This is a genomic window from Plebeiibacterium marinum, from assembly GCF_026013615.1.
Classification (GTDB): domain Bacteria; phylum Bacteroidota; class Bacteroidia; order Bacteroidales; family Marinilabiliaceae; genus Saccharicrinis; species Saccharicrinis marinus_A.
The window spans coordinates 1-57,671 of sequence record NZ_JAPDPI010000030.1; the positions used below are offsets into that span (position 1 = coordinate 1).

The 57,671-nt window shown below is 35.0% G+C and carries 54 protein-coding genes (1 of these 54 running past the window's edge); 29 read left to right on the forward strand and 25 right to left on the reverse strand.

Going from position 1 to position 57,671, the window contains the following annotated elements; all coding sequences use genetic code 11:
* The first annotated feature begins 215 nt into the window (after positions 1–215).
* Positions 216–1,085 (forward strand): DUF5131 family protein, encoded by an 870-nt coding sequence (locus tag OM074_RS14175; protein WP_301200548.1) that lies wholly within the window; start codon positions 216–218, stop codon positions 1,083–1,085.
* A gap of 250 nt (positions 1,086–1,335) precedes the next feature.
* On the opposite strand, the gene OM074_RS14180 is transcribed toward OM074_RS14175, so the two are convergent.
* The 6 genes from OM074_RS14180 to OM074_RS14205 form a co-directional block, all read right to left on the reverse strand.
* Positions 1,336–2,145 (reverse strand): AraC family transcriptional regulator, encoded by an 810-nt coding sequence (locus OM074_RS14180; RefSeq protein WP_301200550.1) that lies wholly within the window; start codon positions 2,143–2,145, stop codon positions 1,336–1,338.
* Between the two features lie 26 nt (positions 2,146–2,171).
* The gene (locus tag OM074_RS14185; protein WP_301200552.1) at positions 2,172–2,987 is read right to left on the reverse strand and encodes an oxidoreductase; all 816 of its coding nucleotides are present in this window, start codon (positions 2,985–2,987) and stop codon (positions 2,172–2,174) included.
* A gap of 215 nt (positions 2,988–3,202) precedes the next feature.
* Positions 3,203–3,730 (reverse strand): RICIN domain-containing protein, encoded by a 528-nt coding sequence (locus OM074_RS14190; protein WP_301200554.1) that lies wholly within the window; start codon positions 3,728–3,730, stop codon positions 3,203–3,205.
* The gene (locus tag OM074_RS14195; protein WP_301200556.1) at positions 3,727–4,593 is read right to left on the reverse strand and encodes an SDR family NAD(P)-dependent oxidoreductase; all 867 of its coding nucleotides are present in this window, start codon (positions 4,591–4,593) and stop codon (positions 3,727–3,729) included. The genes OM074_RS14190 and OM074_RS14195 overlap by 4 nt, the downstream gene beginning before the upstream one ends.
* 23 nt (positions 4,594–4,616) lie before the next feature.
* A complete protein-coding gene (locus OM074_RS14200) occupies positions 4,617–5,279 on the reverse strand; it encodes a Rossmann-fold NAD(P)-binding domain-containing protein (protein WP_301200558.1) in 663 nt (220 codons plus the stop codon).
* A gap of 22 nt (positions 5,280–5,301) precedes the next feature.
* Positions 5,302–6,222 (reverse strand): helix-turn-helix domain-containing protein, encoded by a 921-nt coding sequence (locus OM074_RS14205; protein WP_301200560.1) that lies wholly within the window; start codon positions 6,220–6,222, stop codon positions 5,302–5,304.
* Between the two features lie 143 nt (positions 6,223–6,365).
* Here OM074_RS14205 and OM074_RS14210 point away from each other — a divergent pair, with 143 nt between their 5' ends.
* From OM074_RS14210 to OM074_RS14225, 4 genes are all read left to right on the forward strand, one after another.
* Positions 6,366–7,073: a lactate utilization protein gene (locus OM074_RS14210; protein WP_301200562.1), complete on the forward strand. Its 708-nt coding sequence runs from the start codon at positions 6,366–6,368 to the stop codon at positions 7,071–7,073.
* Positions 7,074–7,275: 202 nt separating this feature from the next.
* The gene (locus OM074_RS14215) at positions 7,276–8,583 is read left to right on the forward strand and encodes an ATP-binding protein (RefSeq protein WP_301200564.1); all 1,308 of its coding nucleotides are present in this window, start codon (positions 7,276–7,278) and stop codon (positions 8,581–8,583) included.
* A 200-nt stretch (positions 8,584–8,783) separates the two neighbouring features.
* On the forward strand, positions 8,784–9,005 hold the full coding sequence (locus OM074_RS14220; RefSeq protein WP_301200566.1) for a hypothetical protein: 222 nt from the start codon (positions 8,784–8,786) through the stop codon (positions 9,003–9,005).
* Entirely contained in the window at positions 8,981–9,307 is a 327-nt protein-coding gene (locus tag OM074_RS14225; RefSeq protein WP_363320269.1) for an LUD domain-containing protein, read from the forward strand. The genes OM074_RS14220 and OM074_RS14225 overlap by 25 nt, the downstream gene beginning before the upstream one ends.
* A 2-nt stretch (positions 9,308–9,309) precedes the next feature.
* On the opposite strand, the gene OM074_RS14230 is transcribed toward OM074_RS14225, so the two are convergent.
* Positions 9,310–10,233, reverse strand: coding sequence for a helix-turn-helix domain-containing protein (locus tag OM074_RS14230; RefSeq protein WP_301200568.1), 924 nt, complete (start codon positions 10,231–10,233; stop codon positions 9,310–9,312).
* Between the two features lie 169 nt (positions 10,234–10,402).
* On the opposite strand from OM074_RS14230, the gene OM074_RS14235 reads away from it, so the two are divergent.
* The gene (locus OM074_RS14235) at positions 10,403–10,975 is read left to right on the forward strand and encodes a sugar O-acetyltransferase (protein ID WP_301200570.1); all 573 of its coding nucleotides are present in this window, start codon (positions 10,403–10,405) and stop codon (positions 10,973–10,975) included.
* Between the two features lie 16 nt (positions 10,976–10,991).
* The gene (locus OM074_RS14240; RefSeq protein WP_301200572.1) at positions 10,992–11,516 is read left to right on the forward strand and encodes a nuclear transport factor 2 family protein; all 525 of its coding nucleotides are present in this window, start codon (positions 10,992–10,994) and stop codon (positions 11,514–11,516) included.
* Positions 11,517–11,823: 307 nt separating this feature from the next.
* Here OM074_RS14240 and OM074_RS14245 read toward each other — a convergent pair whose 3' ends face one another.
* A complete protein-coding gene (locus tag OM074_RS14245; RefSeq protein WP_363320270.1) occupies positions 11,824–12,165 on the reverse strand; it encodes an aldo/keto reductase in 342 nt (113 codons plus the stop codon).
* Between the two features lie 454 nt (positions 12,166–12,619).
* Between OM074_RS14245 and OM074_RS14250 the strand changes: the two genes are divergently transcribed.
* Both OM074_RS14250 and OM074_RS14255 read left to right on the forward strand, forming a co-directional pair.
* Positions 12,620–13,336: a DUF169 domain-containing protein gene (locus OM074_RS14250; RefSeq protein WP_301200574.1), complete on the forward strand. Its 717-nt coding sequence runs from the start codon at positions 12,620–12,622 to the stop codon at positions 13,334–13,336.
* On the forward strand, positions 13,326–13,769 hold the full coding sequence (locus tag OM074_RS14255) for a MarR family winged helix-turn-helix transcriptional regulator (protein WP_301200576.1): 444 nt from the start codon (positions 13,326–13,328) through the stop codon (positions 13,767–13,769). Before OM074_RS14250 ends, OM074_RS14255 begins: the two co-directional genes overlap by 11 nt.
* 126 nt (positions 13,770–13,895) lie before the next feature.
* Here the strand turns inward: OM074_RS14255 and OM074_RS14260 are convergent, their stop codons facing one another.
* Both OM074_RS14260 and OM074_RS14265 read right to left on the reverse strand, forming a co-directional pair.
* The gene (locus tag OM074_RS14260; protein ID WP_301200578.1) at positions 13,896–15,053 is read right to left on the reverse strand and encodes an acyltransferase family protein; all 1,158 of its coding nucleotides are present in this window, start codon (positions 15,051–15,053) and stop codon (positions 13,896–13,898) included.
* Positions 15,054–15,235: 182 nt separating this feature from the next.
* Positions 15,236–15,625, reverse strand: coding sequence for a VOC family protein (locus OM074_RS14265; RefSeq protein ID WP_301200580.1), 390 nt, complete (start codon positions 15,623–15,625; stop codon positions 15,236–15,238).
* Positions 15,626–15,742: 117 nt separating this feature from the next.
* On the opposite strand from OM074_RS14265, the gene OM074_RS14270 reads away from it, so the two are divergent.
* Positions 15,743–16,603, forward strand: coding sequence for a helix-turn-helix domain-containing protein (locus OM074_RS14270; RefSeq protein ID WP_301200582.1), 861 nt, complete (start codon positions 15,743–15,745; stop codon positions 16,601–16,603).
* Positions 16,604–16,694: 91 nt separating this feature from the next.
* On the opposite strand, the gene OM074_RS14275 is transcribed toward OM074_RS14270, so the two are convergent.
* On the reverse strand, positions 16,695–17,210 hold the full coding sequence (locus OM074_RS14275) for a 5' nucleotidase, NT5C type (protein ID WP_301200584.1): 516 nt from the start codon (positions 17,208–17,210) through the stop codon (positions 16,695–16,697).
* Positions 17,211–17,419: 209 nt separating this feature from the next.
* Here OM074_RS14275 and OM074_RS14280 point away from each other — a divergent pair, with 209 nt between their 5' ends.
* Positions 17,420–18,169 carry a DeoR/GlpR family DNA-binding transcription regulator gene (locus OM074_RS14280; RefSeq protein WP_301200586.1) on the forward strand — a complete coding sequence of 250 codons (750 nt, stop codon included), beginning with the start codon at positions 17,420–17,422 and terminating at the stop codon, positions 18,167–18,169.
* Positions 18,170–18,220: 51 nt separating this feature from the next.
* Here the strand turns inward: OM074_RS14280 and OM074_RS14285 are convergent, their stop codons facing one another.
* The gene (locus OM074_RS14285; RefSeq protein WP_301200588.1) at positions 18,221–18,583 is read right to left on the reverse strand and encodes a winged helix-turn-helix transcriptional regulator; all 363 of its coding nucleotides are present in this window, start codon (positions 18,581–18,583) and stop codon (positions 18,221–18,223) included.
* 244 nt (positions 18,584–18,827) lie between these two features.
* Here OM074_RS14285 and OM074_RS14290 point away from each other — a divergent pair, with 244 nt between their 5' ends.
* The 11 genes from OM074_RS14290 (at position 18,828) to OM074_RS14340 (ending at position 30,214) form a co-directional block, all read left to right on the forward strand.
* A complete protein-coding gene (locus OM074_RS14290; protein WP_301200590.1) occupies positions 18,828–19,358 on the forward strand; it encodes an SRPBCC family protein in 531 nt (176 codons plus the stop codon).
* Entirely contained in the window at positions 19,324–20,226 is a 903-nt protein-coding gene (locus tag OM074_RS14295) for an NAD(P)-dependent oxidoreductase (RefSeq protein ID WP_301200592.1), read from the forward strand. The genes OM074_RS14290 and OM074_RS14295 overlap by 35 nt, the downstream gene beginning before the upstream one ends.
* A gap of 99 nt (positions 20,227–20,325) precedes the next feature.
* Positions 20,326–20,967, forward strand: coding sequence for a flavodoxin family protein (locus OM074_RS14300; RefSeq protein WP_301200594.1), 642 nt, complete (start codon positions 20,326–20,328; stop codon positions 20,965–20,967).
* A gap of 71 nt (positions 20,968–21,038) precedes the next feature.
* Complete coding sequence (locus OM074_RS14305; RefSeq protein WP_301200596.1) at positions 21,039–22,202, forward strand: FMN-binding protein; 1,164 nt, start codon at positions 21,039–21,041, stop codon at positions 22,200–22,202.
* The gene (locus OM074_RS14310; RefSeq protein ID WP_301200598.1) at positions 22,192–23,487 is read left to right on the forward strand and encodes a flavin reductase; all 1,296 of its coding nucleotides are present in this window, start codon (positions 22,192–22,194) and stop codon (positions 23,485–23,487) included. The genes OM074_RS14305 and OM074_RS14310 overlap by 11 nt, the downstream gene beginning before the upstream one ends.
* Positions 23,488–23,590: 103 nt before the next feature.
* Positions 23,591–24,244, forward strand: coding sequence for a cation diffusion facilitator family transporter (locus tag OM074_RS14315; protein WP_301200600.1), 654 nt, complete (start codon positions 23,591–23,593; stop codon positions 24,242–24,244).
* Positions 24,245–24,459: 215 nt separating this feature from the next.
* Entirely contained in the window at positions 24,460–25,458 is a 999-nt protein-coding gene (locus tag OM074_RS14320) for a LacI family DNA-binding transcriptional regulator (RefSeq protein WP_301200602.1), read from the forward strand.
* A 162-nt stretch (positions 25,459–25,620) separates the two neighbouring features.
* Positions 25,621–26,529 carry a carbohydrate kinase family protein gene (locus tag OM074_RS14325; protein ID WP_301200604.1) on the forward strand — a complete coding sequence of 303 codons (909 nt, stop codon included), beginning with the start codon at positions 25,621–25,623 and terminating at the stop codon, positions 26,527–26,529.
* Between the two features lie 31 nt (positions 26,530–26,560).
* Positions 26,561–27,934: an L-fucose:H+ symporter permease gene (fucP, locus tag OM074_RS14330; RefSeq protein WP_301200606.1), complete on the forward strand. Its 1,374-nt coding sequence runs from the start codon at positions 26,561–26,563 to the stop codon at positions 27,932–27,934.
* Positions 27,935–27,948: 14 nt separating this feature from the next.
* A complete protein-coding gene (locus OM074_RS14335; protein WP_301200608.1) occupies positions 27,949–29,340 on the forward strand; it encodes a carbohydrate porin in 1,392 nt (463 codons plus the stop codon).
* Between the two features lie 25 nt (positions 29,341–29,365).
* Positions 29,366–30,214: a sugar phosphate isomerase/epimerase family protein gene (locus OM074_RS14340; protein ID WP_301200611.1), complete on the forward strand. Its 849-nt coding sequence runs from the start codon at positions 29,366–29,368 to the stop codon at positions 30,212–30,214.
* A 70-nt stretch (positions 30,215–30,284) separates the two neighbouring features.
* On the opposite strand, the gene OM074_RS14345 is transcribed toward OM074_RS14340, so the two are convergent.
* From OM074_RS14345 to OM074_RS14355, 3 genes are read right to left on the reverse strand one after another with little or no spacing between them, the layout of a single operon-like run.
* Positions 30,285–32,429 (reverse strand): ATP-grasp domain-containing protein, encoded by a 2,145-nt coding sequence (locus OM074_RS14345; protein WP_301200613.1) that lies wholly within the window; start codon positions 32,427–32,429, stop codon positions 30,285–30,287.
* The gene (locus tag OM074_RS14350; protein ID WP_301200615.1) at positions 32,426–33,268 is read right to left on the reverse strand and encodes a mechanosensitive ion channel family protein; all 843 of its coding nucleotides are present in this window, start codon (positions 33,266–33,268) and stop codon (positions 32,426–32,428) included. The genes OM074_RS14345 and OM074_RS14350 overlap by 4 nt, the downstream gene beginning before the upstream one ends.
* A gap of 1 nt (position 33,269) precedes the next feature.
* On the reverse strand, positions 33,270–33,845 hold the full coding sequence (locus tag OM074_RS14355) for a glutamine amidotransferase-related protein (protein ID WP_301200617.1): 576 nt from the start codon (positions 33,843–33,845) through the stop codon (positions 33,270–33,272).
* Between the two features lie 260 nt (positions 33,846–34,105).
* Between OM074_RS14355 and OM074_RS14360 the strand changes: the two genes are divergently transcribed.
* The 3 genes from OM074_RS14360 to OM074_RS14370 all read left to right on the forward strand — a co-directional run bounded on the left by OM074_RS14360 (position 34,106) and on the right by OM074_RS14370 (position 36,264).
* The gene (locus tag OM074_RS14360) at positions 34,106–34,381 is read left to right on the forward strand and encodes a cysteine-rich small domain-containing protein (RefSeq protein WP_301200618.1); all 276 of its coding nucleotides are present in this window, start codon (positions 34,106–34,108) and stop codon (positions 34,379–34,381) included.
* A gap of 31 nt (positions 34,382–34,412) precedes the next feature.
* Positions 34,413–35,240 (forward strand): nitroreductase family protein, encoded by an 828-nt coding sequence (locus OM074_RS14365; protein ID WP_301200620.1) that lies wholly within the window; start codon positions 34,413–34,415, stop codon positions 35,238–35,240.
* A gap of 310 nt (positions 35,241–35,550) precedes the next feature.
* Positions 35,551–36,264: an energy transducer TonB gene (locus tag OM074_RS14370; RefSeq protein ID WP_301200622.1), complete on the forward strand. Its 714-nt coding sequence runs from the start codon at positions 35,551–35,553 to the stop codon at positions 36,262–36,264.
* 62 nt (positions 36,265–36,326) lie between these two features.
* On the opposite strand, the gene OM074_RS14375 is transcribed toward OM074_RS14370, so the two are convergent.
* The 3 genes from OM074_RS14375 to OM074_RS14385 form a co-directional block, all read right to left on the reverse strand.
* Positions 36,327–37,670: an MATE family efflux transporter gene (locus OM074_RS14375; protein WP_301200624.1), complete on the reverse strand. Its 1,344-nt coding sequence runs from the start codon at positions 37,668–37,670 to the stop codon at positions 36,327–36,329.
* 200 nt (positions 37,671–37,870) lie between these two features.
* Positions 37,871–39,163 carry an NCS2 family permease gene (locus OM074_RS14380; RefSeq protein WP_301200626.1) on the reverse strand — a complete coding sequence of 431 codons (1,293 nt, stop codon included), beginning with the start codon at positions 39,161–39,163 and terminating at the stop codon, positions 37,871–37,873.
* 11 nt (positions 39,164–39,174) lie between these two features.
* Positions 39,175–39,840: a DUF5020 family protein gene (locus tag OM074_RS14385; RefSeq protein WP_301200628.1), complete on the reverse strand. Its 666-nt coding sequence runs from the start codon at positions 39,838–39,840 to the stop codon at positions 39,175–39,177.
* 178 nt (positions 39,841–40,018) lie between these two features.
* On the opposite strand from OM074_RS14385, the gene OM074_RS14390 reads away from it, so the two are divergent.
* Together OM074_RS14390 and OM074_RS14395 are read left to right on the forward strand one after the other, a co-directional pair.
* Entirely contained in the window at positions 40,019–42,085 is a 2,067-nt protein-coding gene (locus OM074_RS14390) for a putative porin (protein WP_301200630.1), read from the forward strand.
* Between the two features lie 93 nt (positions 42,086–42,178).
* On the forward strand, positions 42,179–43,600 hold the full coding sequence (locus tag OM074_RS14395) for an MltF family protein (RefSeq protein ID WP_301200632.1): 1,422 nt from the start codon (positions 42,179–42,181) through the stop codon (positions 43,598–43,600).
* Here the strand turns inward: OM074_RS14395 and OM074_RS14400 are convergent.
* The 3 genes from OM074_RS14400 to OM074_RS14410 form a co-directional block, all read right to left on the reverse strand.
* The gene (locus tag OM074_RS14400; protein WP_301200634.1) at positions 43,551–44,231 is read right to left on the reverse strand and encodes an NUDIX hydrolase; all 681 of its coding nucleotides are present in this window, start codon (positions 44,229–44,231) and stop codon (positions 43,551–43,553) included. The genes OM074_RS14395 and OM074_RS14400 overlap by 50 nt on opposite strands.
* A gap of 380 nt (positions 44,232–44,611) precedes the next feature.
* Positions 44,612–45,856: an ABC transporter permease gene (locus OM074_RS14405; protein ID WP_301200636.1), complete on the reverse strand. Its 1,245-nt coding sequence runs from the start codon at positions 45,854–45,856 to the stop codon at positions 44,612–44,614.
* A gap of 1,086 nt (positions 45,857–46,942) precedes the next feature.
* Complete coding sequence (locus OM074_RS14410) at positions 46,943–48,142, reverse strand: pyridoxal phosphate-dependent aminotransferase (protein ID WP_301200638.1); 1,200 nt, start codon at positions 48,140–48,142, stop codon at positions 46,943–46,945.
* 148 nt (positions 48,143–48,290) lie between these two features.
* Between OM074_RS14410 and OM074_RS14415 the strand changes: the two genes are divergently transcribed.
* On the forward strand, positions 48,291–50,954 hold the full coding sequence (locus OM074_RS14415; protein WP_301200640.1) for a DUF5686 and carboxypeptidase regulatory-like domain-containing protein: 2,664 nt from the start codon (positions 48,291–48,293) through the stop codon (positions 50,952–50,954).
* A 798-nt stretch (positions 50,955–51,752) separates the two neighbouring features.
* Here OM074_RS14415 and OM074_RS14420 read toward each other — a convergent pair.
* The 4 genes from OM074_RS14420 to OM074_RS14435 all read right to left on the reverse strand — a co-directional run bounded on the left by OM074_RS14420 (position 51,753) and on the right by OM074_RS14435 (position 56,277).
* On the reverse strand, positions 51,753–52,079 hold the full coding sequence (locus tag OM074_RS14420) for a helix-turn-helix domain-containing protein (RefSeq protein ID WP_301200642.1): 327 nt from the start codon (positions 52,077–52,079) through the stop codon (positions 51,753–51,755).
* Positions 52,045–52,395 carry a type II toxin-antitoxin system RelE/ParE family toxin gene (locus OM074_RS14425; protein WP_301200644.1) on the reverse strand — a complete coding sequence of 117 codons (351 nt, stop codon included), beginning with the start codon at positions 52,393–52,395 and terminating at the stop codon, positions 52,045–52,047. The genes OM074_RS14420 and OM074_RS14425 overlap by 35 nt, the downstream gene beginning before the upstream one ends.
* Positions 52,396–53,401: 1,006 nt before the next feature.
* Complete coding sequence (locus OM074_RS14430) at positions 53,402–54,856, reverse strand: YopA family protein (protein ID WP_301200647.1); 1,455 nt, start codon at positions 54,854–54,856, stop codon at positions 53,402–53,404.
* Positions 54,857–55,095: 239 nt separating this feature from the next.
* The gene (locus OM074_RS14435; RefSeq protein WP_301200649.1) at positions 55,096–56,277 is read right to left on the reverse strand and encodes a hypothetical protein; all 1,182 of its coding nucleotides are present in this window, start codon (positions 56,275–56,277) and stop codon (positions 55,096–55,098) included.
* Positions 56,278–56,918: 641 nt separating this feature from the next.
* Here OM074_RS14435 and OM074_RS14440 point away from each other — a divergent pair.
* Positions 56,919–57,671 carry the 5' portion of a valine--tRNA ligase gene (locus tag OM074_RS14440; protein WP_301200651.1) on the forward strand. It continues 1,875 nt past the right edge of the window, so only the first 753 of its 2,628 coding nucleotides appear in the window; the start codon lies at positions 56,919–56,921; its stop codon lies off the right edge, out of view.

Below are 57,671 nucleotides of genomic sequence, written 5' to 3' on the forward strand. Positions count from 1 at the left end.
TAACTTTGACTTTGGCTATTCTGATTCTGATATACAAAAAACAAAATAATATCGGTTACAAAACTGCTGTTAGAAGATTTAGAATTGAACTTGATAAGCTGATTACCAAGATGATGATTGTGTTTTCCGGAGGTGATCCGAACCTAGTCTTTCGTTAGCGAAATCATGTTCCGAACACTAAAGTACATTGCCCTTTATTAAAGAGTAGAAATGTTATGCACGATATTTGGAATCCGTGGCACGGTTGTACAAAAATAAGCGAAGGCTGTCAGTATTGTTACATGTTCTTTCTTGACAGGCAACGTGATAAAGAAGGTTCTAATATCTACAAAACTAAATCAGGCTTTAATTATCCGTTACAGAAAAACAGGAACGGACAATACAAGATTAAAAGTGGTGAATTAATTCGGGTTTGCATGACTTCCGATTTCTTTTTGGAAGAAGCAGATTGCTGGCGGAATGAAGCCTGGCAAATGATGAAAATTCGCAGTGATGTTAAGTTCTTTCTACTAACCAAACGCCCAGAAAGAGTTGAAAAGTGTTTGCCAAATAATTGGGACGATGGTTGGGAAAACATCTTCTTTAATGTGACCTGCGAAAATCAAAAGCGTGCCGATGAAAGAATCCCCATTCTCTTAAAATTACCCTTTAAACATAAGGGAATTATGACTGCGCCTTTAATTGGCGACATCCAAATTGAAGATTATCTGAAAACCGGACAAGTTGAACAAGTGATTGCCGGAGGTGAAAATTATGATGGAGCAAGGCCTTGTAATTTTGATTGGATAAAATCTTTGCAACGTCAATGTATCAAATACAATATCTCATTCTGCTTTATCGAAACCGGAACCAATTTTATAAAAGACGGTATAGCTTACTCCATTCCAAAGAAATCAGTTCAAAGCCAGATGGCATTTAAATCGGGCATGAATTACAAAGGAAAGCCCATTAACTTTATTCTAAAAGATACAATGGGATTTCCTATAGAACCTATCTACATGTACCAACCCAAATACAAGATTAATTGCCATACTTGCGGAAGCAAGCCAATTTGCAATGGATGTTGTGATTGTGGGAGGTGTTAACTTGACTTTACTACTTCAAATAAATCTGTTTCAAATATGTATTTAAATCCGCTGTTTTTCGTCCGATTAAATTTTCTAAAGTCGGGTCAACAAGGTTAGCATCGTTATTTTTTATTGCCGTTGCGAACATTAATGAAACCTGTGCCAACTGTTCAGGAATATTCATTTGTTTCAATGTCTCCAAAAAGACAGCAGGTTCAGGGCTATTGTATTTGATTGTTGTGAAATCTGGTGAAAATAAATCTATTAGCTAAGAAATATCCAATATGTCAGATGCATTTACCCCAAATCTTTCCTTAAATGATGTCGAAAAATGAGAGAAATTCTCAAATCCAACATGGTAATATACATCAGATGGTTTCTGTTTTTTCTCAACTATTAAATACTTAGCTTCATCAAGACGTTTTTCCCGTAGCCATTTTTCAGGAGTTTCGTTATATGTTTTTTTGAAATCTCGTTTAAATGTCGAAAGGCTTCTTCCTGTTAACCGTGCAAATTCCTTTATTGGAATCTTGAAAGTAAAATTCTTGTTCATGTATTTTTCCAAGTCGATTTTATAGGGTTCGGTGAGGTCAAATATCATCTGCTCAAGATTTGGATGATGATTCATTAAAAGTTCAAGGGCTTCCAATGATTTAATTGATGCAACTGTACCTGTTAATTTTGAGACTTGGTTAAAATAGGGCATAAAAGATTCAAAATATGCCCTAATGAATTTAGATTGAGTCAAATCTATATAAGGCTTTCCCTTGTATTTTTCAGTCGTTGGAATATTATGGTTTTTTGCATAATCTTGAAGCATTTCAGGTGTGAAAAATATACTTACCGACTTATAACTAAATCCTTCGTCATCAGACATTTTAATAGATTTAATCAACTCGTTCTTGCGAATCAATGCAATGTCACCAGGTTCACCCACAACATCAAAATCTGAAAATCGTAAATGTTTTTTTCCGCTTACCATGAAACTAAGGGTAAGCTCAGGAACAATTTGGTCACTATCAAATGTTTTAGCTTTTTCATCGCTAAACATTATATTTTCAACAATCTGCGTTTTCATAATTATTTCCCAATTTATTAAAAACCTTAAAATTTCAATTGACTTTGAAGCATTTTATCAAATAATTTGTCTGAAAGAAGCCATCTCATAAACAAGGTTGGTTTAATTCCAAATCCTCCTGCATATCGGGTTTTTGGATTTTTAGATTCAATACCTTTTAAAATTAGTTTTGAAATAACGATTGGTTTAGATGCATTATGAACCATTTTCTTATTTGCATCAACAGTTCTTGTGATAGCTTCCTTGTATGCCGATTTATCCGCATTTTTTACCATGCTATCTAATGCAATATGTGCAAATTCAGATTCTATTGCGCCAGGCTCAATAATGACAACATCAATCCCGAATTGTTTAACTTCATTTCGCAATGAATCGCTCAATCCTTCAAGTGCGAATTTGCTTGAATGATACCAACTACCGTAAGGTGTTGCAAACCTGCCACCGCCAGAAGTAATATTGATAATTTTGCCATATTTGTTTTTACGCATTGATGGTAATACCAATTGTATCAAACGGGCAACACCAAATACATTTACCTCATATTGGTATCTTGCGGTTTCGATACTAACATCCTCAAGTGCTCCATAAGTACCAAAACCTGCATTATTTATTAGAATATCAATTCGGTTTTCAGTTTTCATAATCGATTCAACAGCATTAACTATTGAATTCTCATTTGATACATCCAAGTGGATTGGTTTGATTCCAAACGATTTAAGTTCTTCTAATTTTTCTGTCCGCCTTGCAGCGGCATAAACTTTATAGCCTTTCTCAGCTAATAATCTAGCGGTTTGGTTTCCAATACCCGATGATGCTCCAGTTAATAAAACAACCTTTTTCATAATCTCAATTTTTAAATTATTAATACATTACAAAATTAGGTACAGAACGAAAAAGATGTTTTTGTCAGCGGTTCATTAAATTTTGGTCACAGGTTCATTTTCTCAGAGGTTCTAAATATTATAATAAGTACAAGAAAGAACCATTCTTTAGGACTAGGCTATTATTACAATAAAAAAGCCTCAATAGAGGCTTTTAGTAAAAATGATTTGTCATATTAAATCCACGGATTCTGCCGAATCAGTTTCCATCTTTGACTATCTGAATTATTCAATGGTTGTAAAACCAACTCAGCATCATCATCCTCAGAAGAAATAGTGATATAAAGTTCAGTTCCTTTTAAACGGATGAAATAGGTGTCATTATCTTGTTTCAAAAACTCCCAGTACTGAAATTTACTTCCACCTAAAGATTTTTGCCATAGGCTAACACCCGGCTTGGGGTCAGAAACAGGTTCAAAAGTTTTTTGCGTGTACAGGTTTTTGAGCAAATATGTGCAGTCTTCAATCTGAATCATCTCCCAGGTAATACACTCCCATACGTGATGGGGATAAAGGATTGTTTTAGCATTATCAGTGAAAATTGCATCATGTACACGAATATCTTTACCGGATTGGATATTCTGTAAAGCGTAAGTGTTAGCGTATTGTTTTTTCTTTTTAATGTCTTTTGTAAACCTTAAAATAAAAGGTATTGCTGCTATTACAAGCAATACAATTGGTATGATTATTAATATCTTTTTCATCTGTAATCCTCCGTAGCTTTTAAACAGTAATCCCAAATAATTTGCTCGTTTTCGGGCGAATAATACTTATCGTTTGCTTTTTCTTTTCCTTTAGGGCCAAGATACAGGTTTGAAACACCTTCCAATTCGGGTGAAGTTGCTCCCATAATGCTACCTTTTATTCCGGCTTCCATCGAGTTTGACATTAGAGCGCCCCAAATGGTATAGATAATTTTGTATTTCCATGATTTCATGGCATCACGACCAAGGCTTGATTTAACCGAGCCTGGATGTGTTGAATTAAAGGTGACATTTTGGATACCTTGTTTTTTTGCTTCAAGTACAAAATGTCGCATTACCCAGATAATATACAATTTTGATAAACCGTAAGCCCTTGGCATAGTGTAGCTATTTTCCAGTTCAATATCAATCAAGTCAGGTTTTCCGCCCATTGCATGGGCTGCCGAAGCAACTGTAACAACCCGTGCTGACTTGCTTTTTTTAAGAGTGTCCAACAAAAGCGTTGTTAAAAGAAAAGGAGATAGAACATTGATAACCATTGTTTTTTCGTGTCCTTCGGCAGTAAGCTCCCGTGTATCGGTAAACTGTGCTCCGGCATTATTTAAAAGTACATCGAGGCGGTCATATTTCTTCTTAATTTCCTCTGCAAAACGTTTCACATCTGCAAGTGAAAGAAAATCGGCTAAAAACATGTCGATATTATTACTGCCCGATTCTGATTTTATTTCTTCAAATGCAGTCTTTGTCTTTTTAGGGTTTCGACCGTGGATTATAAGAGTATGTCCTTGTTTTGCAAGTGTCTTTGCGGTTTCTTTTCCGATGCCATCGGAAGCTCCTGTTACTAATATGATTTTGCTTTCCATATCTGTATTTTTTTGATTCTGTTTTATGATATTTCCTTTTCAGCCATTGTCTTGATGTCTTTCACGTAAATGACACTTTGCATATAACCATGCTTCGATGCATAAATCATAGATAAGGCCACTTGTTGCATGGTGGAAACAATATTCGGCATTACCAATTTTATAAAGGGAAGTAACCAGGAAATATATCTGTAGTATTTTTTAACTTTTGTTTGTTCTTTTGTCGCCACAATGAATCCTATTCTATAGCCAAAGGCTTGTTTAAATGGAAGTTTCATTAAATCATTTTCTGTTTTTCCTTTTATTCGTGCCCATGCCATTCGCCCTTTTTCACTACTGTCAGTTCCTCCACCACTTACATAAATAAATGACATTTGGGAGTTTGGATTTAAACACTTTGCAAAATGTAGAGTAGTTTCATAAGAAATACGCTTGTATTCTTCCTCACTAATACCAACAGAGCTAACTCCTGCACAAAAGAAACAAGCATCATAACCTTTGAGCTTCGTATCATTTTCCTTTAAGGCAAGAAAATCAGACACAATATATTCTCTTAATTTGGGGTGTTTAATTCCAATTGGTTTTCGGCTTACGCTTAACACCTCAGTTATTTGTGAAAGCTTTAAGCATTCCAGCATTATGCCTTCACCAACCATTCCTGTTGTTCCTGTAATTATAATTTTCATCGTAACTATTTTAGATTGTGGTTTAGTTAAATGATTGCCTGAATTCCATAGGCGTTGTATTCGTCTTTTTCTTAAATAACTTATTAAACGATTGTGAATATTCAAATCCTAATTGATACGCAATCTCACTAATCGACAAATTAGTAGTACTCAACAACTCTTTTGCTTTTTCAATAATATGATTCTGAATGTGCTGTTGGGTAGTTTGTCCCGTAAGGCTTTTTAGCATGTCATTTAAGTAATGAGATGATACAAAAAGTTTTTTAGCAAAGTATTGTACTGTTGGTAATTCAGAGTTTTCGGTGTTCAGAAAATGCTCGTTTAGTAATTCCTCAAACTGAACTAGCAAATCGCTTGAAGCTTTTTTACGAGTAATAAATTGACGGTTATAAAACCGATTAGAATAATTGAGTAAAAGATCGAGATGAGAGACGATTACATCCTGAGTGAAATGGTCAATGTTTAATTCTATCTCATCTTTAATGTTTTCAATGATTCCCGTAATAAGGATGTCTTCTTTGTCTGATAAATGTAAAGCTTCATTTACTGCATAAGAAAAGAAACCATATTCTTTAATCTTTTTTGCCAAAGGAAATCCCTGTATTAAATCAGGATGAAAAACAAGCATCCAGCCATCTGGTTTTTCAATTGGTACATCCGCAGAGGATTCTTCTATTTCAAGTCTTTGACTGGGAGAAACAAATGTCATCACACCTTCATCAAAATCGTAATATTGTTGTCCGTACCTGATTTTTCCCTGACAATTCTTCTTTAAATTGACTACATAAAAATTGAAAACGACAGGTTCAGTTATTTTCACCGTAGTCATATCAACATCATCAGCATTAACTACACTAATCAAAGGGTGCGATGGTTTCTTTAGATTCAGTAAAGTATGCAGTTCTGAAATTGAATTTAGTACCTTATATGCAATTGCTTTCATGTTCAATTATTTTATAATAATTCAAATACCTTTTATAGCACATTACAAAGTACCGAAATTTAAATTACGAAAAAGTATCCAAATCGGGGGTAGTTGTATCCAAAAATGGGCAAGTTCATTTAATTGTATTAAGTCAATCTGTAATGGATGTAGTAATTGAGGAAAGTGTTAGCTTTGTTGGCTCAAAATTGAATAGCATTATGGAAGAATTAAGAGATAAAGAATCAATTATTCAGAATACGCTAAAACAACTAAAAGCTAATAACTTCGAAGTTTATTTTGCGGAGGATACTGCCAAAGCAAAAGCCATTTTTGAAAATGATATTTTGCCGAATATTAAATTCAAAAGTGCCTCTTATGCAGATTCCATAACCATGCGGGAAACCGGTGCACTGGACTTGTTACAGAATAATCAGGACATTGAATTTATTGATACTTTTTCTCCCAATGATGATTGGGATACAAGAATTATAAAACGAAAGCAGGCGTTAACTGTGGATTTGTTTCTTACCGGCACCAATGCAATCACTGAATCAGGTTATCTTGTTAATCTGGATATGATTGGAAACAGGGTAGCCCCATTAACTTTTGGCCCGGAACATGTTGTGCTTTTTATTGGAACTAATAAAATAGTAAAAGACAAAGAAGAGGCTTTTCACAGGATTAAAACCATTGCTGCTACCTTGAACGCACAACGGCATACTAATTTCAAAATACCTTGTCAAACAACAGGTGTATGTGTCGATTGTAAAAGCAAACAAAGAATCTGTAATAGTTGGGTTATCACCGAAAAATCATTTCCCAAACACAGGATCAAAGTTATTCTTATCAATCAGGATTTGGGGTATTGATTTTAATTCAAACCCCGAAACTCACTTGGCGACATGCCTATAGTCTTTTTAAACATCCTTTTAAAAATGTATTATACTACAAATAGTCGTTCGAATAAATGCAACATATAACAAAAAGTCGTTCAAATAAATGTGAATTAATTAAAAAAGACATTTGTAAAAGTGTATATTTGTATCCGCACAGATATGAAAAATAGTGGATATGGAAAGGACTGCAATAAATAATCTTTATGATTGGAAAAAAAATGAAAATAGAAAACCTTTAATCATAAGAGGTGCTCGTCAGGTAGGAAAGACCTGGCTGATGAAAGAATTTGGCAGGAAAGAATATGCTCAGACAGCATACGTGAATTTTGAGAGTTCAAAAATTCTAAAGGATCTGTTTTCTGAAGATTACAATATAACACGAATAGTTAATGCAATTCAGATTGAAACAGGAGTACAAATTAATGCAAACGACACCTTAATAATATTGGATGAAATTCAGGAAGCTAAAGGTGGTATAGCTTCATTAAAATATTTCTATGAAAATACTCCGGAATATCATATAATAGCAGCGGGGTCTTTATTAGGTGTTTCACTCCATCAGCACACCTCCTTTCCTGTTGGAAAAGTTGATTTTTTAGACTTGTATCCTTTAAGTTTTCCAGAGTATTTAAAGGCTTTGAATCAAGAGCCTTTGTTGAAACTGATTGAATCTCAGGATTGGGGTTTGATACGGAATTTTAAAACAAAATTCACTGAACTATTAAGACAATATTATTTTACAGGAGGAATGCCGGAAGTGGTATTGTCCTTTAAGCAAAATATGGATTACACGGAAGTCAGAAAGATTCAGAAGAATATTTTATTGGCCTATGAGCAGGACTTCTCAAAACATGCTCCTGTTGAGATCGTTCCCCGAATCAGAATGCTTTGGAATTCAACCTTGGCACAATTGGCAAAAGAAAACAAAAAATTTATATACAGTGCTATTAAGAAAGGTGCAAGAGCAAAAGATTTTGAGCTGCCGCTATCATGGCTAACCGATAGTGGACTGATTTATAAGGTGAATAGAATAAACAAAGCAGGTATGCCGCTTAAAGCTTATGAGGATATGAATGCCTTTAAAATATTTATCGTTGATGTTGGATTACTTGCTGCCATTGGCAACCTTGATGTAAAAACCTTACTTGATGGGAATAGCATTTTTGAAGAATTCAATGGTGCATTAACAGAGCAATTTGTATTGCAACAATTAAAAACCATACCTGATATTCCGATATATTATTGGTCAGCAGAAAAAGCAAATGCTGAAATTGATTTTGTGATTCAACACCTGAACAAAATTGTTCCAATTGAGGTAAAAGCTGCTGAGAATCTACAGGCTAAAAGTTTAAAATCATTCAAACAGCGATTTCCGGAATCCGTTGCTATAAGAACCTCAATGTCTGATTTCCGGAAAGAAGATTGGCTGACAAACACCCCGCTGTATGCAATAAATTATCTAATGAAGATTACGGGAATTTAGTGCTTTGTAGAAAATTTGAAATGGTATAGTAACTGCGGGAACTGTAGCTTTGCGATCAAAAGGAGAAAAGTAATATAGCAAGATTTGAGGATAAAGCATCGTGCATTCAGTAAACAATACAAAACCTTAAAGCTAATAATTTCGAAGTTTATTTTGCGGAGGATACTACCAAAGCAAAGGCTATTTTTGAAAATGATATTTTGTCAAATATTGAATTCAAAAGTGCCTCTTATGCAGGTTCCATAACCATGCGGGCAACCGGTCCTTTGGATTTATTGCAGAATAATCAGAACATTGAATTTATTGATATTTTTTCTCACAATGATGATTGGGATACAAGGATTATAAGACGTAGCAGGCACCAACGATTGACTCGTTTCTTACCGGTACCAATGCAATCACTGAGTCAGGTTATCTTGTAAACCTGGATATGGTAGGCAATAGGGTAGCACCATTGGCTTTGGGGCCGGAGCATGTTGTACTGTTTATTGGGACTAATAAGATCGTGAAAGACACACCAGAAGCTTTTCATCGTATTAAAACCATAGCTGCTCCGTTGAATGCCAAGCGTCATACAAACTTCAAAATTCCTTGTCAAACAACTAGCATTTGCCATGATTGTAAAAGCAATCAAAGAATCTGTAATAGTTGGGTTATCACCGAAAAATCATTTCCAAAACACAGGATCAAGATTATTCTTATCAATCAGGAATTGGGGTATTGATTCTAATTCAATTCCCGGTACTCACTTGGCGACATGCCTACACTCTTTTTAAACATCCTCGTAAAATGCTGAGGATATTTAAAGCCTAATTCGAAGGCAATCTCACTAATAGTTTTTGTTATATCCAACACTTTCTCTTTGGCTAAAGAAATTAATTTCAGATGAATATAATCCAAGGCAGTCTGACCTGTTTCTTTTTTAACCAAATCTCCAAAATAATTTGTTGAAAGGTGTAGTTCCCGGGCTATTAAGGTAACAGATGGCAAGCCTATGTTTTGTGGCTTTTCCGAACGGAAATAATCGTTTAAATATCGTTCAAACTGCTCAATTATCCCTTTGTTTGTGTTTTCTCTGGTAATAAACTGTCGGTCATAAAATCGCATACTGTAATCCAGTAACATTTGAATACTGTTTATTATCAGTTTTTTACTATGCTTATCTATTCGCTCATTAATTTCATATCCGATTTTTGCAAAGCTTTCAAAAACAAGACTTCTTTCACGTTGCGAGACATGTAAAGCTTCGTTCGATTCATAAGAAAAGAAAGAATAATCATGCATTATTTTACTAAGGGAAGAACTAAGCAATAAATCAGGATGAAAAATCAGAACCCATCCGGTTTTACTGTTCTCCTGCTCACTACGTTTAATCTTTACTACTTGTCCCGGAGATATAAATAATAAAGTGCCTTCTTTATAATCATATTTATTACGACCATATTCTACTTTGCCACAATCTCCCTCTTTAAAATAGATTGCATAAATACCGAAATATAGATGAGAATATTTATCCCATTCTTTCCTGTCAGTGTTCTTATGGCTTTGAAGTTGTGAAAAGTCAATAATATTTACCAGCGGATGTAAAGTTTCTACTTCTACCATCTTATTGTAATCATCTACTGTTTCAATTCTGTAAATAGCACTCATAACTATTCGCTTTTATTATTTACTACAAATATAAGTGTTTGGAGATTAATTTATTATCAACTAATAGCGTAACAGTGAATATGGTATGTAATACTGTGTTTTGTATAAACCATAGATACCAAATGATTACCAATTTTGCATCGAAGTAATTCAAACAATAATTTAAGAAATGGAAAGAAGAGATTTATATGAACGACTAAAGAATGGTGAACCATTAAGTATGTATAATCCTGATTTTGCACCTGCAATTTTAGATATGGAATCATCAAGAAAGGTTATCCATAGAATTAATAATGAGTTTCATAAGTTAGAAGATTTACCTCCGTTGTTTGCTGAACTAATAGGCAAATCGTTTGAAGAAGGTACAGCTATAATGCCTCCATTTTATATTGACATGGGTAAAAACATTAAGATTGGTAAACAAGTTTTTATTAATCACAATTGTACATGTATGACAGCGGGGAGCATAACAATTGATGACCGCGTGATGATTGGGCCACAAGTAACACTTTTAACTGCAAATCACGATTTCGATGACCACAATACGCTTATCTGCAAACCAATTCGTATTAAAGAAAATGTATGGATTGGTGCTTGTGCTACTATTTTACCTGGGATTACAATTGGTGAGAATTCTGTAGTTGCAGGAGGTTCGGTGGTTACAAAAGATGTGGAACCGAATGTAATTGTTGGAGGTAATCCAGCAAGAGTAATCAAACGGCTTAATAAAACAGAAATATAATCTTAAATACATTACCATGAAGAAAATAGTTTTCGCATTATCGATTATGATATTATTTACAAACTTAAAGGCACAAACAATGCAAAATACCAAAGAATTATCGGATAGAATTCAGGTGATTGAAGACAAAATGTCCATAAAAAATTTAGTTGATACTTTTTCTGTATTAGCTGACCAAAAAGAAACCCAAAAACAAACCTTGCTATTTACAGAAAATGCTTCCGTAGAATCACGTGTAAATGGACAACCAGGAATGACTTTAACAGGCCGGAAGCAAATTGGCGATGCCTTTAGTTCGTACCTGAGTCTTTTCGAAACTGTTTACCACATTAATGGTCAACAAACTATCGAGCTAAAAGAGAATACTGCTTCTGCAACTTCTTATTGCATGGTTATATTAATAGGTATGGAAGATGGTAAAAAAATAAAGACAACCATGGGAGTATATTATTACGATGAGTTTGTTAAGGAGAACGGTTGCTGGTTGATTACAAAACGCACATCTAACTTTATTTGGCAGGAAAAAGAAGAAGTTGAGTGATCTTGTATCCCTTCTCTAAAATATAATTATGTGCTTTTTGAAGGAAAGATTTAAATACAAAATCTCCAAGTGACTCTACTATTCACCGGAGATTTTGTGTCATCCCCGGCACAACAAAGTTTCTCTCATTTTTTTATCAAAAATCAACCTTATCAGGATGCAAACCTGAACCTCCACAATATTCCATTGCATTGATTGTTTGCATATCTTCTACTGTGATTTCAAAGTCGTCAATAGCTAAGTTTTCAACAATACGGCTTGGAGTTATTGATTTTGGTAGCGGTAATACATCATTTTGCAAAACCCATCAAATACATATTTGGGCTACTGATTTATTGTATTTTGCAGCGGTGGCTTTTAGTGTTTCATTATCCAACATTTTTCCGGTTCCTAAAAGACTCCATGCTTCAACCAGTATATTATTGTCTTTGCAAAACGAAACACATTCCTGTTGCATAAATCCGGGATGGAACTCAATTTGATTTATGGATGGTCGAATAGTAGCAGTTTCCATTAATGCTTCTAAATGGTGAGGTAAGAAATTACTTACACCTATTGACTTTATTTTACCTTCTTTATAAAGTTCTTCTATTGCTCTCCAAGTTTCGTTATTAATTTCTTTAGAAATGGGGCTTTTAATTGTAAAAATAGTCCTTTAAAAGGTTCTCCGTTTTTTGATGGTCTTTTGAATTTGCGCAACATGTGGTTACGTTTTAGAAAAAACGAATCGCCCTTTTCTTAAACGTTATTTTTTTGAGATAGTATTGTAAAATGATGAGCATACTTAAGATTTAACTCATAAGTAAATTTACTACAGTTTTATTTTCAGGTACTTTCTCTTTTAACTTTGATATGCGTTAACCAGGTCTGTTCTTTTAGTGATTTTTCAATTACATTAGTTCGTTAAATTTTTATAATGTGCTGATTCTAAATGCATTGAATAATTTATGGCAAAATTATTATCTTATTGATTTTAAGCGAATTGTAAATCAGTCTAATGTCTATTATCTAATATCTAACGATCTATTGAATTAACAATAATATTTATTTGACATGACAATTAAAATAAATATATTTGTCACAACAAATATAAAAACGTAGATATGGATATAAATTATTTCATTCAGAACTTTAGGAATGCTTTTGGCGATTATGAATTACCTATAGCTATTTGGTATTCAGATAGACCCAAGGTAGAAGTATCAAAAACAAGAGGTTGTTATATTAAAGACTTAAAACCGGCTAGAAAAGGCCAAATTTTAAGTTTATCTGTGGATGCCATTGCATGTCCGGGAGGAAAAGTATATAGTGGCTTCACGTCAGTTCCACCATTTCTTCCGGGATTTGTCTCTGATAAAGAACGGTATAAAGATACACCTGAAATGGTTATTGACTTTATTACAGAATTAAACATGCCATCAAAAGAAGGTAAGTACATTAATTTTGCATCAATTAACAACCTTGATAGCTTTGAAGGCCTGGAGGGAATTATCTTTTTTGCATCTCCAGATGTTATGACAGGATTAATTTCATGGACTTTAATGGATACAAATAAACCGGATGCTGTTTCAGTTCCTTTCGCATCAGGATGTAGTGCCATAGTTGCTCAAACTGTTGTAGAAAACAGAGATGAAGGTCACAGGTCATTTTTAGGCTTATTTGATCCGTCAGTAAGGCCACAAGTTGAAGCAAATATATTAAGTTTGTCAGTTCCGATGAGTCGCTTTAAAGAGATGTATTACACATTGGAAAAATCATGTTTGAAAGGCACTCATGCATGGAATAAAGTAAAAGAAAGAATTTTACAAGATGGAAATTAAATTAGAGAATTCCGTAAATCATAGAATAGCAACACTTGCCGTACTTTTAAAGCGGCAGGTGTTTAGGATAATCGCTGATAATCAATTAGAAATTACACCAGATCAATGGGTTATAATGTACTATTTATGGGAAGAGAATGGGCTAACAGTTGGTGATTTAGCTAAAAAATCGAAAAAGGATTTTGCTAATGTTACGAGGATAATTGAAAAGCTTTGTAAATTAGGATATGTATCAAAAAGGAAAAGCCTAGAAGATAGTAGAAGTGTTCTTATTTTTATTCTTCCCAAAGCAGAGGAAATAAAAGAAAAAATTTATGCTTGTTGGCAACAATCTATTAGTATTGCAACCAATGGAATAACAGATTCTGAACAGGCTACAATTCTTGCTCTAATAGAAAAAATGGAAAACAATATTTTAACTTATATGGAATAACTCCCTGTTGTATTGGTATACAACAGGAAGCTTTATTTGCCTTATGCTTTAGACATTGTCTTGATTAGCAAGCTGTTTGAGCTTTTGCTAGAATATAAGAACTTGATTATATATTGTAGTTATCCATTATTTCTTCATAAACTTATCAGTAAGCCATTTTCTTACTGGTACATCATATAATTTATATAAAGCATAAGCCAAAATCACACTTACCACGAGTACTGATATTGATATAAATATCATGGTTGTTTTTCCAGATGGTGACGTATTAATAAAGTCCTGGTTTTTATCAATCCATGCCATATACATATAAATAAAAGGATAGTGAATTATGTATAGGGGATAGGATATATCACCAAGAAAGCGACTTATTTTAGATGACATTTTACCTTTGGTTTCGCCACTGGCACCAATATAAACTACCAACGGAAATACTAATATTATAGATAATGAATCGTAAAGGCCATTCAGCCAAACTTGTTCAGAATTTCCGACTCTTGGTATGGAGAATATAACAACAAGTATTAAACTGCTCCAGAAGAATGCATTCTTGTATTGTCCTGGTTTTACAACTCTGGATAATAATAATCCTGCTAAAAATGGATAAAGAAGTCTTGTAAAACCAATTCTAAGTTGAGTGGCATCAATTGACCATCCGCCAATTACATCTCCATGAGGACTGGTAACAGCCAGGTGAATTAAAGCAGCTCCGGCAATAAATACGAATATCGCCAAAACCTTATTCGAGAGCTTCCTGATAAATAAAGCATAAAAAATATTACCAACATATTCAAAAAACAACGACCATGCCGGGCCGTTCAAGGGGTGCATTTCTGTCCATCCCCTAATATCCATCGAATGGCCAACCGGAATTAAAGTAAAACCAATTACCATCACCAATAACATCTTCCAAACCGGAGTTTCAGATATTACCGGGAAGAAACTACTATCCTGAAAATAGAAAGTTACTGCACCAATAATCATCCCTACAATAATCATTGGGTGCAGACGAATTAATCGTCGTTTAAAAAAGCCACCGAGTGTCATCTTTTGCCAACGGTCGTCGTAGGCATAACCAATAACAAAACCTGACAAAACAAAGAAGAAATCTACAGCCAAATAACCGTGGTTGATAATCTGTTTAGAGTGGTCGCCCCCGGTAAATGTTTCAAGGATATGAAAAGCTACAACTATAATTGCTGCAACACCACGTAAACCATCTAATATCGGGTAGTGTTTTTTTGAGTCGGAAAAACCGGATTGATTACTATTGCTAAGGCTCATATTATGTATTTATTAAAGTTTATTATTTGAGTGTAATTAATTTCAACAATTCGTTAAAATTTATACTACACTGTAAATTAGTAGTTAAAAATCATTATTGTAAATTATTTAATTTGTAGATTCAAAACGTCTTGTAAATTAGTCTATTGTCTCTTATCTAAAATCTAAAGATCTATTGTGCTTTATTCTGTTATTTCAATTCTATTCCATTCACTATCTTCAATAACACTCTCGTAATAGCCATCCCCGGTAATCCTGGCTTCGCTAACAATGTTATAGCCATCGCTTCTTAATTGTTCAGTTAGTTTATCCACTCTTTTTCTGTCTCCAACTGAAATTGACAGGTGAGTCAATCCCAATGATGATGCATGATTCCCTAAGAATTCCATAATGTATGGATTGTGCATTAGTTCCATCCGAGTATTTCCTTCTTCAAAAGATAGAAAATATGATGAGAAATTCTTTTCAATATTTATGTATTTATCGCTACACTTTGCCCCAAAATACTTTAGATAAAATTTTTTGGTTTTCTCCAAATCATGTGTCCAAATTGCAATATGATCTATTTTCATTGGTAATATCTTACTGTATCTTTTAATTCATTGCAAAGAAAGGTGGTGACAATTAATAAACTTGTCTTTTATTAAAAAACTATTGTCTTATTTTTGTAATCATTCAAATTTGAGAGAATGAAAAACATTGAAAAAGCAAAATATTGTCATACAGATATTGATAAAGATAAATCCTTCTTCTTTGATCATGTGCATATTGTGTGGAATGAGCAGATTTCATTTCACCAAAGTAATGATTGGGAATTGTCTTATGTTATAACAGGGAGTGGTACACGTGTTATTGGCGACAATATGGAAACCTTTTCTAAAGGAGAAATCATTTTGCTTCCTCCAAATCTGGCTCATGGTTGGTATTTTGATGAAAACGTTCATTATAAACATGGCAAAATTGAAAATATCACTATTATTTTTCCAGATTCATTTCTTGATAAATGTGCAAATACATTTCCTGAATTACAAACTAGTGTAAAGCGCTTAAAAGAGATATCAAAAGGCATGAGTTTAAAGGGAAAGTTGTTGCCCTTGATTCAAAGACTAATGCATTCAATGATCTCCCAAAACAATATGGAGCAGTTAACTACTTTACTTCAAATCATCTCTCATATTTCTTCAGATACTGAAATGCAAATAGTTGGTTTTCGTGAAAGACAATCCCGCAAGGCAGATAAACTACAGGAAGTCCATCGTTTTATGTTAACGCATTATCAAGAAAAAATAACACTTGATGATGTAGCTAAATATGTAGGGATGAATAGTTCTTCCTTTTGCTCATTTTTTAAAAGAGAAAAAGGAATGTCATTTTTTACCGCACTAAATGAGTATAGAATTAAATGCTCATGTATAATGCTTTGCGAAACAGCCATGACGATTTCAGAAATTAGTGCAGCTGTTGGTTTTAATGACATCCCTTATTTTAACCGGACTTTTAAAAAGATGATGCGTGTTTCTCCAAAAGAATATCGATTAGATTCTATTTAGTTCTTATTTGATAGGTTTATTTATAGAACTTCTTCTTGAATTAACTCATATTCTATTCCTTCAAAAACTTGTGATCTTTGGATGATTGAATCTATAAAATCTCCATAATTCTTTTCCAGTCAGAAACCCTTTCATACGAAGAATCTGCCACGTGAACATTATGCAATTGACTAAATATTATCCTTTTACCATTAAATGTGGAAAGATTTTTAGGATGGTCATCTATCATAATGTCGCCACTAATACTATCCTTACTGCCGCAGAAGATCATTTGTTTCCAGGTTATAAAAGGGAAGTGTTCATTTAACCATGCTTGTTTTTCATTTAAACTATTCGGGAATTCTGTTGCAGAAGATACTATTAGTACTTTGTATTTATTATTCAGATAGTTTAAACCTTCAACACTATCTTTCATTACAGGAGGTGTACGAAAAAAACCTTTACTCCTAACAAGTTTATTAAATGAAGGAAAAGCCTCCTCCTCTAATTTTCCCTCCAAACTCTGATGTGTCATTTTTAATCCTGTTTCTTTAAATTCAAGATTAATTAAATGAGAATACACATCTGCTAACACTCCATCCATGTCTACTAATAATTGCTTTTGCATCGTTTAAATTTTTTTTAGAAAAAAATAATTAATAACAACGAATTACTTTTTTGTATATGCGGTTTCTGGTTTAAGAGTAATTGTTTCAGGCTATTTAAATTACACTCTTGCATATTACCGCATAAAACTATAAAATAACGCATCATTTATTAGATATATCAATCAAATATAGATATATTGCGGATATATGCAATTTTAAATGCGGCATTATGCTTAAAAAGGAAAGACACGATTATATTTTAAATCTTATTAATAGAGATAATCGAATCTATGTTACTTCGCTAAGTAACGAACTTGGAATTTCAGATGATACCTTAAGACGGGATCTTACTGAATTAGACAATAAAGGCTTGTTAACAAAAGTTCATGGAGGAGCTATCGCAAAATCAGGAATATCTATCCAATTTACGGACAGGATAAATACGGCTATGGATAAAAAGCAACAAATGGCTTCAAAGGTTATTCCCCTTTTTAAAAATGGAGATGTAATTTTATTAGATGGAGGAACATCTAATCTTGCAGTCATACGTCAATTACCCAAAGAATTAGAGTTAAGCATATTTACCAATAGTTTTCCGATTATAAACGAATTATTTAATCATACTAACATAGAATTAAATTTTCTTGGAGGTAAGGTCTTTTCATCTTCTCAGGTAACAGTTGGTGTTACTGTCTTTCAAGCTCTACAAACTATTAATCCGGATTGGGTTTTAGTTGGGATAAGTGATGTACATCCGGAAAAAGGATTAACATGTCCGGACAGAGATGAGGCATTAATAAAACGTGCAATGATTGAAAGAGGAAATAAAAGGCTTATTCTTGCGGATAGTCATAAACTAAATACAGCAAGAACTTATCAGGTGGCCTCTTTGGAGGAAATCGATTATATAGTAACCGAAGACAATAAAATAGATTACATAAAAAACAACTGGCCTAAGTATTCCTATGATGTTATTTAGTCTGTTTGTTGATGTTTTGTTGGAAAATATATTCACAAAGAGCTGATTGGTTTATGAAGCAGATTCAATAAATCCTCCTTTTTCCTTAACAACCAAATGCCCCCAATTATTTATAGCTTCTAAAGCCGGTATAAATGTTTTCCCAAAATCAGTTAAACTATATATTACTTTAATAGGTGGTTTATCGCCAAACACACTACGCAAAACCAAACCGCTTTCTTCCAGCTGTTTAAGTTGCAAACTGAGTGTCATCTCCGTTATGGCTCTTATTTCTTTCTTTAATTCGTTGTAACGTTTTTCTTTATCCTTGAGGTGATATAAAATAACCGTTTTCCATTTTCCACCTACTAAATCCATCGCCAGGCTTACTGTACATGGATATGTTTTTCCGTTTAATTCAATGCTTTTTCCCATATCAATAACCTATCTAGTGTCAGCTAAATAAACTCGCACAAATTTAGTCTTTGATAAAAAAGTGCCAAAGACAATGCTTTCGAAGTTTTTGAAACCAAGGAGTTTACTTATTGTAAGTGACTGTTTCAAAAATAAGAATAACGCAGTATTTGGTATTTTTTGCAAAGACTATCTAATTTGATAGTTATTGCAAAGGTAAATCACTAAAGTTATTTTTGCAACTATAATAATGATAGTTTAAAATATGAAACAAAATGCAATTGTATTCCCTGAAGAATACACTCCCGGAACAACAGACAATTATTGTTCAAATGAAGTAATTGTAAAAGGTTTAACAACACAGGAAGTATGGAAATATTTAGCTAATCCTTTTGCCTGGCCTGAATACTATCCAAACTCATCTAATGTTGAATTCTTAAATTCCAATGACAGGGAATTATTTGATGGTGTTCGTTTTCGTTTTAAAACATTTGGGTTCCCAATTGAAGCACAAGTAACTGAATTTGTACCTCCATGTGAAAATGAAGCAGCTCGATTGGCATGGCATGGTTGGGCTGAAGGGGACGAGGAAACACGTTTGGATGTTATCCATGCCTGGTTAATTGAAGATTTATCGGGCAATAGAGTTCGAATTCTTACACAGGAAAGCCAAATTGGAAAACCGGCACAGGAGCTTGCTAAAACAAAGCCTAACCCTATGATTAACGGACATCAGGATTGGCTGGATGGATTGGTAAGTTATGCAAAAAACAAAAGAAACCAGAATCAACTTTGATATGAAAAACGTAAAAATAGCTTTTCTTGGACTTGGTGCAATGGGTTCAAGAATGGCTTCTCAATTAATAAAAGCTGGATATGACTTAACGGTTTGGAATCGTACTGCAAAGACAGCTGAGGAATTTGCTAAAAATGGAGCAAAACATGCAATGACGCCCAAAGAAGCTGTGATTGATGCAGATTTTGTAATCTCTATGGTTAGAGACAATGAGGCATCAAAGGATGTTTGGTTTAATGATGAAACGGGAGCAGTTTCCGGAATGAAAAAAGGCGCTGTAGCTATTGAGAGCTCGACATTGACACCGGGTTGGATTAAAGAAATGGTTGGCATTTTTTATAAGGAAGAAATTTCGTTTTTAGAGGCTCCGGTTTCCGGTACTCGTCCGCAGGCAGATTCTGCACAGTTGATTTATTTTGTTGCAGGAGACAAAGAGGCTTTTGATATTGCAAAACCCGTATTGGAAAAAATGGGTTCAAAAATTAATTTTCTTGGAGAACCAGGTAATGCTGCTATTACAAAATTGGTAACTAATTCATTACTGGGAATACAGGTAGCTGCTTTATCCGAACTTATAGGAGTAATTAAAAGCAACAATGCCAATGTGACTGAAATATTAAATGCAGTATCGCAAACAAGTCCATGGGCTCCGATAAATAATTTTATTAGTTCGACCATTATTAATCAGAATTTTGCACCTCTCTTTCCTGTTGAATTAATATCAAAGGATTTCAACTATATATCTACTATTAATGATGCGGATGAACAGATATCTCTTTTAAAACGAGTGTCTGAAATTTTTCATGCAGGTATTGATAATGGTTTAGGCGACCTGAATATGACAGGCGTTTCCAAACTTTTTGAATAGTTATTATTTATTTTTGAATGTATGGTTTTCTATTTCATAAAGAAGTGAAAACCTACTTTTTCTCATAGTCATTTTCACTTAGTATAAAAAAATAGAGTAATGAAAGTATTAGCAATAAATGGAAGTCCTAAAAAAGAAGGAAACACATATCATGCATTAACAATGCTTGGTAAGCAATTAGAAAAGGAAAATATTGATTTTGAAATTCTGCATATTGGCAACAAGGCTATTCAAGGTTGTTTGGGGTGTGGAAAATGTTATAAAATGAAGAATAACCAGTGTGGAATAACAACTGATATTGTAAATGAATCCATCCCCAAAATTTTGGAGGCAGACGGTATTGTACTAGGTTCTCCGGTGCATTTCTCGGGTATATCAGGAACAATGAAAAGCTTTTTAGACCGTGTTTGGTATGTGTCATCAAGCAATAACAATTCTTTGTTTCATCATAAAGTTGGAGCTGCAGTAGTAGCTGTGCGCCGTAGTGGAGGTTCTGCTACATTGGATAGTCTTTATCATTATTTGGCGTATTCAGAGATGATTCTGGCAACCTCAAATTATTGGAATATTATTCATGGAACAACTCCGGCAGAAGCTGAGCAGGATACCGAAGGCGTTCAGATTATGGAAACGCTTGGTAATAACATGGCCTGGATTATGAAAATGAAAGAAGCCTCTGCTACTTTATCACTTGAGGAACCGGAAATACCAAATAAGATTATGATGAATTTTATAAGGTGATACTATTTTTGTATCTACTGCCAAAATCAATTGGTAATATTTCATAACGAAATCAAAAACAGAAAAAGTAAATGTTCAAAAAAATACCCATTAATAGCATATACAATTGTATCGTTATTATTTTAATTGTTGTTGCAGTTGCCATTAGGGGAGGAGCTACCTTTAGATGGATGCTTCCTCAGAAAGAATTTTCTTATAGCCTTAAAGATATTCAAGTAGCATATAAGGATGCTGCAAAGGTCAAATTAAAATCAGAAGGTACCATCTCCATTCTGGATAATAACAACAATAAAATTACAAACGCCCTGTTTTCGGGCGATTTTAATGCTGAGTTTCAGGGATATGCAGGTAAAATACCTGTTTTAATATATTTTGATAACAAGCATGTAGTATCACGAGTGCAATTGCTCAAAAACGATGAGTCGCCAGAGTACATTACCTATATTACAGAAAAAGGCTTGTTGAATACCTGGAGCAATATGCCTATTGATACTCTCCTGATTAATAAATATGTAGATGCCATAAGTGGTGCCACCTATAGCAGTAATGCCATTATTAAAACAGTTAATAAAACACTGGGAGGTTATCTGTCGGTTCAGGCACAATATCAAAAAAACGATATAAATGGCCTATTAAAGTCTGTCTTAACCTTAATACTTATCCTTTTATCGTTAAGTATGTTACTTAAAAAATGGTTTCGAAAATATTACTTGTATTACTTGATTCTTATTGTAATGGTTTCTGGCTTTTGGTTTAAGCAAATGTTATCGCTCGAAACCATACACACCTGGATAATGAAAGGTATGCCGTGGCAGAGCAATTGGGAATTAATAACGGTTTTGATCATAGCTATTGCAGTGGCTCTTCTTGGGCATAAAAACTATTATTGCACCTACCTTTGCCCAATGGGAGCAATACAGATGATCGCTTCTAAAATTTCGCCCTTAAAAAAGAAAGGTTTGCAATTAAAAATATCAAAAGTAAGCCTTCGGTCAGTCTATCTTACCTTTATTTGGGTTAGTCTTATTTTTGGATATACAGTCCCCTTGTCAGATATGGAGCCTTTTAAAGCCTTTTCGTTTACTGTGGCTTCAGATATCATGTTGATTGCAGGCGTAGTAATTGTTCTCATGTCCTTCATTTTTAACAGACCCTGGTGTCAGTTATGTCCCACCGGATGCCTTTTAAATAGCGTACCTTCATTAAAATCAAAAAAACAGAATCATGCAAAATAAATCCTCACTTTTAAATATTGTTTTAGCCGTTGTAGTTGTTGTTTTGGTATTTCAACTTACAAAAAGAGGAGGTGACAAAAAGCACCATCATGGCGACAGATCCACACATCATAAACCTTCACAAGAGAGGGTATCATCTGCTAACGATACAGATTATTCCGGTAATCAAAAGAAATCGGTTGGCGTAAAAGGTTATATCATGCCCAAGCCTGCATTGGTTATAGGTTCTTATAGTAAGGAAGGAAAACCCGACATAATGACGGCAGCATGGACAGGCATAGCCAACTCTGATCCGCTTAGCATTTCGGTTTCCATTAGAGAATCGCGTATGACTTATGAAAACATACTTGCCAATGGATGTTTCACTGTAAATGTTCCTTCAGAAAGGTTTGTAGTTGAAACAGATTATGTAGGTAATATTTCAGGAAGAGATGAAGATAAATTTAAAAAGCTTGGGTTAACGCCCGTTAAGGGAGATCATGTAAATGCACCCTACATTGGCGAATTTCCGATTGTAATTGAGTGTGAAGTAACCGATACCTTTCACCTGGGTTCGCACGTACAGTTTATAGGAAAAGTAGTTGACACCAAAGTAGATGTTCAGTTTCTTGATGAAAATGAAGATGTGGATATTGAGAAGTTAAAGCCGGTAATTTTTGAGAAAAACTTTTATTATGGATACGGCAAAAGGCTGGCTAAACCCTTTGATGTATACAAAACTTTAATAGAGGGAAAAGAACCTCAATACAATCCACTTAGCATTACAAATGAAACCCTTGTCACTATTTTCAACAGAAAGAGTGTACGTCACTTTACCTCAGAACAAGTATCGCAAGACCAGTTAACCATGATGGTCAGAGCTGGTATGGCAGCCCCAACGGCAGTAGACAAGCGTCCATGGGCTTTTGTCGCTATTCAGGAAAGAGAAGTGTTGGATCAATTGGCCGACATATTGCCTTATGCAAAAATGCTAAAACAAGCTACTGGTGCAATTGTTGTTTGCGGCGATCTTTCAAAGGCATTACAAGGAGATGCCCAGCCTTATTGGGTACAGGATTGCTCCGCTGCAACCCAGAATATTTTATTGGCTGCCGAAAGCATGGGGCTGGGTGCTGTATGGACAGGAGTTCATCCTATCAAAGACAGAGAGAAAGACGTTCAACAAGCATTGAATATCCCATCCGATAAAATTCCGTTGAGTGTAATTGCCATTGGTTATCCAACCGGGGAAGATAAACCCAAAGACAAATGGGATGAAACCAATTTGCATTGGAATAAATGGTGATACACCTGATAAAAAGGGCACCCAAAAGTAAAAATCCCTAATTTTTGGTATTTAAATGCCGAACCATTCTTTGTAGTTTTGTGTTTCTATCTAAAATACAAGTATGGAAAACCATCAGCACGAGAAAAAAACACTTTGGGTAGTTCTGCTTACTGCCGTCACCATGGTAGTTGAAATTATTTATGGCTTAACCACCAATTCCATGGCTTTATTGGCAGACGGCATACACATGGGTTCGCATGTTTTAGCCATTGGCTTGAGTTGGTTAGCCTATGTTATTGTTAGAAAAGTATCAAAGAGCGAAAAATTTAACGGAAGCTCTAATAAAATACTCTCTCTTTCGGGATATAACAGTGGTCTGTTTTTATTAATATTTGCTATTGTTATCATGGTAGAGGCGGTAGATCGTTTTTTTAACCCTGCTGAAATTGTATATAAAGAAGCAATATTAGTCGCTGTAATAGGCCTGTTGGTTAATATAGCCAGTGCCTTTCTTTTACATCACGATCATGAGCACTCCGACCACAATATAAAAGCCGCATATTTGCATGTAATAGCAGATGCGTTAACCAGCTTGTCGGCAATTGTAGGGTTGATTGCTGCCATGGTTTGGGATATACCGTTTATTGATACTATAGCCGCTATTATCAGTTCCCTGGTTATTATAAAATGGTCTGTTGGATTATTAAAAGACTCCGGATCTGTGCTATTGGATATAAATAACAGCACAGAGCATAGTCACGGACATCAACATTGATTATAGTTTTAACACATGATATAATATTTGATTAACTTCAGTATAGGTTTGTTCACATTCTATAATAATATTTGTTTTAAATTCCTTGATATATCTGCGATTGGGATGTGTAATGTAAAAAAAAATATAAAAAAAGTTTAATTTTATTTGGTGTTTAAACGTTTAAACTATATATTTGTGATGTTATTTAATCATTTTAGCATAAGATCATAGCAATGAAAAAGAAACCATCATTAAAAGATATAGCTTCAAAAGTTGGCGTTTCAACTGCACTGGTATCTTATGTGCTTAATGGAAAGATGGAAGGGCGCATAAGCAAAGAGGTGGCAAGCCGTATTAAGGAAGTTGCCAAAGAATTGAATTACCGACCTAACCAGATTGCTCGAAGTTTAAAAACAAACAAAACAAACTCAATAGGATTGCTTCTGGCAGATATCTCAAACCCGTTTTCATCGCAAATTGCCCGTATTATTGAAAATGAAGCAGATAGGATGGGATATGCAGTAATTATTGGTAGTTCGGATGAGGATATAGAAAAATCAGAAAAGATAATTGATGTATTCTTAAATCGTCAGGTTGATGGTTTGATTTTATCATTACCTGATAATTCAGAACATATTGTGTCAAATTTGAAATCGAAGGACATTCCTTTTGTTTTGTTAGATAGATATTTTCCGGGCATTCCAACAAATACAGTAGCTGTTGATAATTATTCTGCCTCTGAAGATGTAGTGAAACACTTAATGGAAAAAAAATATAAGAATGTGGGCATTGTATCATATGACACTTCTTTAGTTCATTTAAATGAACGCTTACGTGGTGCTACAGAACAACTTAATGGTCATAGTAAGGTAGGTAAAGTCCGACTTGGGCACATTCAGGAAGATGTTGAGTCATCAATTGATTCTTTTCTGAAATCTGAACCATCTGTTGATGCTATCTTTTTTACATCTAACCTTTTAACTATTTCAGGGTTAAAGTATTTAAATAGTAAGGAAGTTATTATACCTCGCGATTTAGGAGTAATTGCTTTTGATAAGACTGATGCTTTTGACCTGTTTTATACATCGATCACGTATGTTAATCAACCTCTTCCTCAATTGGGTAAAGAAGCTGTAAGACTGATTATTCAGGCCATATCTGATAATAAAAAGAAAGAACAGATATTCCTGTCAGCAGAACTCATCGTTCGGGATTCAACTTCCCGAAAATAATTTTTTTGATTATAGGTTTAAACGATTAAGCAAGAAATAATCAAAAGTGAAAAACAGAAACTCCGGCCAATAGTGCGCGCTGTTCAGGACATCAGGTTCTGAAAATTTTTTACGAACGCTGTTTAAACGATTAAACTATTTCAACAATAAAAATTTATCAAAATGAATTCATCCAATTTTAGAAAAAACAAAGTAGTATGTTACGGGGAAGTACTATGGGATATATTCCCAAACCAGACAAAACCTGGTGGGGCTCCAATGAATGTTGCTTACCACTTAAATAAGTTTGGTGTTGAAAGCAAAATGATCAGTAGGGTGGGAACCGACCAATTGGGAAAAGACCTGTTGAATATTCTTAACGGATGGGGTGTTTCCATTAACAATTGCCAAATTGATGATGTTAATCAAACAGGTGTTGTTAACGCAATAGCCGGAGAGGATCATGAAATGAGTTATGTTATAAAAGCTGATGCAGCCTGGGATCATATTGATTTTATGAATCATCATGTTGAAGAAGTTAAAAGTGCTGATGCATTTGTTTTTGGAACACTAAGTACCAGGAGCCAAAAATCAAGAGAAACCCTATATAAATTACTGGAACAAGCTTCATATAAAGTTTTTGATATAAATCTGCGACCACCCTTTTATTCTAAAGAAATTATTGAGCATCTGCTTAATGAGTGCAATCTTTTAAAATTAAATCAATCAGAACTTCAGTTACTTAATTCCTGGTTTTGCAAAGAAAAGCTGGATGAAAAAAGTAGTGTGCGTTTTCTTCAATCCCGGTATAATATTAATGAAGTTATTGTTACCAAAGGGAGTAGTGGTGCCACTTATTACGATATGGAAACGGAGTGTTCATTCCCTGCAAACAAAGTAAAAGTCAAAGATACAGTCGGAAGTGGAGATTCTTTTCTTGCTGCTTTCCTAGCCAAAAAGATCCAGAATGAACCCGTTGAAACCGGAATGTACTACGCTACTGCTCTTGGTGCCTTTGTTACATCTCAGGAAGGTGCATGCCCTGATTACCAAATTGAATACTTGGATCAATTGGCTATTAGTGAAATGTAAAAAAAATCTTTTGAATTAATATTTGTCAGCTATGAAAAATAATAACTACAACACAAAAAGTATTTCTAAAAAAAATCTTTTTCCTTTTATATTAGTGACCTTATTGTTCGGACTTTGGGGATTTGCAAATGCGGTTACAGATCCTATGGTTCAAGCCTTTAAAAAGGTATTGGAATTGTCAAACTCCCAGGCTGCATGGGTGCAAATGGCCTTTTATGGTGGGTATTTTTGTATGGCTCTACCGGCATCAATGTTTATGAAAAAATACTCTTATAAAGTTGGTATTTTAATTGGTTTGGGACTTTATGCAACAGGGGCATTGTTATTTTATCCTGCAGCCATAACTGAACAATTCTGGTTCTTTTGTTTGGGTTTATATGTTTTAACCTTTGGTCTGGCTTTTCTTGAAACAGCTGCCAATCCTTATGTTTTATCATTAGGGAGCAAAGAAACTGCAACAAGGCGTTTAAATTTAGCTCAATCATTTAATCCAATTGGTTTGCTTGGAGGATTGTTAATTGCGCAACAATTTGTTCTAAAAAATTTAAAATCGGATGATATTCAAAACTTTTCCAGTTTAGACGAAGCTTCTAAAGTTTTAATAAAAACTACTGATTTAATGACTATTCGCGACCCTTATGTAATATTAGGTTTAGTTATTTTAGGCATCTTTGTTTTATTCCTGATCAACAAAATTCCAGAATCAAAGAACTCAGAGAAATCAAGCTCAGAAAATATAGGACAGGCGTTAAAGGCCTTAATAAAAAATAAAAAATACGTCTCCGGAGTCATGGCGCAAACCTTATACATTGGTGCCCAAATTATGTGCTGGACTTATATTTACCATTATGCCGAAGCGGGAAATATTGATAATGTGACTGCTGGTTACTACCAATTTGCTGCATTTGTGTTGTTTACTGTTGGAAGAGGAGTTGGAACCTTTTTGCTAAAATACGTTAGTGAAGGAAAGTTGCTTTCGCTTTTCGGTATGGGCGCAGCTGCAAGTATGGTTGGAGCTATTCTTTTAAATAATGTGATAGGACTTAATTTTATTGTTCTGGCCTCATTCTTTATGTCGATAATGTATCCTACAATTTTTGGAACCGCTTTAAGTGGGTTAACAGAAGAGGAATCAAAAATTGGTTCGGCAGGATTGGTAATGGGGATCGTAGGCGGAGCATTAATGCCTAAGCTTCAAGGTTCTATTATTGATATATCCGGTAGTGGAGTAGCCGATATTCAAATAATGGGAGTCTCAGAAGTAAACTTCTCATTTCTGTTGCCTTTAATCTGCTTTGCTTATGTTTCATGGTATGGATTATCGGTTTCAAGGAAAAAGTACTCAATTCAGTCTTTCTTAAAACCCAAAGCACAAGAGACCTTAAGTTATAATTGTGAAATCTAAAAGCCTTTAAGAAAATGAAATCTACAAGAAAATATATCAGTATAGTAGCTATTATTTTTATTAGCTCAATTATGACAGCTCAGGTTGTTATTACGAATACAAATTTTTCGATGGGAACCACCGGAAGGATCGGTATAGGGATGTCTCCTAATGGAGAAGGAATGCAATGGAAACCTTTAAATCTTTCGGGGCAGGGATCGCTTGCCGGTAGGATGGAACAGTATGATTATATGGATTTATTACCTGCTATTCATTTTACTCCAAAAAGTGAGAACGATGATACTACCAATGTAACCATGCAGGTTCGTTTAGGTATGTACTCTCAAAACGGACAGTTTATGGGGAATGTGAGCTCTCGTTCTCCTCAGGGGTTAACATTTATTTTACCTGAAACCTATGTTGAAGCCAAAAATATTATGGGTAGTGATTGGTCGGCCTGGGCAGGTGTAAGGTTTAGACGATATGATGATATCCATATTTGCGATTATTTTTATTTTGATGACCATTCTGCACAAGGGGCCGGGGTTAGCTACAAAGACACCGAATTTGCGATCTATATGCCGTCTTCATCTGATTCTTCAGGAGTTTACCCTTATAATTATCAGGTAACAGTTAAGGGGGCTACTAACCCGGCTATTCGTCAGAGAATGGTATTTGTAGGGGAGCATACAATGAAGTTAAAAGGAGGAAACTCCCTTAAATTACTCGGCGAGTATCATTATGTGGCAGAAAACTCAAAAGATGTGGATTATTCGTATCCTTCAGACTGGGGATGGGTATTGGGTGCCAAATTAAATTCTCCGCTAAAAACCAAGGTTGAAGGTTCTTTTAATCAGTTTTCAGTTCGATATGGAGCTGGCATTGCCAATGGCGGGGATAATGGAAATACCTGGACATGGGCAACCTATGGGGCTCCTGATCAAAATGGTAAATATACCAATGCGTATTCTGTAACAATGGTTGAGCACTTCCTGTTAAATTTACACAAAAATTTTAGTCTGAATGGATATGGTATCTTTACCAATAGTAAAGGAGGTTCTTCAAGCAATAATAAAGCGCTGTTTTATGATAAGAGTGAAATCTATAATAGAAAAACTGATTTTGTTGTGGGGGCGCGTTCGTTGTATTATGTCAAAAACTGGCTGCATTTAATTAATGAAGTTCATTATGCAACACGTAAAGATGGTAATAATCCAACCGCTTCTATGTTGAAATTCTCTTTTGCACCAACTATTGTGCCTTTAGGAAAAAAGAATGCATGGTGCCGACCTCATATCCGTCTTGTTATGTCGGCTGCGAAATACAATGATTATGCAAAAGATAATCAGTATTCGCCTTATCTTCAGCTGAACAATAAAAGCTGGGGTACTTATATCGGTATTAAAACCGAAATGTGGTTATTCTAATTATTTACACTAAAATTGATTTATCATGCCAACATTTGGAACTTCATACTTGTCATTTATCCCTTACTGGACTCCAGAAGGAGGTGAATATTCCATAAGAAAAACTGCAGAATACGGGTTTGATATGCTTGAAATCAGTTTGCCATCAAACCTGGAGTTTAATGCAAAAAAAGTTAGAAAACAATTAAGTAACAACGGAATTGAAGCACGGTGCAGTCTGAACTTGCCTGCAGACAGCCATATGCCGCTTTATCCTGAAAAGGCCTTAGCGTTAATAAAATCAGCTATTGATATTGTATCTGAAATGGGAGGGGACTTTCTAGGTGGTGTATTGCACTCAGCCATTGGGAGTTTTACAGGTACCCCCTGTACAATAAATGAACGGGAAACAGTTAAACAAGTATTTACAGAATTGGCAAACTATGCAAAAGATCACCGCATTACAATAGCTCCTGAACCTATCAATCGTTATGAGAGTTATGTATTTACAGCTGCCGACGAGGTGTTGGATATGATTGAGGAAATTGATTTGCCAAACATAGGACTACATATAGATACTTTCCATATGAACATTGAAGAAACAAACCTGTATGATCCAATCATCAGGGCAGGAGATAAATTAAAACATACCCACATTACAGAAAGTGACAGGGGCATGACAGGAGAGGGAAACGTAAACTGGGATGATTTTTTTAAGGCATTATCTGAGATTAACTACCAAGGTCCACTGGTACTTGAAAATTTCTCATCCGAAATTAAAGAGCTTGTAGGACCAACCTCCTTATGGCGACCTTCAAAATACAACTCTGAAGATTTGGCAAAAGGAAGTTTGCAATTTATGAAGAATATGGTAAACAAATGGTATAATACATAATAATACCATATTGTTATAGGTGGAATCATATGAAAACTCCCGGTTTTACATTAACCGGGAGTTTGTTGTATTAATTTTTTAGTAGTAAAGCTAAAAGTAATGCTCGCTCTGTTATACTATGGCGGATAATCCTTTCATTATCTGAGGGAAGGTATTCTCCAACTGGTCCAAGTCCATCAATTATAGGTAAATCCTTTTTTATGTGACAGATGTCTGCAGAACTCCATCTGTGTTCTTCAGTGATTCGGACATCAATCTTCTTAGCCAATTCGCAGATTTGATTAAATAATTGGGTAGATTTTTCAGAGGCAGAAAGTGCGGGTCTCTTCAAACCACCTTCTATCTTCATCTGATAAATTTTACTTCTTTTTTGCGTAGACAGAATCTTCTTTATTTTCATCTCTATCTCGTCAAGTACTTCTGGTGAATTGTAGCGTACGCTAATACCGGCGGTACCATATGCATATCGTTTAAAAATATTACTCTTAAATTCTATGTCAAAAGGAGCTATAATATTGTTGCTGTCGTTGTAAGAAATATCGGTAATAGCAGCAAGTGTTTTATTAAAATTCATAGCTGTATTTGAAACATGTTCAGGATTGTCCTTTTTTAACATCTTTGTATCAAGGCGATAAAGTGCAGATCCGGAGCGGGATAAGATAAGTCCTCCGCTTTTTGATGAGCCGCTTAATGAAATCACAGATTGGGCAATTTCCGCTTTTTGCTGGATAATAGATTTGGAATACCTACCATCAATAGAAGAGTCTGTTACTAATAAAATCCCTATTTTTAATTTTTTCAAACTCCTTGAAAACTTTAGTGCCTGAAGAGCTGAGATTAAAATAGCAATACCACCTTTATTTTCCCAGATACCTGTTCCTTCCAAATATTGTTCATGTTCCTGGAAGTTTTCGTGTTTAGCTAATTTTATTCTGGTATCTATGGGTTGTACAATTAAATAATCCACCTCCTGATTAAATGAATTGGAAAAATATAATATGTTTCCAACTTCAAGTTGAGGGTATATTTCCTGCGTAAAACCCATTTGGCTTAATTCAGAACTAATTAATCCGGAACAATAATTTACTCCTTCAACATTCCTTACGTATGTATCGGTATCAACCATCTGTTTTAGAAGTTTTTCCGTTCGTTGCTGCCTGGTTTTTATAAAAGTCCGCATTCGCGATGTTTGACTTGTCTTTGATTTTGACTTGTTATTGTCTCCCTGTGGCAGGGCATTGGTAAAATAGCGAACAGATGCCACATCAAGCATCTTGTTTACAAGTCCCTCAAAGTTATATCCGGCAACCTTTGCTGCAGTGGGATAGGAGCCTGATTCTCCAAGGCTGGCCATGGAGTTTATTTCTAACAGGTAAATGTTCTCGTCTTCATCCAACCGGATATCAACACGGGCAAAATCCCTTAGGTTTAATGCATTAAAGGCATCTATACTGATTTGCTGCATTTTTTCTGCTAATTCGGGGCTGATATGTGCAGGACAAACTTTCTTTTTGGGTTTATGCTTTTTATCATCAACAGTTTGTATGGCATCCGGATCTCCCTCCAAGTCAATTTCCAGTACGGGGAAAGATTCAACCGGGGAATTCCCAATGAGCCCCACACAAAATTCACGTCCCCTTATAAATTGCTCAACCAGAGCTTGTTGGTCAAATTCTGTAACAATATAATGTACGGCCTCTCTTAAATCTTCCTGATTGTATACTACCTTTAAGCCAAATGAAACACTTTCCATTTTTGGTTTTACAATTACCGGAAATTTTACAGTCGACATGTCCTCTTCATGATTGTTGAATACCCAAAAATCCGGTGTGGGAAGGTTGTTGTTTTTCCAGATAATCTTAGTCAATACTTTGTCTAACGCCAGCGCATGACCAGATGGTGAAGAGCCGACATAAGGTAGTCCTAGCATTTCTAACATACTAGGAATGTGTGTATAACGGGATTCGCCCTGGATTCCATAAGCCATATTGAATATCATGCCCATTTGTTCGCCTTCATTTACCCTGGGCATAAAATTTTCAAGTCTTTCTATAATCTGTTTGTTTCCATCTAAAATGGCCACATTGTGTCCTGCTTTTTCCAGACTTTCAGCCACTCTTTTTACGGTTTTTTCGTTATAGAACTCTTTGTTCTGCATTCCAAAGGTGTTGATCACACCACTTATGTCTTTATTATATATTAATGCAACTTTCATTGTGTAATTTGTTTTGAATGTTTATTAACTATGGTTCTGTGTGGGTAAGGTATTTCAATGCCTACCTGATCGAATCGTTTTTTTACGGATTCATTCATGTCACAGTTTAGTACAAAAGCATCATCATTGTTTTTTGCCCATATATATGCCCGTATGGTTACAGAGTATTCTCCCAGGCGGATAACTCGTGTAAGTGCCATCGGTTTATTTACCTTCTTATCTTCTTCAGAGCGATTATCATATATTAAAGGGTGGTTAACAGCCTCTTCGTATATGATTTTTTTTGCAAGTTCAATATCTGATTCATAGCTTATGTCAAATTCTACAAATTTTTTAATTTTCTCCTCTATTATATTGCTGTTTATAATTGTGGCTTCACTTATTATTGAATTAGGAATAATTATACGGCGGTTTTCATAGTTCCTTATGATGGTGTGACGTAAGGTTATTTCTTCGACAATACCTTTGTCAATACCATTAATCTCAATCACATCGTTCACCCTAAAAGGGCGAAATATCAGAATAAAAATACCGCTTATAATATTGCTAAACGCTTTTTGCGAAGCAAAACCTATAATTGCCGCCAAAACCCCGGCTCCTGCAAATAATGCTTTGCTTACAGTTTTTAGTGATGGGGTTATGTAAAAAATCGCTATAAGTCCTGCTGTATATATTAAAAAGCTAATTGAGTTTTTTAGAAATGAAAAGTTGGTGGGATCAACATTAACTTTTAATGATTTCCGTTTGATAAACAAACCCAAAAACTTCCGGATGATAAATGATGATAAATAAACCGCAACAATAATAATTGCCACTTGAAGCCAATACTGCCAATCCATATTATAAAATATTACAAATCTTTAAAAAGTTTTTAACCATAACCATACCATCTTCTCCCGATACTTCCGGATGTGATTGGAATCCATAAATGGGCTTTGATTTATGGCGGATAATCTCATTTGAGCAGGTGTCGGAAATGGCCAGACTATCAAAGGAAGAAGGGAGTTCTGAAACATGAAAAGAATGCCTTTTTACTAAAGATACTTCAGATTTCTTTAATCCTTCAAAAATAGGGTCTTCCTGGTTTGTTATGGTAATGATTTCTTTTTTACTGTGATACTCAGGAAGCTTTTTAATTCTGCCCCTGTAACTTACCGCAATGATTTCGTGTCCGAGACAGAAACCTAGAACCGGTACGTCAAAATTCATCAGCGCGACAAAATTTGAGGTTAAATTTAATGGCTCATATGGATTGCCTTTCCCTCCGGATAAAATGATTCCTTTAATCTGTGTTTTTGCAGATAAAGTAATTGGTTGGTTGTGATCAAAAAATACATAATCAAAATCTTGCTCTGAAAGAAACTGACGTTTGAATTTCTTTATGAAAGCACTTTGGTTGTCAATGATTAATAGCATCTTATAGAATTATGATAAAAACTTGTTGAATCAAAATGTAATTGAATAATGTTAAACTATTCTTAAATCAAAAATAAAGTAAAAAAACATACCAATTGGAGAAATTATAGGTAAAAACACGAATAATTATGTTTTTTTATTGTGTTTAAAAATTGATGGGATACAACTATTGTATACAGCCTATATATTACTTTTATATGACGTAATAATGCCTTTATAAAAGAAAACCTTAGCTTTGTCAGCCTAAAAAATTAATTGCCATGAAGTCTGTAATTGAAACGGAAAACTATAAGTTTGTACAAAACAGGAAGTGTGAATTCTTTCCATGCCACAAAATAAAAAATGAAGATGATTTTAATTGCTTGTTTTGCTTTTGCCCTTTGTATATGCTAAAAGACAAATGTGGAGGTAACTTTAAATATACCAATGGCAAAAAGGATTGTAGCGATTGTAAAATCCCTCATTCTAAAGGTGCTTATGAACATGTTATGAGTAAGATGGATCTTGTGATGGAGATAGGTAGTAAAAGGGATTAATTTATAGCGTAAATTTTTAAGAATTATTATAATGATAGATTTTAAGGTTGATAAAGGCAAATGTACGCATTGTGGTAAATGTAGTTCTGATTGTCCGGTATTGATTATAGATAGCAAAACTGAATTTCCTGAGATTAAAGAAGGAAAAGAGCAAAACTGTTTAAAATGCCAACACTGTCTGGCTGTTTGTCCTGAAGGTGCCATTTCAATTTGGGGTAAGCAACCTGGCGATAGTATTCCTGTTGGTTCACCTATTCCCAAGTCTGAAGAGTTGGAAAACCTGATGCAGATGCGTCGTTCCACCCGAAAGTTTACCAAGAAAGAAATTGATAAAGAATTAATTCATCATCTTGTTGCTAAAGCTTCATATGCACCTACCGGTAAAAATGAAAATGCAGTTCAGTTTACTGTGGTTGATAACAAGGACGATATGGCCAAGCTCAGGAACTTGGCCTACGATACGCTTAAACAAGTTTTTGAAGAAGGGCGGTTTCCCGAAAAATATTTATTCTTAAATAATTTCAGAGAAGTATGGGAAAAGAAGCAGATTGACGTAATATTTAGAAATGCTCCACATTTTATACTTGTTTCAGCCCCTCATAGCGGAACAGAGCCTCATATTGATTGCTCCATAGCATTAACATATTTTGATTTATTGGCCAGTGCTAATGGAATAGGGACTTTATGGGATGGCTTTGCTAAATATGTTTTTGAAGATGTAGCACCCGAATTAAAGAAGGTTATAAATATACCTGATGATCATGAAATAGTAGCTTCCATGATATTTGGAAAGTCTGCCATTAAATATTCACGGTCTATTCAAAATAATGAGCCGGCAATAAAACGGATTAGCTTATAAAAGCTAAGGTAAAAAGAAAACGTATTAAGCCCATATTCCTTACTTTCAGTATTCTATTACTTCTTATAGAAAAGGTTATTGAAAGTAAGGAATAGGTTTAGTATTAACAGTTTGGGCATAAAAAAAAGAGCATTTATTAAAACCTTTTATCAATAATTTCGTATAAACATTTAAAATAGAATAAAGTATGGAGTTAGTGCTTGTAATCTCCTGATAGCACGGATGTTTCTCCAATTTTAATATATGCTGAACTCCGGGTTATACAGGTTATATCATTTGATTATATTTTAACCGGTAAATACTTAGAGTTATGAAAGCTCGTAAAACCAACCACGCAGATTTAGAACACAAACGTTCATTATTCTTCGAACTGGGCCTGTTGTTTACCATGGCTGTTGTGTTATTCTCAATGGAATTGAATTTTAAAGAAAAAGGGGCCGAATTATCAATTGTTGAATTTGAGGAGGTTGCAGAAGAAGAAATGATTCCTATTACACGTCAGGAACATTTAATTCCTCCACCACCAGCCCCTCCGGCAAAGGTTTATGATGTAATTAATATTGTGGAAAATGATATTGAATTAGATGAAGAGTTGCTCATATTAGATAGTGAAACCGACCAGGATGAAATTATTGAAACTACAGAGGTGGTTGATTTTGAAATGGAAGAGGAAGTTTCGGAGATGCCTGTCTTTATGGTGGTGGAAGAAATGCCAATATTCAGGCCTGATATCTGTAAAACAACCCAGGAAGGTAATGTGGAATTGATGAAGTACATTTCTGCAGCAATCAGGTATCCTGTTATTGCTGCAGAGAATGGGGTACAGGGAAGGGTCTATTTATCTTTTGTAGTTTCTCCCAAAGGAACTGTTTCTAATATTATCGTTACACGGGGAGTCCACCCGGAATTAGACAAGGAGGCTGTTAGGGTGGTGGAATCACTGCCTCTGTTCTCACCTGGAAAACAGAGAGGAAAACCCGTGCGGGTTCAATACTCCATACCAATTAATTTTGTACTGAATTAATATCTTATGGATTGTTAAACAATAGAAGAAAAGCAGGCTATTGATTAGCCTGGTGTTTAATGTTAATCGGTTGTGTGTTTAATAATCCCCTTCTTTTTCCAGGCTCCTGTCAGGTAATAAATAAGTGAACCTATCATCCCGGCACTCCAACCTGCAGGGATGGCCCACCATATTCCATTTACTCCAAAGTGGTTTGAGAATAATATAGCCAGGGGGATACGGATCACCCATAAACTCATCAGTGAAATAAACATGGGAATTAATGTGGCTCCGGCCCCTCTTAAAACGCCATGGATTATAAACATAGTTGAAAACACCATATAAAAGGAACTTACAATAATCAAATAGTTCTTTCCATGGTTTATAACCACTTCACTAGATGAAAACAATGACATCAGGTTCCCCGCAAAGAAATAAGCCATTACCATCACTAAAAATGAAATTGACCAAGCCATATAGAGGGAGGCTCTCAGACCTTTCTTTATCCTTTCAATTTTATTGGCTCCCAGGTTTTGTCCCACAAAGGCTGATAACGCCGAGGCCAGGTTAAGGGCAGGGAGGGCTGCTAAAGAATCTATTCTGCCGGCAGCAGTAAAGGCTGCTAATACATTAGAATCAAAATTGTTTACAATGCGAATTAAGGCCATTATGCCTAAGGCAACAAATGTTTGTTGAAAGGCTGTAGGTAAACCTATATTGATGTTTTGCCTGAATATTTTTGTGTCGAAAACCCATTTTCGGAGGTTAAATGATATGATATGTTGCTGCTTCTGTAAATAATATATGGCTCTTGCAAAAGCAATAAACTGTGAAATAACAGTGGCAAAGGCAACAGATTTAATGCCCCATTTAAATACTACAACAAATAAAATATCAAGGGTAATATTGGTTATAGTGGCAAATATTAAAAAACGAAGAGGGGTTTTGGAATCTCCCAATCCCCGTAAAATGGAGGTGGTTCCATTAAATCCAAAAAATGCTACCATACCAGTCATATAAGTAGTAAAATAGTCAACCGACTGGGGTAATACATCTTCACTAACGTTGAGCAAACGGAAAATTTCTTCGGCAAAAGTAATGCCTACAAACATGGTAACAACGCTGGCAAACATTAAAAATATATAGATGGTGGTTATAGCTCTTTTTACTTCGGTTAATTTTTTCGCGCCAAAATACTGTGAAATTACTATGGTGGCCCCGCTTCCAATACCAATTACAAAAGCAATTAATGTGTAAAAAATAGGGAAGGAGGCTCCTACAGCTGCCAGGGCCTGATCTCCTAAAAAACGACCTACAATAGCACTGTCTATTACATTATACAACTGCTGAAACAGGTTTCCAAGCACCATGGGCATAGCAAAATTAAAAATCAATTTTGCTTCATTTCCTGTAGTAAGGTCTTTCATTAATGGGAGTGTAAATGTTTATAAACTATAATTGTTTTTAATGTTAATAGTTCATTGATGATGTAAGGCACAAAGCAACACAATATATCATGAATAATCAAAAAACGCCCCTACAAAATGTAGAGGCGTTCATATATTTTAGGATATAAATATTATCTCAACAAATAAAGTTGTTAAGTATTTTAATCTTATCCAGATGTTTACATTAAAAATTTTAAAATAAACAGAACAGCAAGGAAATAACTTACAATAGAGATTTCTTTGTGTCTTCCTGATAATAATTTTAAAATTACAAAAGCCAGCATACCAAATACAATACCTTCTGCAATACTGTATGCTAAAGGCATCATAATAACAGTTAAAAATACTGGAATGGATTCAGTATAATCTTCAAGGTTTACTTTCAATATAGGAGAAAGCATAAATGAACCTACAATAATTAATGCCGGAGCTGTTGCTGCATCCGGAACCATTAAAAACAATGGAGAAAGAAACAGCGCAATTAAAAACATACCAGCAACCGTTAATGAAGTAAGGCCGGTTCTACCACCTTCTGCAACTCCTGAGGCACTTTCTACATAAGTAGTAACAGTCGAAGTTCCTAATGCAGCTCCCACAGTTGTACCAATGGCATCAGCAAATAAAGCTTGTTTCACTCTTGGTAATTTTCCGTCCTTATCCAACATGTTTGCTTTGGAAGATACTCCAATTAAAGTACCAACTGTATCAAACATATCTACAAATAAAAATGTAAATAATACTACTAACATTTTCATTGAAAATATTTCGTGGAAATCGAATTGGAATGCAATAGAACTAACGCTTGGTGGGGTAGATATTAATGAGGTATCAGGAAGTTTGGTAACGCCCATTGGAATACCTAAAACAGTAGCTGCGAATATTCCTATTAATAATGCACCTTTTACTTTTAAAGCAAGTAAAACTCCAATGATAACCAATCCAAATACCATTACTAAAACAGTTGGTTCTTTCATGCTTCCTAAACCAACCAATACAGCGTCGTTATTTACGATTAAACCGGCATGTTGCATTCCAATAAAAGCAATAAATAAACCAATACCTGCAGAAATAGCATGTTTCATGTTGGTAGGTATAGAGTTTACAATAAGCTCCCGGATATTAAACACGGTTAATACAAGGAAGATAATACCTTCAAGAAAAACCGCAGTTAAAGCAAATTGCCAGCTACAATCCATTCCAATACAAACAGAAAATGCAAAAAAAGCATTTAATCCCATTCCTGGCGCCAATGCAAAAGGAAGCTTAGCCCATAAGGCCATAACTAGTGTTCCTACAATTGCAGAGATTGCGGTTGCAGAAAAAACAGCATTGATATCCATTCCCGTTTTTGAAAGAATATCAGGGTTTACAGCCAAAATATAGGCCATTGTCATAAATGTGGTAATACCAGCAATTACTTCTGTTTTTACCGTTGTTTTATTTTCTTTTAGTTTAAAGAATTTTTCTAACATAATCAACTATTTTAGAATGTCCACTTAACAGCTAAAGTTGGATTTACAACAAATTTGTCGTCTGCAAAATTGCTACTTAACTCAACCTCTCCTCCAAAAGAAAAATGTTCCATCGCATTCCACCAAATCTGGGGTTCTGTTAAAAATCTATAATCTGTTCCCCAGAACATTTCTTCTTTCCAAAAATCAGCAAATCCTGTAAATGATAATTTTCTTTCGAAGAAATGCAAACCCCAGACTGCTGTCAATTGAAAAGAAGCATCTTCTTTATCTTTAATATATTTATAATTTGCTTGCAGAGATAATACTTTTGAAAAATCTGCATTGTTAAAAGTATATTGAGCTCCAACTAACCATGCATTTTCGATTTGAAATAATGTAGATCCACCACTGTTGAATTCTATACGAGGCTCAAACTTTTGGTTTTCATTCCATTTAAAGCTTCTTGCAATTTCCCAGTAAGATAAAGATACTCCGTTATCTACGCCGCTAATATCACTTCCATAGTCTAAATCAATAAAAAAGAATGTGCTACCCATTTTGTCGGGCTTAAACATTTCCATTGTGGTTGTAAACATTTTTCTGTCTTCCCCAAAATCGTAGTGCAGCTGTACATTTTGTGCTGATGCTAGCCTTCCTAGCATAATTAGCATTGTAAATACTAATACTTTTTTCATTTTGATAATTGTTTAATTGAGTAATTAAGTGCCCAAAATTAAAGAAAAATTAGTTTTAGCAAAACATTAGGCGCTGGTTTCCGATTGTTTTAGCTAAACTCCAAATTTGGGAATGGAAATTGTAGGGCAGAGGGAGTTTTTTAATGTTTGTCCGAAACATTTTTTTCTATCTTTGCCGATGATGAATACGAGAATATTATATATACTTATTTACTTACTATTAAGCGGAGGAGTCTTTGCACAGCAAGGAAGGCCTGAAAGAAGAGGTTCAATGCCCGGAGCAGGGGAGCATGAGCATATGCACCAAGCAGGTACACTTGTTGATTTGCACGACAGGATTTGGTCGTGGAAAATGGTTGATGATTATACTTTTGTTGATACTGTAATTGTAGATACCATTACTTCCGGTTTTCATAACTATGATCCCGTATTTAAAGAAAGCTATTCAAATATTTATTTAGGGAACAAGGGTAGTGCTTATAAATCCAACTTGTTGAGCCATGGGTCTGATTTTAATGAGTTTATCTTTTTGAATTCGTTGGAAAAGCATTTTGTTCAACCCCGGGATATACAATATTTTAATACCAAGGTTCCTTATACTAACCTTACGTATATAAACGCAGGTCCGGGCAGACGTTCTGAAGAAAATTTTACAGGTTTTTTTACGCAAAACATAAACAAGGACTGGAATCTCGGTATCAGATATAACCTGGTATCAAGTGTTGGTTTATACGAAGCTCAACAGGTGGATAACAGAAATTTTAATCTGTATTCCAGCTATCACAGCAATAAATACTCAATGCATGCAGTATTTACCTTTAACAGGGCCCAACATTATGAAAATGGCGGTTTGGAAGATGATGACCATACCATTATAACCGACGATGATACATATGATGACTATACTCGGGCTGAAGATATACCTGTTAAATATATGTCGGCCATAAATAAAATTGAAAACTATCAAATGTTCTACAACCACTCGTTGGGCATAGGTAAAATAAAACTAAACAGGCCGGTTACCGATAGTATAGAAAGTGAAAGCCAGTTTGAAGAAGATTATGAACTTCCGGTAAGTACTGTATTTCATAGTTTACATGCAGGGATGTACAAAAGGGTTTACAAAATAGATGGGTTGGATAAGTATTTTGATGATAACAATCAGTTGCCTTTGTACGATACGGTATATGTGGATGATCTGGAAACAAGGGATTCTACAAGATATTCATTCGTTAAAAACACTTTTCAAATTAAATTTAATGAAGAAGCAAATTCCTTATTGAAATTTGGATTAAGGGCTTTTATTAGTAATGAGGTTAAGTTTTATAAATACGAATCGGAACAAGATTCTATATTTAACAAGGATAAAACCAGCTATACATTAAAATATAATAGTAACGACACAACCCTTGTTACTACCTATATTGGAGGACAGGTATTTAAAAATTTAGGAGATAATTTTTGGTGGAATGCAGGTGGAAAGCTTTATATTCAGGGATATAGGCTGGGAGATTTGGAATTGCAGGGGAATATAAATTCACTATATAAAATATTTAAGGATACTGCCGGGATATATGCAAGAGGTAAACTGTTGCTGAGGAGTGCCGAATTTTTAGAAGAGAATTATTATTCAAATCATTTTAAATGGAGCGAAAACTTTAAACAGGAAAAAATTGTAAATCTGGAAGCCGGGATTAAAATACCAACCAGAAACTTTAAATTATCCTGGGAATCAAAGGTGTTTACTGATTATATTTATTGGAATAATAAGGCTTTGCCAGAGCAGTCGGATGATGTAGTTAGTGCATTTCAAATATCCTTAAATAAGGATTTTGAGTTAGGCGCATTCCATAGTGACAATAGGTTGGCGTATCAGTATACTTCTGATGAAAAGGTGTACCCCTTACCTGAATTTGCCGGATACAGCTCTAATTATTTTAATTTTTATCTGGCAAAGAGGGTGTTGCAAGTGCAGGTTGGGGTTGATGTAAGATATCATACCGCATATTATGCACCCGCCTATATGCCGGCTACAGGACAATTTTATAACAAAAATGAAGTTAAAGTAGGAGACTATCCATTTTTAGATGCCTTCTTAAATTTTCACTTAAAAAGAGCCAGGATTTTTGTAAAGCTTGATCATTTTAATCAAAGTTTTATGGATCGGAACTATTTTCTTACACAAGGCTATCCCAATGCTCCAATGCGCATAAAATGGGGTGTTTCATGGAACTTTTACGACTAAAATCAAGTATAAGATTATTGTGGTTCGTCAATTACTTTTGTGCAGAACTATAATTGATTATATATTTGTGGGCTAAAAGTTAAATACTTACTTATGAGAGTTGTAGCAGGAGTTATTACACTTTTACTAATGTTATTGGTTTCATGTGATGAACCATCAGGTAAAAAAGTGGTCAATAACATAGAAGAAGAAGTAGCATTTGATTTGGATGAAATCCATAAACGAGGTCGGCTGATTGTTGTTACAGATTATAATTCTACCAATTATTTTATTTATAAAGGTACTCCCATGGGGTACCAGCTTGAATTGCTGAATGAGTTCTGCAACAACCTTGGGGTGAAGCTTGAAGTGATTGTTAGTAACGATGTAGAAAAGAACATTAACGATTTGCGTAGTGGCAAAATTGACCTGATAGCACAAAACCTTGCAGTTACCAGGGAACGAGGCAGGAAAATACAGTTTACAGAGCCTCATACCTATTCACGCCAGGTCCTGGTTCAGAGGATCGAAGATAAAGATCAGGAGAAAGCCAGAACCGGATTCAATGATTTGATTAGGAATCAACTGGATTTAGCAGGTAAAACCATTTATGTACAAAAAGGATCATCATATGTTACCCGTCTGAACAATTTATCAGATGAAATAGGGGATAGCATAAATGTAGTAGAGATACCTGATTATGAAGCAGAACAATTAATAGGTTTGGTTGCTGAGGGAGAAATATCATACACTATTTGTGATGAGATTTTAGCTCGTGTAAACAAAAACTATTACGAAAATATCGATATTGAAACCCCCATTAGTTTTCCCCAAAAAATGGCTTGGGGAGTGCGGAAATCATCTAAAGATTTACTTCAGGTTATCAATAACTGGCTGATCAGGTTTACCAAATCAGCCAAGTATAATATCATTTATAAAAAATACTTTCTCAACCGTCGTTCTACCCATATTGTAGATGCCGGGTATAATTCATTAAAGGGGGGACTGGTTTCTGAATTCGACGATATTATTAAAAAAGAAAGTGAAAATATTGACTGGGACTGGAAGTTGATAGCTGCCCTGATTTATCAGGAATCCAGGTTCCTTCCCGAAATTAAAAGTTGGGCGGGGGCACAGGGCTTAATGCAGTTGATGCCTGCGACGGCCCAAAAGTTTGGTGTAAATAACATTACTTCGCCACAGGAAAATATTAGGGGAGGCATCAAATTTATAAAGTGGCTTGATAAAAGAATGGCTTTAAGGGTGGACAACCCCGAGGAAAGGCTGAAGTTTGTTTTGGCTTCATATAATGTGGGTTTAGGCCATGTACTGGATGCCATGAGACTGGCAGAGAAAAATGGCAAAGATCCCAAGGTATGGGAGGGTAATGTAGATTATTATCTTTTAAATAAATCTCAGCCTAAATATTTTAATGATCCGGTTGTTGAATTCGGTTATTGCAGGGGGAAAGAGCCTTATTTATATGTTAATGAGATTCTTGAACGTTATGAGCATTATAAAAATCTGATGGAGTAATATTATAGCCCGAATTGGCAATAACTTCTTTAAATTCGCTTATAATCATTGCTGTGGCCCCCCATATTTTATTGTTTTCAATATTAAAATATGGTGCAATTATGTGATGTCCGTTTTTTTCTTTTTCAAAAACAGAAACTGTTTCTGGCTGTAAAAGATCATATAAATCAGCTTCAATAACTGCTTGTACCTCAAATGGGTCGGGAGTAAATGTTGGTGTTTGCGATAAGTAGCCAATAAAAGGGTGAACCACAAAGTTGCTGTTGGGAATGTAAATTTCACTTAACCTCCCCAAAAGGTTCATCCGGGAAATATCAATTCCTATTTCTTCATAAGTTTCGCGTAAGGCAGTATACGAAATATCTGGATCGTTTGGTTCTGCTTTGCCTCCGGGAAGGCTTACCTGACCGCTATGTGCACCATCATATTCAGGTCGTAAAATAAAAGGTATGTGTAAAGAACCGTTTTTAGGATATATAAGGATTAGAACGGCACTGGCCTTGGCTATTTCTTTATCAGGCATTACAGATCCTGTAAACCTTGTATTGGGAGCCATTATTTTATGGGCCTTTTCTCCAGGCAATTCACTTTTTAGCTGCTCCTTTAATATTTCAATAAACTTTGTCATCATATCGATCCCTTTGCATGTTTTAATTTAGTAAATCTTTACTAAAGTTGGATTTCAAAACAAAGATAAATTCCTTAAAAAGCAAAAAAAATGCTGGACGTTTCCAGCATTTTTCTCATTGTCTTGTCTTTAATTTAAACCTTTTGTATAAATACGCATAAGGTAAAACCAAAAGTGTGCCAAAAAATGTAATTATATAAACTTAATATTTTAAATAGCACTATATGTTTGTATTATAGATATATACGTATGGAAATATTTTACGCTGTATTTTATTAGCTTAATTTGAGGTAATTGGCATATTGTTCATTTTCGTACATTCCATGTTCGTAGCTGTACAATATTATCCGAAGCTATATAAGGTATATTTAGCAGATGAATGATCAATCAAACCTGATTGCTTCAACCGGAGTGATTCTTGTAATTAAATATGAAGGACCTATCATCATTAAATAGGAGATAATAATGGTTGCTATATTTAAATAAACAATAGGTAAGGGTTGAATAAAAACAGGAACTGAATCAAGATAGTAGTTATCAGGATCTAGATGGATAATTCCGAATTGATGCTGAAGGATACAAATAGCAATGCCTATAATATTGCCCCATATCATGCCTTTGGCAATAATGAAGGTGGCCAGGTATATAAAAACCTTTCTGATATTCCAATTCTGTTTGCCCAGAGCTTTTAATATACCAATCATAGAGGTTCGTTCCAATATAATTATCAGCAACCCGGATATCATATTAAACCCGGCCACCAAAATAATCAGTATAAGAATTACAGTAACATTCATGTCCAGCATATCAAGCCACCCCATAATTTGGGGTTGTTGTTGGTTTATTGTGGTTGAGCGTAATAACCCGCCATCCGGAGATATTCTGGAAGCTGCCAACAGGTCAATTTGTTGAGATAAAGGAGCAATCAAGTCAAAGCCATCCAGAGTAATTTCATATCCTGTTATTTGATTTTCGTTCCAGTTGTTTAGCTTAATAATGTGCCGGATATCTGCAAACACATAAAGCTTGTCAAACTCAGGTAGATGTGAATCATATATGGCAGAGATCCGGAAGTTTCGGGGCCTTATCTTTTCCTGAAAAAAATAAGTGGGTACCCGGTCGCCAACTTTCAATTTTAGTAGTTTTGCCAGGGTTGAAGATATGATGATATCATTTGAGGTTGTAGACTGGTAAATATCGGGCCTTTCTCCCTCAATAATAATAGAATTAAAAAAGTTCCAATCAAAGTCGGTGCCCATTCCTTTTATTATGATTCCCTGGATATTTTCAGTTGTTTTTATAAGGCCCGGTTTTGTTGCAAACTCCTGAACTCTGGTTACTCCCTCAATTTGTGATATTTGGTTTACAAATACCGAATCTCTTTCAATAGGGTTGGTTTCAAGAGATGTATTGTAGTCGTAGTTAATGATTTGGAAATGAGAGCTGAATCCGACTATTTTATTACGAATTTCCCTTTTAAACCCGGTTCCTATCCCTAAAGATAATATCATAACCACCATTCCGATTGTAACACCTAATGTGGCAACTTTAATTACAGGGCCGGCCAGTTTTTTACCAGTAACTTCTCCTTTTCGGATTTTATTAGCGATATAGAGGTTTAAATTCAATGTATATGATTTAAATTTTCCAGAATATTAAAACCCAAATATAGTTCAAAAGTATTTTATCACACAGAGGAACTTACAGATTGTTGTGGAATAGCTGATAGCTGATAGGACGGCTACGCCTTTAGGACGCTGCGCTTTAGCTTGTTTTTTTGCTACCAATACATCTTTTTTTTCAGGAACAGCATTTCTCAGGATCCGATCTTTATAACCATCTTGCAAATAAGATCGGATCCGTATTGAATAGCTGATAGCTAATAGGACGGCTGCGCCTTTAGGACGCTACGCTTTAGCTTAATTACTTGCAACTAAAACATCTTTTGCACAGGAATTGTATTTTCCAGATCTGGATCCGATCTTTATAAGCGCCTTTCAAATAAGATCGGATCCGTATAATATAGCTAATAGGACGGCTACGCCTTTAGGACGCTGCGCTTTAGCTTAATTGCTTGCTACCAATACATCTTTTTTCAGGAACAGCATTTCTCTGGATCCGATCTTTATAAGCACCTTGTAAATAAGATCGGATCCGTATAATATAGCTGATAGCCAATAGGACGGCTACGCCTTTAGGACGATGCGCTTTAGCTTTAATTCTTGCTACTAATACATCTTTTTTTCAGGGACAGCATTTTCCGGATCCGATCTTTATAAGCACCTTTCAAATAAGATCTGATCCGTATGACGATAGCTATTAGCCAATAGGACGGCTACGCTTTAGCTTTATTACTTGCTACTAAAACATCTTTTTTTCAGGAACATCATTTCTCTGGATCCGATCTTTATAAGCGCTTTGTGAATAAGATCGGATCCGTATTGAATAGCTGATAGCTAATAGGACGGCTACGCCTTTAGGACGCTGCGCTTTAGCTTAATTGCTTGCTACTACAACACCTTTGCTCAGGAACAGCATTTTCCGGATCTGGATCAGATCTTTATAAGCGCTTTGTAAATAAGATCGGATCCGTAGGAGAAGGCTGCTCTCCGCTCTCACCCCTCTGCTCTTTGCACTTCGCACTTCGCCCTATTGCTACTTTTATCAATATACTCTTTATTACAAATACATTTACCACACAACTTCGCAGTTCATTATTGCTTTCTTCCCGGATAAACCTCAAGTGCTTTTTCTATAACAATTAAAGCTTTCTTCAGGTCTTCTTCATTTAGCACATAGGCAATACGCACTTCATCTTTGCCTAAATATCTGCTGCTGTAAAAACCTGATCCGGGAGCCATCATTACAGTTTGGTTTTCATAGCTGAATTCTCCTAATATCCATGCACAAAAATGGTCGGAATCTTCAACGGGGAGTTTTGCCATGGTATAAAAAGCCCCTTTGGGAACCATTGATTTTACTCCTGGAATTTTATTAAGTCCCTCAACCAATACATTCCTCCTGCCCAGGTATTCATTATATACTGTCTGCGTATATTCTTCAGAGGCATCTAATGAGGCACACGCAGCAATCTGCCCCAATAAAGGCGGACTTAATCTTGCCTGGGCATACTTCATTGCAGCATCAATTACCTGTTTGTTCCGGCTTACTAAAGCCCCAACCCTGATACCACATTCACTGTACCGTTTGCTTACCGAATCAATTAAAACCACATTGTCATCAAGACCTTCAAGGTTTAATGCTGAAATATGGGTGTAATCATCATAACAGAATTCCCTGTATACTTCATCCGACAATAAGTATAGATCGTGTTTTAAAACTATTTCACGAAGCTGATTCAGTTCTTCCTCTGAATACAAATACCCGGTAGGGTTATTCGGGTTACAGATAAATATCCCTTTTGTTTTTGATGTTATAAGTTTCTCAAATTCTTCGATAGGAGGCAAGGCAAAACCCTCTTCAAATTTTGAAGTAATAGGTTTGATATTTATGCCCATGGCAGTGGCAAATCCGCTGTAATTGGCATAAAAAGGTTCCGGAATAATAATCTCATCACCAGGATTAAAACAACAGAAGAAAGCAAACATAAAAGCTTCAGAGCCTCCTGTTGTTACCATGATTTCATCCTTTTTTACGTCAATATCAAACTTTGCGTAATATTTAACAAGTTTTTCCCTGTATTCGATTAATCCGGCAGAGTGGCTGTACTCTAATATGTCCCGGTCTAAATTTTTAATCGCGTCAATGGCCACCTTTGGAGTAAGAATATCTGGTTGTCCGATATTTAAATGGTAAACATTGATTCCCCTTTCTTTTGCATCATCTGCAATAGGAACGAGTTTACGAATTGGCGAAGAAGGCATATCAATCCCTCTTTTTGAAATAGATGGCATAATATTAAGTGTTAAATTTCAAAGTGAATGCAAAAATAAGAAAAACCTGTTATTTGTCACATTTTTAGAGTTAATAATCAGGCGTTGTTTATAATTAGTGTTTATATTAGTTTTACAATAGAATTATTAATTGTATTCTTAAATTTTCATGGAACCTGATTTCAAAAGAAAACTTTATAGTATAATCGTTATAATAGTATTGGTTGTTCCTGCATTCAATGCGCAAGTTCTTACGGGTGTTGTGTCTTCAGCCAAGGGAGAAACCATTCCTTTTGCATCAATTTATATTAAGGAATTAACTACCGGAACTACAACAAATCTAGATGGGGAGTATAGCCTTTCCCTGACTCCGGGCACATATAAAGTTTCATTTCAGGCTCTTGGTTTTGCAAGGGTAATTGAAATAATTTCAATAAATGAGGCTGATGTTGTTAAAAATATTACCCTAAAACAACAGGATTACCAAATTAAAGAGGTAAGGGTGTATTCAGGCAAAGAAGATCCCGCCTATGGTATTATGCGTAAGGCAATTAGTTTGGCTCCGTATTTTTTGCGACAAGTAAAGCATTATAAGGCTAATGTGTATTTAAAAGGCGGTTTTGATATGAATAAAGTACCCCGGCTATTCCGTAAACAATTAAAGGAAGAAGGTATTGTTCAGGGAAACACCTATTTAACCGAGTCGATTAATGAAATAACATTCAATTCACCCAACCGTTTTGTACACCATCAAATTTCCAAGCGGTCAACTATCCCAAACAATAGTGAAGATGAAGTGTTGGGGTATCTTAATTACAGCTTTTACGATTCTGATAGTGACCTGGCAATTTCGCCTTTGTCGCGAAAAGCATTTTCTTTTTATAAGTACCGATACGAAGGTTTTTTTCAGCAGGGGGAGTATTATATCAACAAGATAAAAGTAACCCCTAAAAGAAAAAATCAACAACTCTTTGATGGCTATATCTACATAGTAGATCAGTTATGGAATTTACATTCGGTTGATTTGGTAAACGAACAGTTTTTTGGAAAGGTAAGGGTGCGTCAGGTGCAGGAAGAAGTAAAAGGAAAAGCCTGGTTACCGGTCAGCCACCAATTTGATGTGGATGTACAAACCTTTGGTTTTAACGTAACTGCCAATTATGGTGGATCGGTTAAATACGAAGAAGTAAACCTGGATCATGAATTGCCGGTGCCTACTTCCTTAAAAAATGCTTACGCCGAAATATTTCCGGAAGAAGAGGAGCAAGAGGTTGAAAAATCAGCTGATACAGGTGTTTTAAATAAAAACCAGCAAAAAATAGAATCGTTGCTTAAAAAGGAAGACTTGAGCAACCGGGAGATGTTGAAACTTTCGCGTTTGATGGAAAAAGAAAACCAAAGTCTGGAGCAGAAGGCGAGGGGGTTAAAACTGGAATCGCTGGATAGTACTTACAAAATTATCAGGGATACCATTGATGCCGACAGTATTGATTGGAATAAAATCAGGCCTATACCTCTTAGTAAAAAAGAAGTACAGAGTTTTGGGATTCAGGATTCGCTTACCCTGGCTTTGGCAGGAATGGATAAGGACAGTGTGGAAGTGAAAAAGGAAAAATCAAACAAGGCCAGGATTGTTGGGGGTGTTTTAGGAGGGAAGAAATATACATTGAGGGATTCATCAGGTATAATCACGCTCCGGCATTATGGATTAATCAACCTGAATTCTATTGGGTTTAATGCCGTTGACGGTTGGCAGTTGTTGCAACGCTTCAATATCAGGTATTATTTGCCCAATAAATGCGAGAGCCGCTTAAATCTGTATCCCGAATTGAAATATTCGTTAGGGCGTAACAAATTTAACTGGAAGCTTGGCTCAGTTTTTAATTATGAGCACATAAAACATACCGCCTTTTACTTAAATGCCGGTCAGTGGAGCCAGGATTTTAACACAGAAACAGGAATATCCAATTTTGCCAATACCGTGTCTTCACTTCTGTTTAAGGAGAATTACATGAGGCTCTATCAGGATAATTACTTTCAAATGGGCATAAAAACAGACCTGGCCAATGGATTGGTTTTCGATATAAATGGAAAATATCAGAACATAGACAAACTCGAAAATTCCTCAAATTATGCATTCGCCTATCCAAAGAGAAATTATTACGATAATAACGATATTGAAGGGCTGTCCAATCCTGATGCGCTAAATGGCAGAAAGAGTTTTTATATTGAATCAACCCTGAGGTATACACCAAATTATTATTACAGGGTAGATGGTGGGAAAAAGAGAATGATTTATTCTGATTATCCCACATTAACCTTAAAATATAAACAGGGGATACAAGGGGTGTTGAATTCCTCTTCGAAGTATCAGATGCTTGAATTTGGTGTGGATCAGGATTTGGAATGGAATTTTATGTATGGTTTGAACTATAATGTAAAAGCCGGATATTATTTTGACAATTCAGCCATGCATTTTTCAAACTATACGCATTTTAATACAAGCGAAATACCGGTTTCTTTAAAGGATTGGAAACAAAACTACAATCTTTTGGATGATTACCGACACAGCACAAATCGATGGTTTGTTGAAGGGCACCTATGTTATTCTACTCCATATTTACTGGTTAAAAACCTTCCTTTTTTACAAGATAAGCTATGGACTGAAAATGTTTATCTACACCATCTGACCCGGCCTGATTTCAGGAATTACAATGAAATAGGATACGGAATTTCCCAGATTTTCATGATGATGAACGTTGGCGTTTTTGCCGGATTTCATGAATTTGAATTTGAGGAAGTGGGGTTTAAGGTTAGTTTGAATTTGGATTAGTATCTACTTTAGAATATAAGTAGAAGCAAGGAATTTTAAATGCATATTCAAGCACCCTTTTCCTACTCTTCTTTTATTCACCTGTGATACAAGCTCGCAATTTCCCACAATTTTATCACAGGATTAATGCAGGTTCTTCGCACCCTTATGGCAATAAACCAGCGATGAGTCTGTGTTGCACCTGTGTTAAAGGGCGAACGTGAACCATAGATGGGCCATAGCAAACCCGAAGCTGATGCATTGAAAGTGCATGCCAATGCATAGGTTATGCGAAGAAAGTGCGAAGAAATGCGAAGAATATGTGTAGAAATGCGAAGACAGAGCGAAGAAAACACACAAAAAGTACAAAAAACACCAAAATTGGAATTCAAAATAGTCGTTTTTGGTAAAAAGTGGAATCCTAAGCCATTATGGGGGTATAAAAAAATCAAAACCAAAACACTCCGAAATTACTAACCGCTAATTGTCAATATATTACGACCTAAAAAAGTTACAGTAAAATTACTGTTATTTTTTTATAGTTCTATTCAATGTAATTTAGCACTAAACGATAAAGATAGGAAAAGCATGGGTATATCAGCTTATTCTCTTTGGATAACCAAATGACCGGTAAACTTTTTCATAAAACCAACAGTCTTTTCCCCATGAAGTAAAGAACCGCCGTATACTGTCTGTTCCAATATTTTCGGGAAGACCCGTACGTACTTTTTATGAATAAAAAGTCGTGGTGTGAGAGGCTCTCCGATAGGCTATTGGCCTATCGGCAGTCTACTCGATTAGCCCCTGTACTTCTTATTTCTAGAGTTCTATTTGAATCTTCACCTTTCCACCTAATCCTTTTTCTACAATGTCATATAGAGTCTTTAAAGTCAAGTTGCTGCTATTATTTTCTACACGAGAGATATATGTTCTTTTTTTGCCTACCCGTTCTGCAAGTTCTGTCTGCGTTAAATGTTTTTCTTCTCTTGCTTGACGCAATAAAAGTCCAATTTTAAAGGCTTCAAAATCACGTTCTAGTTCGTCTCGTCTTTCTGTTCCTTTTTTACCGTATACATTGTCTTTAATTTCTGACCAACTTTTCGTTTTCATGTTATTTGCCCTTTCTTTTTTCTTCAAAATACTCATTCATTAGCTTTTTTGCTTTTTCAATTTCTTTCTTTGGTGTTTTCTGTGTTTTCTTTTGAAATCCATTTAATAAAATCACCAATTTTCCTTTATCAAAAAAACAAAAGACTCTCCAAATATCCGAAGCTAACTTTATTCGTGCTTCGTAGAGTCCATCAGTTCCCGCAATTGCTTTAAGGTACTGTATTGGTATCCTTTCATAGGTCTCAATTATTTCAATGACTTTGAATATCTTGTCTTGAACTTTAACTGTTTGTCGTTTCAAGAAGTCCTCAAAATAGTCCTTATATGCAATTACTTCTCTTACTCTATTCATACAGCAAAGGTAACTTTAAAGTTACACAAAACCAAACATTAACTGATAGTAGAAAATTTGTTTGAATTAATATTCTATTGTACGATATGCAAATGTATAGGGGCTAACGTTGAGTGTATGGTGTCGTAAGGGTTTGCGGGCTTCAAACCTATCAAGTTACCACCCAAAACTGAAGCGGTTGACACCGCTCGAAAACCTCTGAAACCCTTATGCACTATACACATTGTGTGTGCCCTGCATGAGCAGCAGTACACCCACACCCAAAGTTCTTGAAAAAGTTTAAAAATACAACTAATCTTCAAGAAACAATGGGTTGTGGGTCACTTTTTATCCAGAGGGTGCCCTGTCTGACGTCAGGCAGGAAGTCCCGTCACGGGCGGAGGTAACGCTTCGAACCATTAGCAAGTGACGCTTTTTGCTACTGCAAAAACGTAGTGGTTACCGGTGACGGTAGCAGTGAAGCCTGCCTGTTGCACGAGCAGACAGGGCAACCGTCTTAGATACAGTATATGGTCCCGATAAAGAATAACTAGATTTTGCTTGACAAAATCCTAGTATTTCTAAATCGGGAGAAGAAACCAGAAAGAAAGAGGAAGAACCTGATTAGGCTAGGCGTCGATAATGGTATGGCTTACGCCTGGAGTAGAAGCCGAATTGAGGAACGAAATCACGAATGCAAAAAATAATCAACTTATTATGAGTAATGGGTGGATGGGCAATAGCTCAGAGTCCTATATTGGGTACTACTATCACAGTAGAACGCCTACAGAAAAGAGGGTACATTCCACTTGCCGAAATTTACAAGCAAATGCATTCTTCATTAACAACTTCTGGTAATACTTTATTTCCCATGGTGTAGGGAACCGCCGTATACTGCCTGTCCCGATATTATCGGGAAGACCCGTACGTAGTTTTTATGAATAAAAAGTCGTGGTGTGAATGGTCCGCCGTAAGGCTATTGGCCTATCGGCAGTCTACGATTGGCGGCTGGCATTTCTCATTTGGGTTAATATCTAATTTTCTCTTCTCCTTCTCCTGACCATAGTTTGCCAGAACAGCGATTATAGTATTTGCCCTTATATTTCAAGATAGATAAAATCGAATATTCAATATAATGCAAGGACAATTGTTGAGCTTCATACTTTATGGTATTGTTAATACTAGTTAGTTTTTTCCTCTTTTCCTCTTGAGAGTGAATAATTGCATTTCTAATTTGAACAAACGCTTCAATTCCATCAACTATTTCTCTATTATCGTTTACAAATGTCTGTAAAGCTTCAGGTACCGCTGTTTTGCAATTAACCTGAGATAGTAACAATCGTATTTTATTTGATGCAGATATATTCTCCCCGTCCTTGCCAATTAACAACTTCTTTTTTTCTATAACTAACCAGTTATATATTAATTCCAAAGCCACTTGAGACATAATAATCGAGCCTTCTATGTATCCAGAATTATTATTGGATTCGACATACCAATGAACTGCTGAGATTAAAAAATCCTTATCAATTGGGTCTTTCCAAAGTTGACTAAATACTTGCCAAAGTTCATTGAAGCCTCCAATTGAAAGTTTTGGACTCCATGAAACTATACTTTTATATTGGTCAACATTATAACTTGTAAAGTCCGTCCAGAGCACATCATTTTCATGAATTCCTTGCAGAAACAATGGAGCGCATCTTCTGCCGTTTAAAAATGTAAGAAAAACTGAGAAGCAATGAATTAATTCTTGTAATTCATCATGAGAAATGCTCCCATTCTTTTTTGTTAATTCACCTGCATATAAAATTGCGTAACCTCCTTTATGAGCCAACTCTTCATTTAGTTTTTTAAATGTTAGAGATTTATCAATAATTATTAAATAATCTTCATTTTCAAATACTAAACGGCTTTTACTCAATTGAACACTACCTTCTTTATTTTCTGATTTGACGGAACTACCGAGAAAATCTTTGAGGTTTGGAATTGCAAAATTTACTTTTGTAACAGAAATGGTTTTATCTCCTAAGACAGATTCAGAATGAAGCGAGCCTGAAATATTTGGATTCTGCCCAATAGAAATGTTTTGCAATAAAGCTTTACCAAAACTTAAACCACTTATAAGTAAGTCATAAGATTCATTGCTATCAAATGCATTGATTATACTGTCTGTGGAATTAATTATTACCCCTTCGAATTTAATATCCTGCTGAGGAAACCAGTCAAAATAAACTCTTCCTGTTAATGTTAAACTCCGTTCTTTTTGATTTAACGTAAAATCACCTTCATGAATAAGTATTGGTTCATTTGGGTGTTCCATTACATAACTCGTCTTAATAATATCTGGAGTATTCTTAAATATTTCGGATATTTTCTCATTCATATTATAATCAATTCTTACAGTATGTATTTTGCTTGCCGCCAACGGTTGACTAGATGAAGCGTATGGCGATTTAACCAACCAAACTTCCCAAAACTCCACTGAGCCAAATCTTTTATTTGATTTTATCTTGTTTTTTCTAAATCCAAATCAAAGATTTAGCGGTGTTTGATTGCCCTGCTTGACTTTCCAGAATTCACTAACGCCATATGTTTATACTAGTGTGTTGGCGGTTGGCTATTCAACAGGATTTCTGGTTTCTATTTTGCAAAAAATAGGAATTTCTGCTTCGTATTCTAACTTTGAAAATCCTCAATTAGCACTTCTTTTTTCTGAATCTGTTATTGTGTAAACTCTTTCTTAACTGGTTTCTTATAAGTTATTATGTCTGCTGATGATTGAATATATGTATCAATATGTTTCAATTTTAGTTCATAAACTACTAAATAATCATTATCAATCATATCGGGATGAAACAAACGTGTGGTAGTTCCTGTTGCCCAATCATCAATTACGTAATGGTTGTCAAGAATTGATACATAGTTATCGTCAAGAATTCCAGAGCCACCTAAAACAGTTGAATAATTACTCAACCACTCTACTTTAAATACTTCATTTTCTTCTGATATGTAAATAATATTCAGGCTATCAATTAATAATAATACATCCTCTTCTATATCCTTATCAAATCCCCCACTATGAAAGTATCCCCCATTGTCATTTATTAATAAGTTATTTATTCTTATTACATCTTTGGTATTCAAGTAATTGTTATACAAAATACGAAGCGTCTCTAATGAATAGTTTGTTAATTTCTCTTTTTTAAGCAATTGCTTCTTTATACCTTCTATATTTTGATATTTTTGGAGCGTGGAGTCTGTAGGTAAATAATAAAATGAATTTAGACAATTAGAAAGTTGAACATCCTGTGTCCAATTTGGCAAAGTTGTTTTAATATACATAGAATCCCTCAAGTTCTGAGATGAAAGCCCTCTTTTTGTTAAAATTGTATCCAATTTTCCTTTTTGGGCTATTATTTTATCATTAATACTTAGGCTGTAAAAGAGTTCAATCTCATTTTTATCTTGGATTTTTAATATATCCAAACAATTAACATCGTTTCCAGTTCCAGAAATCACTTCAAGAGTGTCTATTTTAGTTGGTATTAAACTTACTATTAATTCAGTTGGGTACTGATCAAAATAGTAATATTCTTTTTCATTCTGTACTATATAGGGAATCGAAAGATATCTATTTATAGATCTAAAATTGCTATACGGATAGTAAGTATGTAATATGTAATCATTTATTGGATATTTAATCGTATGTGTTTCGATATTAGAGGGCTTATTTATTAATGTGTCACTTTTAATATTCTTTAAAATGGAGTCATTTACATTATTAGAACTTGACTCTATTTCTTTTGTTATATTTTTTGAAACTTTTCCTGTCTTATGTGAATTTTGTTGACAAGATAGGAGCAACAAAAAACTAGCAATAAATAAGAAACTAATGTATTTCATTTTTTTATTTTAAAATATTGAATATTTGTATTAGGCGGCTTAAGCTTACCGCCAATATTTCGCTAAACCCATTAGCTTTATATATATTATATGCAAGGATAATTGCCTTTGTAACTAATTGATTTAACGAACATATATATGTTTTGTATATATTTGGTTATTAAAATTTAAGTTAAAAAGGTATGCTTGTTTTTTAATACAATCAGTTCCATTAGTGCTCTTTATTATTGGTGTTATTGAACATTGTAATAGTTACTGATATTAAATGTTTTTTAAGGCTAACAAAGGTAATAAATGATTTTAAATAGCATTGCTTTAAACTATAAAGTATCCAGTGTTGCTAAATTCATTGCTTAACAAGCAATTTGAAATGGTTTATAACATGTATTGCAATCGCTTTGGTACATAAATCAATCGACAATGATCAATCAGTAATGATCAATCATCGATGGTACAAAGAAGAACTTTGTGTTTCGCAATAGATAACTTTCGAATTAATCAGGCTACGTTTCTTATTTTTTTTATTTTTGCACTTCAATTAAAAATTGTAAATATAACTAGGTAATTAGTCGGTTGATTTATAGGGGTATGCATTGAGTATACTTTGTTGGTTGGCTTTTATCTTTAATCATTATATAAAAATGGAATTAGCAAGTACGTATAATCCTGCCGAAACGGAGGACAAGTGGTATAAGTATTGGATGGACCAGAAATTTTTTCATTCTGAACCGGATGAAAGAGAGCCATATACAGTCGTCATTCCGCCACCGAATGTTACCGGAGTATTGCATATGGGTCATATGTTGAATAATACGATACAGGATATTTTGATACGAAGAGCCCGCATGATGGGTAAAAATGCTTGCTGGGTTCCGGGAACCGACCACGCTTCAATTGCAACTGAAGCAAAAGTGGTAAACAAGTTAAAAACAGAAGGTATCGATAAGGCAGATTTGTCGAGGGATGAGTTTTTGAAACATGCCTGGGACTGGACGGAGAAGCACGGGGGTATAATTTTGGAACAGCTGAAAAAACTTGGTGCCTCATGTGATTGGGACAGAACCTGTTTTACTTTGGATGAAACCCGTAGTGAGGCAGTTATTGATACTTTTATAAAACTATATGAAAAAGGATTGATTTACCGCGGGATTCGCATGGTAAACTGGGATCCTGATGCATTAACAGCAGTTTCGGATGAAGAAGTAGTGTACAAAGAAGTTCACTCCAAATTATATTATCTTTTATATAAAATTGAAGGTGAAGAAGGACATGTAACTATTGCAACAACACGTCCTGAAACTATTTTAGGTGATACAGCAGTTTGTATTAATCCAAACGATGAGCGCTTTAAGCATTTAAAAGGGAAAAGGGTATTGGTTCCGTTGATTAACCGT

Coding starts and splice junctions, on each gene's coding strand:
- OM074_RS14375 (WP_301200624.1), bottom strand. CDS start 37,670: ATGAAAGACCTTACTACAGGAAATGAAGCAAAATTGATTTTTAATTTT.
- OM074_RS14235 (WP_301200570.1), top strand. CDS start 10,403: ATGGAAAGAAGAGATTTATATGAACGACTAAAGAATGGTGAACCATTA.
- OM074_RS14370 (WP_301200622.1), top strand. CDS start 35,551: ATGAAAGCTCGTAAAACCAACCACGCAGATTTAGAACACAAACGTTCA.
- OM074_RS14400 (WP_301200634.1), bottom strand. CDS start 44,231: ATGATGACAAAGTTTATTGAAATATTAAAGGAGCAGCTAAAAAGTGAA.
- OM074_RS14325 (WP_301200604.1), top strand. CDS start 25,621: ATGAATTCATCCAATTTTAGAAAAAACAAAGTAGTATGTTACGGGGAA.
- OM074_RS14175 (WP_301200548.1), top strand. CDS start 216: ATGCACGATATTTGGAATCCGTGGCACGGTTGTACAAAAATAAGCGAA.
- OM074_RS14185 (WP_301200552.1), bottom strand. CDS start 2,987: ATGAAAAAGGTTGTTTTATTAACTGGAGCATCATCGGGTATTGGAAAC.
- OM074_RS14180 (WP_301200550.1), bottom strand. CDS start 2,145: ATGAAAACGCAGATTGTTGAAAATATAATGTTTAGCGATGAAAAAGCT.
- OM074_RS14200 (WP_301200558.1), bottom strand. CDS start 5,279: ATGAAAATTATAATTACAGGAACAACAGGAATGGTTGGTGAAGGCATA.
- OM074_RS14345 (WP_301200613.1), bottom strand. CDS start 32,429: ATGAAAGTTGCATTAATATATAATAAAGACATAAGTGGTGTGATCAAC.
- OM074_RS14315 (WP_301200600.1), top strand. CDS start 23,591: ATGGAAAACCATCAGCACGAGAAAAAAACACTTTGGGTAGTTCTGCTT.
- OM074_RS14380 (WP_301200626.1), bottom strand. CDS start 39,163: ATGTTAGAAAAATTCTTTAAACTAAAAGAAAATAAAACAACGGTAAAA.
- OM074_RS14300 (WP_301200594.1), top strand. CDS start 20,326: ATGAAAGTATTAGCAATAAATGGAAGTCCTAAAAAAGAAGGAAACACA.
- OM074_RS14260 (WP_301200578.1), bottom strand. CDS start 15,053: ATGAGCCTTAGCAATAGTAATCAATCCGGTTTTTCCGACTCAAAAAAA.
- OM074_RS14230 (WP_301200568.1), bottom strand. CDS start 10,233: ATGAGTGCTATTTACAGAATTGAAACAGTAGATGATTACAATAAGATG.
- OM074_RS14205 (WP_301200560.1), bottom strand. CDS start 6,222: ATGAAAGCAATTGCATATAAGGTACTAAATTCAATTTCAGAACTGCAT.
- OM074_RS14275 (WP_301200584.1), bottom strand. CDS start 17,210: ATGCAAAAGCAATTATTAGTAGACATGGATGGAGTGTTAGCAGATGTG.
- OM074_RS14395 (WP_301200632.1), top strand. CDS start 42,179: ATGAGAGTTGTAGCAGGAGTTATTACACTTTTACTAATGTTATTGGTT.
- OM074_RS14295 (WP_301200592.1), top strand. CDS start 19,324: ATGCAAAAAACAAAAGAAACCAGAATCAACTTTGATATGAAAAACGTA.
- OM074_RS14250 (WP_301200574.1), top strand. CDS start 12,620: ATGGATATAAATTATTTCATTCAGAACTTTAGGAATGCTTTTGGCGAT.
- OM074_RS14335 (WP_301200608.1), top strand. CDS start 27,949: ATGAAATCTACAAGAAAATATATCAGTATAGTAGCTATTATTTTTATT.
- OM074_RS14340 (WP_301200611.1), top strand. CDS start 29,366: ATGCCAACATTTGGAACTTCATACTTGTCATTTATCCCTTACTGGACT.
- OM074_RS14390 (WP_301200630.1), top strand. CDS start 40,019: ATGATGAATACGAGAATATTATATATACTTATTTACTTACTATTAAGC.
- OM074_RS14280 (WP_301200586.1), top strand. CDS start 17,420: ATGCTTAAAAAGGAAAGACACGATTATATTTTAAATCTTATTAATAGA.
- fucP (WP_301200606.1), top strand. CDS start 26,561: ATGAAAAATAATAACTACAACACAAAAAGTATTTCTAAAAAAAATCTT.
- OM074_RS14415 (WP_301200640.1), top strand. CDS start 48,291: ATGGAACCTGATTTCAAAAGAAAACTTTATAGTATAATCGTTATAATA.
- OM074_RS14255 (WP_301200576.1), top strand. CDS start 13,326: ATGGAAATTAAATTAGAGAATTCCGTAAATCATAGAATAGCAACACTT.
- OM074_RS14350 (WP_301200615.1), bottom strand. CDS start 33,268: ATGGATTGGCAGTATTGGCTTCAAGTGGCAATTATTATTGTTGCGGTT.
- OM074_RS14420 (WP_301200642.1), bottom strand. CDS start 52,079: ATGAGTATTTTGAAGAAAAAAGAAAGGGCAAATAACATGAAAACGAAA.
- OM074_RS14190 (WP_301200554.1), bottom strand. CDS start 3,730: ATGAAAAAGATATTAATAATCATACCAATTGTATTGCTTGTAATAGCA.
- OM074_RS14410 (WP_301200638.1), bottom strand. CDS start 48,142: ATGCCATCTATTTCAAAAAGAGGGATTGATATGCCTTCTTCGCCAATT.
- OM074_RS14240 (WP_301200572.1), top strand. CDS start 10,992: ATGAAGAAAATAGTTTTCGCATTATCGATTATGATATTATTTACAAAC.
- OM074_RS14270 (WP_301200582.1), top strand. CDS start 15,743: ATGAAAAACATTGAAAAAGCAAAATATTGTCATACAGATATTGATAAA.
- OM074_RS14215 (WP_301200564.1), top strand. CDS start 7,276: ATGGAAAGGACTGCAATAAATAATCTTTATGATTGGAAAAAAAATGAA.
- OM074_RS14365 (WP_301200620.1), top strand. CDS start 34,413: ATGATAGATTTTAAGGTTGATAAAGGCAAATGTACGCATTGTGGTAAA.
- OM074_RS14360 (WP_301200618.1), top strand. CDS start 34,106: ATGAAGTCTGTAATTGAAACGGAAAACTATAAGTTTGTACAAAACAGG.
- OM074_RS14265 (WP_301200580.1), bottom strand. CDS start 15,625: ATGAAAATAGATCATATTGCAATTTGGACACATGATTTGGAGAAAACC.
- OM074_RS14355 (WP_301200617.1), bottom strand. CDS start 33,845: ATGCTATTAATCATTGACAACCAAAGTGCTTTCATAAAGAAATTCAAA.
- OM074_RS14285 (WP_301200588.1), bottom strand. CDS start 18,583: ATGGGAAAAAGCATTGAATTAAACGGAAAAACATATCCATGTACAGTA.
- OM074_RS14310 (WP_301200598.1), top strand. CDS start 22,192: ATGCAAAATAAATCCTCACTTTTAAATATTGTTTTAGCCGTTGTAGTT.
- OM074_RS14385 (WP_301200628.1), bottom strand. CDS start 39,840: ATGAAAAAAGTATTAGTATTTACAATGCTAATTATGCTAGGAAGGCTA.
- OM074_RS14320 (WP_301200602.1), top strand. CDS start 24,460: ATGAAAAAGAAACCATCATTAAAAGATATAGCTTCAAAAGTTGGCGTT.
- OM074_RS14210 (WP_301200562.1), top strand. CDS start 6,366: ATGGATGTAGTAATTGAGGAAAGTGTTAGCTTTGTTGGCTCAAAATTG.
- OM074_RS14425 (WP_301200644.1), bottom strand. CDS start 52,395: ATGAATAGAGTAAGAGAAGTAATTGCATATAAGGACTATTTTGAGGAC.
- OM074_RS14290 (WP_301200590.1), top strand. CDS start 18,828: ATGAAACAAAATGCAATTGTATTCCCTGAAGAATACACTCCCGGAACA.
- OM074_RS14195 (WP_301200556.1), bottom strand. CDS start 4,593: ATGGAAAGCAAAATCATATTAGTAACAGGAGCTTCCGATGGCATCGGA.
- OM074_RS14305 (WP_301200596.1), top strand. CDS start 21,039: ATGTTCAAAAAAATACCCATTAATAGCATATACAATTGTATCGTTATT.
- OM074_RS14435 (WP_301200649.1), bottom strand. CDS start 56,277: ATGAAATACATTAGTTTCTTATTTATTGCTAGTTTTTTGTTGCTCCTA.